Source organism: Nocardia nova NBRC 15556 (assembly GCF_001613005.1).
Lineage (GTDB): Bacteria > Actinomycetota > Actinomycetes > Mycobacteriales > Mycobacteriaceae > Nocardia > Nocardia nova.
On the sequence record NZ_BDBN01000022.1, the window covers coordinates 1 to 56,965 of the forward strand.

Sequence of the window (56,965 nt, forward strand, 5' to 3'; positions counted from 1 at the left end):
GATCCGGCGCCGCGGCGGTCCGACGGGTCCGACGACGTCATCGCGATCTCAGCTGGTCGGCGCGGGAAGGATGGTGGGGTTCGCGGGTGTCGCGCCGGGGGCCGGCGTCGCACCCGGACTCGGGGCGCCCGAGGCCGTTCCGCAGACCGGCGGGGCCGCGCCCTCCAGGGTGAGCAACGCGCAGAAGGTCGCGGCCGTCACCTTCCAGGTGCCCTCGACCTGCACCGCGCCGCCCTGCTGCCCGGACAGGGCCGGGGTGCCGTTGAACAGCACGTCGAAGGTGACGTCGGCGTGGTCGGTGCTGGTGCTCGCGACATTGGTGACCTTGGCCGAGGCGGATTTGGCCATCGGCGAATCGGCCTGTGCCTTGATCGCGGCGGCGAATGCGGGCCCGTTCTCGAGGAGGGCGATCTTCTGGTCGGCGGGGGTGGATCCGTCGAAGAAGCGCTCGAAGTTCCGGCTGACCGCCTGGGTCACCGTCGGGGTCCCGCTACTGGACGATTCGGCGGATTTGCTGCCGGAATCATCGCTGCCGCAGGCGGCCGCCACGGTCACCAGCGCGGTAAGTGCGCATGCCGCAAGCATTTTCGCCGCGATCCCATGATCGAACATAATGCGGCCTCCCTCGGTGACGGTAGGCTCGGTGATCAACTCGCTCGAAGACTACTCGCCGGACCGGGGCTACGGACGCTTATCGGCCACGAATGCGGTATCGGCGAGTTCGGCCAGTACGTCGGGCAACTCGGCGGCGACCGCCCGGGCATCGAGGATCGCCGGATCCACCGAAAGCCCGATCCCCAATTCGCCGTTCCAGCTCAGCACCCCGGCGACCAGCGGCACTCCAGGCGCCGACGGCAGAATCGGAAATACCTGGGTGATCGGCATATTCGCGAAAGTCATCGCCATATCGGGGCCGGCCATATTGGAGACGATCGCGTGGAAGAACCGCCCGCCGTACACCGACCGCGCGAAGGCCCCCACCGCCGGTTCGGGAAACAGCCGGAGCACCCGATCCATCACGAAATGCGAGGCGAGCGCCCGGGTTCCGGAATGCAGCCGGTCGCTGCGGGAGCGGATCTCGGCCAGTCGCTGCGCCGGGGTCGCCGCCGTCAGCGGGATATCGATCATCACGGCGGCGGTTGAATTGCCCTCCGCTCCCGACGTGGGGTCGCGCACCATCAACGGCACCGCCACCCGGATCTGCCCGCGCAATCGCTCGTCCAGGTCGGGGCGCAGCCGGTGCAGCGCGGTGACGGTGACGCTCAGCAGCACGTCGGTCACCCGAGCACGGTGCGAACGAGCCACGGCCCGAACGGTTTCCAGGTCCAGCGAGCAGACGGTGAACACCCGTCGCAGACAGTCGTCGGGCAGTATTCCCTTCGGCTGCGCGTCGGCGGCCAACTGCGCCAGACCGGCCGCGGTACCGGCGACGAGGGTGCCCCAGCTCGGCGGTTTGCGCTCGGCCACCGGCAGATCGATGGTCGGTCGCAGCAGGCGCAGCGCCTGCACCACGGTGCCGATGCCATCGGCGACCACATGGTGCAGCAGCAGGACCACGCCGATCGCGCCGGCCTCCGGGTCGCGCACCAGGACGAGGCGCCACAACGGCCGATCCTTGGGCAGCACCTCGGCGGCCAGATCCGTCACCACCCGGCCGATTCCGTCCACTCGCCGCGCCACCGCGCTCGGCGTCATGGTCGCTTCGGCCGTCGCCGCACCGAAAGCCGTCCCGGGGCCGGCCTCTCGACCACTCGGGTCGGCGACGGTAGCCGGATCGGTGCCCGGAACCGTGCGCTCGGTGACATGCCAGTCCCAGTCGACCGGACTGTCCACCCAGCGTGCCCTGCGCCACCGCCCCGGCTGGTCCAGACGCTGCTGGAACCGCGGCAGATGGGCCAGCTCGCCCTGGACCAGTTCCCGCACCACGTCGAGGCCGGGCCCGCCGTCGGCCCGCGGCCGGAACACGACCATGCCGCCCACCTGCTGCGGAATGCCGGACTTCTCGATGTGCAGGAAGAACGCGTCGGCAGGAGGCACCACGGGCGGCCGCGCGTACCAGCGATCGACCAGCTGGATACTCACCGCGACGAAGGCCACCGCGATCACCGCGTCGAGGACGAAGTGGTTCGCGGTCGCGACGATGACATAGGTGGTCAGCCCGACGTGGAAGGCGCTGAGCACCTGCACCACCCAGCCGCCGGAGACGCGGGCCAGCACCACGCTCACCCACAGTGCCCAGCCGACGTGCAGCGAGGGCACCGCCGCGAGTTGATTCGCCCCCGACACCAGCGACGAACCCCAGGACCCCCAGGTGTGGCCGTCGACGACGGTGTCGGTGAAGCCCAGCTCGGGCAGCAGCCGCGGCGGGGTGACCGGAAAGAGCGCGAAACACGCGATGGACAGGATGTTCAGCAGCAGGAAGGAGTCGCGGGCGCGGGCGTAGTCGGCGCGGCGGCGAAAATACATCCAGAACAGCAGCGCGAAGGCACTGACGATGTAGGTGAACGCGTACTCGTAGTTGGCCAGGGTCGCGAGCAGCACGCGCGACTCCAGCCAGTGGTTGAGTGGACGCTCGAAGTCGATGGCGAGCCACTGCTCGAGATCGAAGATGCGATGGGCATTGCGATCGGCCAGTTCGCGGCGGGCCGGGGTGTGCAGCGCGTCGACCGCCAGGTACAGCCCGAATACCGCGAGCCCGACCACACAGTCCCGCCACAGCACCGGACGCGACGGATTGCCCACACAACCGTCATAACACATGTGTCGCAAGCTTTTACGACATCAAGCTGGGCGATTCGTCGGTTATCTCCTTGTTACCGGCGTAGAAGGCGCGGGCCAGCGGCGAATGGGCGAGTCCGCCGATACCGGCGGCGATCAGCGCTCCGGCGACCGCGACCCCGGCCAGCGCCCCGGCGGTGTGCGGTAGCGCGACCTTGAAGGCCAGCACGCCGACCACGTAACTGACGATCGGATTCGTCACGCTCATGGCCGCGATCGCCCATGGCAGCGGCCCGGCGGCGAAGGCGGTCTGCTCCAATACCAGCCCGCTGAGGGTGGAAACGGCGAGCAGATAGCCGGGCCAGTCGCCGGCGGTGGCGGGAATGCCGCGATAGATCAGATCCTCGGTGGTCAGCTTCATGAAGACCGCGCTCATCGCGAAACAGACGCCGGCGGCCACCGCGACGAGATTCGCCGCCACCCAGATCGGGCAGCGGATGCTGATCAGGGCGAGCAACGCCACCAGCGCCGCGGCGGAGAAGGTGGCCAGCAGTACGCGGCCGCGATCCGGGTCGCCCTCGAGCGGCGCCACGCCGCCGACGCCGAACAGCACTCCCAGCCCGGCGCAGACCAGCAGCGCGAACCAGATGTCGCGCCCGCGCGGGCGACGACGGCGGCCGAACGCCTCGAGCGGAACCGCGAACAACAACTGCGTCGACATCAGCGGCTGCACGGCCGCCACCGAACCCAGATGCAGCGCTGCCGCCTGGGTGAGGAAACCCGCGAGATTCGTGATCCAGCCGCGCAGCCACGTGCCACTGCGCAGCAGACGGTGCATCAGTGTGGTCATACCGAAGACCCGGGCCGCCCGGGGTTGTTCGGCGACCACGGTGCGTGCCGCGCGCTGTTGCAGATAACCGGCCGCGGCGAACAGGAATGCGGCCAGCACTCCCAACGCAATGACCAGGACCATGCGGAACTCCGCTCAGGTGATCTATTCGCACTGTACGCCCGACTCCGTGTCGAACCTGATCATGAACGATGAGCGGGAACGGCGGACGAGCGGGGTGCTCAGAGGGCGTGTTCGTCGAGCCAGGTGCGGGCGAGGTCGGCCGCCGAGGCGTGTTCGTCACGCACGCGGCGGATCATGGTCGCGAATTCGGCCGTGGTGAGCTCGCCGGCGACGTAGTTGAGTTTCTTGATCTGCCGCTGGTCCAAGGCGCCCTGACGCAACAGCGGGACGACGTTCTGCGCGCGGAAGGCATATGCCGGATCCGTGACGACGGCCGGATCCGTGCGGGCGGCCGAATCGCCGGGGCCACCCGGCAGCAGTGCGACGGCCGAGGTGAACACGCCCGCGTCGACGGTTCCGTCGCGCAATGCCTTTCGTAGTTCGGCATCGCCGGGAAATTCGACGTGACGGGTGATATCGCAGCCGTAGACCGTGCGTAGCGGCGTCACGACGTCGCGCTGCGGGTCCGGCGGCGGCCGCAGCGGGTCGAGTTCGCGTCCGCCGGCGATGCCGACGGTCAGCTCACCGCAATGCGGTGCCAGATCGGCGGCATTCGCCGGATAGCGCGCGGCCGCGGCGGCGCCGAGCGCGAGTTGCGGGCGCAGGTCCGTGGCGTCGGCGAGATCCGACACCGCCAGTCCCTCCGGAACGGCCCGGCTCAAGTCGTCGGCGACCGAGCCGACATAGCGCGCCTCGAGCGTGACCGGCGACCCCGCCGTCATGTCGACCGCCGGGCCGGGGGCATGGTGTGCCGCGACGCTCTCGGCCGTCGCCCGGTCCGGCGCGGTCGCCGAGGACGAGGAGTCGAAGGTCGTCAGGAGATCGCCGCTGGTATCGCCGACCAGAGTGATCGTGCCCGCGTCCAGGGCCGCCAGATAGTCCGCACGCTGTCCGAGATGCTTCTTCACCGTCGCCGGCGTGCCGGCGCGCGCGAGCGCCTGCGCGTAGATTTCGGCGAGCACCTCCGACTGCGCCGAATCGCCGGCGCCGACGGTGATCGTCGCTCCACCGTCCTCGTTGGCACATGCCACCGCCAGCGTGGCGGCGGTGACGGCGACCAGAACCCGGGCCGTCACTCGCACCGATCCGGCCAATCCCATCCGGCGACACCCACTCCCGATAGTCAGCGACAACCACATCCGGCGGCCGGGGCGCCCCGGCACAGGAATCGTAGGTGGGCCGCGTCCGTGCCGACGCCCCGCACCCCTGCCGGCCCGCGAACCGGACTCTCGAGCAGTATTCAGCCGGGTCTCAGCCGGGGCGACGAATAATGTGCGGGTGCAGCCGGGACGCATTCTCCTGATCGAAGACGCCGACGCCATTCGCACGGCGGTCGCTGCGGCCGTGCACGCCGCCGGGCACGAGGTTCTGGCACGCGAACACGGCGACCGGCTCGAGCCCGACCTGGAGCGATTCCGTCCCGATGTCGTCGTGCTCGACGTGATGCTGCCGGGCCGCGACGGTTTCGGCCTGCTCGAGGTGGTGCGCGCCCGCAGCGGCGCCGGAGTGGTGATGCTGACCGCGCGCGACGGTGTGGAGGACCGGGTGCGCGGACTGCGATCCGGTTCCGACGACTACGTGGTGAAACCCTTCGACCTCGCCGAACTGGTGGCACGGATCGAGGCGCTGCTGCGGCGGATGGGGCGCATGCACAGTCGCATCGCCATCGACGATCTGGTGCTGGAAACCGATTCCGGCGTGGTGCTGCGTGGCCGCGAACCGATCAGCCTCACCGCCACCGAATTCAAACTCCTCGCCTACCTCGCCGCGCACCGCGACCGAGTCGTCACCAAAACCCAAATCCTCACCGCGGTCTGGGGTTACGAGGACTACGACCCGAACCTCGTGGAGGTCTACGTCAGCGCGGTGCGCCGCAAACTGGAGGAACACGGACCGCGACTGCTGCACACGGTGCGCGGTATGGGCTACGCGTTACGGGCGAATCCGCGATGAGCGGCACCCCCGGCCACCGCGCGCCCCCACCGCCCGATCTCCCGGACGACGCGGGCGAATCCGGACCGCACACGTTGCCGACGATATCGCTGCGCCGCCGGGTAACCCTCACGGCGGCAACGGTTTCCGGGCTCGCACTGGTCGTGGTGGCGCTGGCGGTGCACAGTCTGTTCGGCATCGTGGCGGCGCGCAGCGAGAACACCGTGCTCACCGATCGGGCGCAGCTGGCCCGGCAACTCGCGCAGCAGAACACTCCGCCCGCGGAATTGATCGCCCGCGTGGACAATCGCTCGGTCCGGGCGCGGCTGGTCCTGGCCGACGGCACCGCCTACGGCAGTCTCTCGCCCCGGCACGCCGGCGACAGCGGTATCCGGACCAGAACCATCACCCTGGGCGGTGGCGGCACCGTGGACCGCGCCCGGCTCACCCTGCAGGTCGACACCCCGCTGCTGACCAAGCTGCGGTCGCGCCTGGGCCTGGTCCTGATCGGGGTGACCGCGACCGCCCTCGTCGTGATCACCGCGGCGCTGTGGTGGGGACTGCGCCGAGCGCTGGCACCCTTGGATTCGATGACCCGGCTGGCCCGCGACATCGCCCGCGGCCGCCGTGGACGCCGCCTCTCCCCCGCCCGTACGGATACCGAATTGGGCCGCACGGCGAGCGCATTCGACGAAATGCTGGACGCCCTGGAGGGCGCGGAGGCCCGGGCCCGGGCCTCGGAACAGCAGATGCGCGCCTTCGTCGGGGATGCCGCGCACGAACTGCGCACCCCGATCGCGGGGATCAAGGCCATGGCCGAAGCGGTGCTGCATCAACCCGCCGATATCGACACCGAAGAGCGTGAGCGCATGTACCTGCTGCTGGTGCGCGAGGCGCAGCGGGCCGGCCGCCTCGTGGAGGATCTGCTGGACATGGCGCGCATCGACGCCGGGCTCACCCTGCAACCGCAGCCGGTCGACCTGCACGAACTGGCCCGCACCCAGCTGGACCGGATGCGAGTCCTGCATCCCGGGACAGCTTTCCGCCTCACCGGCCCCTCGGTGCCGGCGGTCGCCGACCCCGAACGCATCGGCCAGATCCTGATCAACCTCCTGGCCAACGCCTGCCAAGCCATGGGACAGGACGGAACGGTGAGTGTCACCGTCGTCGAGCCCGGTGCGCCCGGCGGCCGGCCGGACATCCTGCCCCCCATGGCCGAAATCCGTGTCGCCGATACGGGTCCGGGCGTGCCCGCCGCGGAACGCGAGCACATCTTCGACCGCCTGGTCCGCCTCGACGCCGCCCGCGACCGGCGCCGCGACGGCGCGGGTATGGGCCTGGCGATCGCGCGCGGGATCGCCCGGGCCCACGGGGGTGACCTCCGCTGCGTCGAGCCGCCGCCCGGAACCGCCGGCGCGGTATTCGTACTGACGCTTCCGCCGGCCCCGCCGACGGCCGATGGTCACACCGGCCGCGCGGTGAGCGCCGAAGGCCGCCCGCCTTTCTGAAGTTCGGCTGAAGATCCGTCCGGCCCACTCGGCGTTTTCAGGGTCCTTTCAGATTCGGCGCGCAGATTCGGACCCGACACGTTCCCGTATGAATGGAGTTACCGGTATGAAGCGCACTGTCGCCGCCCTGCTGGCCGGCACCGCCGGAATCGCCGCCCTCGCCATCGCCGTGCCCGGCGTCGCCTCGGCCGACGCCCCGCAGTGCAGCCCGCAGGCACGCGCCCAGGTCCAGGCCCAGACCGCCCCGCAGGTCGCCGCATTCCTGGCGGGCCACCCGGATCTGGCCGCCGAACTGGCCAAGGTGAAGGGTATGCCGAAGGATCAGCGCAAGGCCGAGATGCAGGCCTATCGCCAGGGCCACCAGCAGGAGCTGAAGGACTTCCGCGGGGTGCGGCAGCCGATGATCGACTACCGCAGGGCCTGCCACAAGAAGTAGCGGCCGCGCGTCGGCGTCCGAATACGGCGAGGGCGCCCCGGGAGTTCCCGGGGCGCCCTCGCTGTGATCGAACCTGGTGTTACGCAACGCCTTCCGCGCGCGCGGCCGCGGCCACGGCCTCGGCGACCGCCGGAGCGACCCGGGGATCGAGCGGGCTCGGGATGATCTTGTCGACCGAGAGTTCGTCGGCCACCACACCGAAGATGGCGTTGGCGGCGGCCACCTTCATGCCCTCGGTGATCCGGCGCGCACCGGCATCCAGCGCACCCTTGAACACGCCCGGGAAGGCGAGCACGTTGTTGATCTGGTTCGGGAAGTCGCTGCGGCCGGTCGCCACGATGGCGGCGTAGCGGCGCGCGACCTCCGGGTGGATCTCCGGATCCGGGTTCGACATGGCGAACACGATGGACTCCGGCGCCATCGAGGCGATCAGTTCCTCGGCGATGGTCCCGGCCGACAGGCCCAGGAACACATCCGCACCGGCCAGCGCCTCGGCCGCACCGCCGGTGACGCCACGCGGGTTGGTGCGGGCGGCCAGATCGGCCTTCACCTCGTTGAGGTCCGCGCGCTCCCGGCTGACGATGCCCTTCGAGTCGAGCACCACCACATCCGACACGCCGGCGGCCAGCAGGATGTTCGAGCAGGCCACACCCGCGGCACCGGCACCGGAGACGACCACCTTCAGGTCGGCGATATCGCGCCCCTGCACCTTGGCCGCGCCGTTGAGCGCCGCCAGCACCACGATGGCGGTGCCGTGCTGGTCGTCGTGCATGACCGGGCAGTCCAGCGCCTCGACGACGCGCTTCTCGATCTCGAAGCAGCGCGGGGCGGAGATGTCCTCCAGGTTCACCGCACCGAAGCTCGGACGCAGGCGCACCAGGGTTTCCACGATCTCGTCGACATCCTTGGTGTCGAGCACGATCGGAATCGAGTCCAGCCCGGCGAACTTCTTGAACAGCGCGGCCTTGCCCTCCATGACCGGCAGCGACGCCCGCGGACCGATGTCACCCAGGCCGAGGACCGCGGTGCCGTCGCTGACCACGACCACCAGACGGTCGGTCCACGTGTAGCGCTTGGCCAGCGCCTCGTCCTGGTGGATGGCGCGACTCACCTGCGCGACGCCCGGCGTGTACGCGATGGACAGATCACGCTGGGTCTCCAGCGGTGCGGACAATTCCACCGAAAGCTTGCCACCGAGATGGCCGGCGAAAATTTCCTCGTGCGTGATAGCGGACAGATCGGTCGTATCGGTTTCACGGCTCGCTGTAGTGGCATTCGGTGCGTCAGTCACAGATGACACGATTTCACTCCTGCTCGGTCCGGGCTGAACCGGCTCACGGTTACCGCCGGGTTTTCGTATAAAAGGTCTTCGAAATTCGAACGATGTGCGCCGACCGCGCGTTCACGTGGCCGCGCAAAACCGTTCGGTGATTACATCGCGGCATGCCGTGGGGGTACCGGCTGGTACGGCATACGCGCGTTCGCGCCTTTGCGGGCTTGCTTCTTTGCGATCTGGCCGCGCACGATCCGTCGAGCGAGAACCGGACGGGTGGTCCGGGCAAGGCTGCGGGGTGATCCGCGGATCGGAGCCGTGCGTCACGAACCGAAGGTCACCAACCGTCCCGGACCGGGCGGTGGCGTCGGCCGGGAATCCGCAACATTCTGCCAGTACCGACAGGGAGTTGCAAAATCGCTCCTCGACCGGGCCGCGATCCTCTCGATGCGGGGCCGGCCCTAGCGCGGGTGTCTACTGCCATCTTCCGAGGGTAGGGCCCCCGAATTACCTGCGCGTAAGGGGAAACTCGCCCCTGCTGGGAAGCAGCGGTGAACAGTCCCACCGCCACCCGGAACGCCGATGTGAGCTCAGGGTGACGCAGGCTGTCACCTCCGGGCCTGTCCGCTACGCCGGGCGCACCCAGATCTCGTTCACGCCGCCGGTCAGCAGGCGGCGCCGCCAGTTGCGGGCCGGGCCGGGATGATCGGTGCGCCGATGCAGGCCCCGGGTCTCGGTGCGCGCCAACGCGCTGTACTTCGTCCAGCGGGCCACCGCCAGCAAGGCCGCGGCCTGCCGGGCCCGCACCTGGTCGGCGCCGGCGCCGCCGAGCCCGTATTCGGTGACCGGCCACATCGCGTCGAGTTCGGCGATGCTGTCGCGCAGGCTGCCCGCACTGCGCCAATAGCTGCGCCGCAGCGGCAACGTATGTTCCTGCACCAGCCCGATCACCGCACGGGGATCGATATCCGCGCGCGGATCGTCGCCAGGATGGGAATTCAGCCCGGCCCCCGGAACCGGCCGCGCGTCGCCGACGCGGCCCCGGTGGCGAGCGAACCGCGCCGCGCCCGATCCGGCCCACATTCCGGACGAGATCGCCCACCCGCCGCCGTGCCCGTCGAACCCGCCGACCGCACCGGTGATCGGTTCCCGGGATGCCACGTCCCCCGCGGCATACAGTCCGGGAACCGTTGTGGCGCAATCGAATCCGGTCAGCTTGATGCCACCGGAACCACGCACGGTACCCTGCAGGACCGGACGCAGTCGCACCCGGCCGGCCGACGGCGACGCGTCGGCACCGGCGCTCGCGGGCACCGCCGTGGTTCCCGATGGCGCCGCCGACGCGGGGCCGTACCGTACGGCGGACTCCGGCGGAATCTCGGCGTAGACCGCCCTCCCCTCCGCCAGCGCGGTGAGGGCCGCGGACCGGACGGTGAAGTCGTCACCGTCGATGCGAGCCCCCGATTCGTCGTACAGCGAGGCGAACCGGGGCTCACGCAGATCGCTCATCGTCGCGAGACCGTAGGCGCCGGAGAACTCCATGCCCGACAATTCGGTGCCCGCCTCCGCCGCCATCAGCAGGCCCTCACCGGTATCGACATCGGTTCCCGCGCCACCGGCCAGAAACGCGCACCCACCCGTCGCGAGCACCACCGCACCCGCGCGGATGGTCCAGCCGCGGTATCGGTCGTCACCGGCGAGCCCACCGGCCCCGCACACCACGCCGTCGGCGTCGACCAGCAGATACAGCGCCGGGTGATGATCGACGACCTGGACACCCAATCGGAACAGCGTGCGCCGCAGCGCCGCCAGATACCGCCGGCCCTCGAGGTGGACGCGCGTCGACGGCCCGTCTCCGGCCTGCCGGTATCCCCAGCGCAGCAAGTGGGCGATGCGGTGATGGGTCTCGCCGAGCACCCGGTCCATCCACTCGGGGTCACCGAGGTCACCACCGCGCGAGAGACTGTGCGCCAGCGCCCGCTCCCGCTCCGGCCCGGGCGGGATATCCCACAGCGCGACAACGCCTTTCGACGTCGGACCGCATTCACCGCAACGACCCTTGTCGACCAGGATCACGCGCGCTCCGGCCGTCGCCGCCGTCAACGCCGCCCAGGCACCCGCCGGGCCGCCACCCACCACCAGCACATCGGCGGACGTCTCCGCCGCGAACTCGGATTCCGCGCGAATAGTGGACCGGCTACGCACGCTCACAAAGGAAAATATTCGGCCACAATTCATCCGGCCGCAACTGTTACGCGGAGATCAATTCCACCATTGCGTAACCAATAGGTAACCCGCCGCCACAAAGACGACCAGAGATCCGAAAAACGCCGGAATTCCCCGACGCCGGTCGGAAAAAATTTGCGCGCCGAGCGCCAGCGCCGCCATTCCGATATGCCAGCCGACACTGCTCGCACCCGGTCCGGGAAATCCGCGCCGCACCCCCAGGACCGCCGCGCCGACGACGACCGCCGCCAGCACCACCAATCCGGCGGCCACCGTTCCGCTGAGCGCCCGCACGACCCTCACGGGGCGACCACCGCGACGCCGCTCGCCTTCTCGGCCAGACGCTCGAATTGCTCTCCGTCCGTGAGGCATTCGCCCAGGCCCACGGGTTTGTCGGCGCCGTGGTAATCCGAGGATCCGGTACCGATGAGGTCCAATTCGCGCGCCAGCTCGCGCAGCACCGCCCGGTCGGCGGGATTGTGGTCGGGGTGATCGATCTCGAGTCCGCCCAGCCCGCGCTCGGCCAGATCGCGGATGTCGTCGAGCGCCAGCAGCCGCCCCCGGGTGCGGGCGCGCGCGTGCGCGACCACGGTCACCCCGCCGGCCGCGGCCACCATCTCCACCGCCTGCCGCAACGGCGTGTCGGCCTTCTCGACGTAATAGCGGCCGCGCGGCGCGAGCAGATCGTCGAAGGCCGCGCCGACCGTCGGGACCACACCGGCCTCGACCAGCGCTCGCGCCAGATGCGGGCGTCCCGCTGCCGGACCCGCCGCGGCGAGTACCGCGTCCGGGTCGATCGGCAGGCCATCGGCCACCATGAGATCGGCCATCGCGCGCACTCGCGAGACGCGTTCGGTGCGCAATCGCTCGCGTTCGGCGGCGAAGGCGGCATCGGCCGGATCGAACAGGTAGGCCAGCAGATGCACCGGCACCGGCCAGCCGTCCTCCCCCATACCGACGCAGGACATCTCCATCCCGCGCACCAACCGCAGTCCCGCCGGCAGCGCGGCAACCGCCTCGTCCCATCCGGAGGTGGTGTCGTGATCGGTGATCGCCACCACGTCCAGCCCCGCCGCCGCGGCCGCGCGCATCAGATCGCCGGGAGTGTCGGTGCCGTCGGATGCGGTCGAATGGGTGTGGAGGTCGATACGCACGCGTTCCATCTTGCCCAACTAGCATCCGGGGCGTGCCCTCGATACCGCCGTTTCCCCCGTTCCGTGGCTCCGGGAGGTCGCGGCGCGGGCCGCAGCTGCCCCGGATTCCGGTTCCCACCGCCCGCGCGATCGTCGACTGCGGCGTCTATGTCGACGGCCGCCGCCAGTCCGGACATGTGACCCCGGCGGCCGCGCTGGCACAGGTGCGCGAGCGTGGCGACGGCTTCGTCTGGGTGGGCATGCACGCTCCCGACGCCGACCAGATGGCCGAGGTGGGCGAGATCTTCGGCCTGCACGAACTCGCGGTCGAAGACGCCGTGCACGCCCATCAGCGCCCCAAACTGGAACGCTACGACGACACCCTGTTCCTGGTGTTGCGCACTGTGAAATACCTCGAACACGACCCCAACTCGGTCAGCGAGATCGTGCAGACCGGCGAGATCATGATCTTCATCGGCGCGGATTTCGTGGTCACCGTCCGCCACGGCGAGCACACCGCGCTGAAGGTGGTGCGCGAGGAGATGGAGAAGCATCCCGAACGCCTGGCGCTGGGACCGGGCGCGGTCCTGCACGCCGTGGCCGACCATGTGGTGGATACGTATCTCCTGGTGACGCAGTCGGTCGAAGACGATGTCGAGGGCATGGAGGAAGAGGTCTTCACCCCGCGCAGCCGGCTCACCATCGAGGCCATCTATCAGCTCAAGCGCGAGGTGGTCGAGTTGCGGCGGGCGGTCAACCCGCTGGCGCTGCCGCTGCAGGTGCTCAGCCGCAGTTCGGAACTGCCGATGCCGAAGGAGATCCGCCGCTATCTGCGTGACGTCGCCGACCACCACACCGCGGTCGCCGAGCGGATCAGCGATTTCGACGAGGCGCTCAGCGCGCTGATCAACGCGGCGCTGGCGAAGGTCAGCGTGCAGCAGAACACCGATATGCGCAAGATCTCGGCCTGGGCCGCGATGGCCGCGGTGCCGACCATGATCGCCGGCATCTACGGCATGAACTTCACCCATATGCCGGAGCTGTCGTGGACCTACGGATACGGGATGGTGTGGATCGTGATCCTGGTCATCTGCGGTGCGCTGTTCGTCGCGCTGCGGCGCAACAAGTGGTTGTGAGGCTGGACGTTTCGCTGCCGGGTGCCCGCACGGTCTTACAGATTCGCGGCGGCCCGGTGCGGATCCCGGATGTCGATCCCCGCTTCGGCCCACGCGTCCCGTAGCGCCGCGGCCCCGCGCACCCGCACCCACGCCGCCTCGGTGGCGGTGATCGGCGCGACCGACAGGAATCGCACCGGATCGGCGGGTTCCGGCAGTGCCACCTCGGCGATATCGGCCTCGCCCAGCAGGACCGCGGTGAAGGGAGCGTTGTGCCACAACGGTTCTCCGAGGTCGAGCAGCGCATCCGGTTGCAGCACAACGCCTTCCACCGCGGGCGCGGCGATCAGCACGCCGAGTCCGCGCGGCAGGCCCGCCTGGGCACCGGCTCCGCCGCGCAGCGTCAGCACCAGTTCGGCGCGCGGGCCGCGCACGGGGTCGGCCAGCGCCGCCGCGGAATCGGTCATCGGATGCCGGGAGCCGCCGAGGGTGACGTAGTGCACGAACTCGCCGTCGGGGATGCGCAGGATGTCGATCGGCTCCAGGCCGAGGAAGGTCACCGACGCGGAGTCGAAGCGGGTATCGTCGAATCCCGACCCCGTCCGGGGGATGCCGAAATGCGTCAGTACCGCGGACCGCACCTGATCGAGTTCCATAGCCCTAGAGCGTGCCAGAGCCCTACAGCGCCAGGCGCGCCAGCATATCCCGCGCCTGCTCGGCCACCTTCGGGTCGCACAGCACGTCGTAGCGGCCGGCGACCAGCTGCATGGTGGAGGCGAAGTCGCGGGTGCCGCGGGTGGCGGCGTACGGGATCACCGCCGAGATGAGCCCGAAGATGATGCCGCCGACCAGGCCGACCACCAGCGGCCCGATCACGCCGCCCGTGGTGAACAGGCTCAGCAGCAACCCCAGGAACAGGCCCAGCCAGGCGCCCGAAACCATGCCGCCGCCAATGACTTTGCCCCAAGTAAGCCGGCCCAGCACTCGTTCGACCTGCATCAGATCGACACCCACGATGGTCATGTTCTCCACCGGGAACTGGTTGTCGGCCAGATAGTCGACCGCCCGCTGCGCCTCGGCGTAGGTCGGATAGGAGGCGACCGGCCACCCCGACGGCGGCGTCGGCAAGCCGGGCCGATTGCGATTCGGACTACCCAACGGATTGGTCATAACTCCACGATCCTAGGTCGATATCGCCGCTGCGGCTGGATGCGACGACTCAGCGGCGCACCGCGTGTCCGATTTTACCGCCGAAAGGCAGCAGTTCGGACATTGCACCGCCGAGGATCACACCGGGTGGACCGCATGCATCGACCCGGACGAACCCCGGCTCACGCCAAGCGGACCTCGGCGGTGGCCAGACCGAATATCTTGCGGCCCGCCGACTTCGCGACGACCACCACGACGGCGGTGCGGGCCTGCGGATCGAGGGATTTGATCCGGCCGGTGAATTCGACGACGCCCGCGGACCGGGCGTCCACGATCGTGTAGTTCGACAGCCGCACCGCGTATCGGGTCAGCGCTCCGGGGTCGCCCAGCCATCCGGTGACGAAGCCCGCGCCGAGCCCCATCGTGAGCATGCCGTGCGCGATGACGTCGGGCAGGCCCGCGAGCGCGGCGACGCCGTCGTGCCAGTGGATGGGGTTGGCGTCACCCGAGACACCCGCGTAGTTCACCAGATCACCGCGTGTGACCCGCGCGGTGCGCGGCGGGAGCTCGTCGCCCACCGCGACCTCTTCGAAGCGAATGACATTGTGCAGTACGCGCTTTCGCGATACCTCGGAGAAGCGGTGGTCGCGGCGGGGCGCGACGGCGGCTTCCAGCACTTCCGCCTCGGAAAGCCCCTGCGCCGCCGACGGCGCCCCGACACCCTGCATGATCACGCGTTCGATCGCACCGCCGATACCCGCGTCGATATCGTCGCCGGCGACACCGACCGCGGTCGTGTGCATCACGTGGACGACCTCGTCGAACTGATCGGTGAAGGTGTTGGTGACGGTGATCAGATCCTTTCCGGCGATGGTGCGCACCGCGGCGACCTCGACGTCGCTCACCAGACGATCACCGGAGACCACCGGCCGATGGAACTCGAAAACCTGATCGGTCTGCACGTACACGTCGTAGCCGGTGATGACGCGTTCGAACAGCCGGCGATTGGCCAGCATCGCGGGAATCGACAGGAACGTGGGCGGCGCGACCACCGCGCCGTAGCCGTACTCCGCGGCGGCCGCCTCCCGCCAGTGCACCGGGCCGTGATCCTGCACCGCACGGGCGTACTCGCGAATCTTCTCCCGCCCGACCTCGTAGTAGTCCTCGGCACGGTAGGCATATCCCACCAGGGACCGCGTGTATGCCGCCACATCCACGGTTAGCTCGGACAAGCCACACTCCTCAACGCTCGGCTGCGCTGGAGCGTAAGCACGCCGCAGCCACCGGTCGCCGGATCCGCTTACCTTTCGGAAGGTTTCACGACACGCGGGCGGGCCGATTGTGAGTTGTCGCTATGCCTGCGGCGGGACGAAACTCGTGCTGCGGGCCATCCCCGCGGCCCGGCCCTTCTCCGCGACGACCTGCGCCATCTTCGCGCTGGCCTCGTCGATCATCTCGTCGCCGAGCATGACCGCGCCGCGGGCGCCGCCGGCGGTCGAGGTGTGATACGCGTAGGCGTCGAGGATCTCCTCGGCGCGGTCGTAATCGGCCTGGCGCGGGCTGAAGATCTCGTTGCACGCCTCGACCTGCGTGGGGTGCAGCACCCATTTGCCGTCGAAACCGAGGGCCGCGGTGCGGGATGCGGCGCGGCGGAAGCCGTCGAGATCGCGGATCTGCAGATAGGGACCGTCGATGGCCTGCAGGCCGTGGGCCCGGGCGGCGAGCAGGATGGTCATCAGAATGTGGTGGTAGGCGTCGCCGGGCGCGTAGCCCTCGGGCTGTTCACCGACCACCAGGGTGCGCATGTTGATACTGGCCATGAAGTCGGCGGGACCGAAGACCAGGGTCTGCACGCGCGGGCTGGCGGTGGCGATCTCGTCGATGTTGCGCAGTCCCTGCGCGTTCTCGATCTGCGGCTCGATGCCGATGCGTCCCACCTCGAGGCCGTTGGCCTTCTCCAGCTGGGTCAGCAGCAGATCGAGCGCGCGCACCTGGGCACCGTCGAGCACCTTGGGCAGCAGAATCGCGTCCAGATCGCGGCCGGCGCCCTCGACCACCGAAATGACGTCGGCGTAGGTCCATTCCGTCGTCCAGTCGTTGACCCGCACCACCTTGATCTGATTGCCCCAGCCGGGCGAGTTCAGCGCGGCGACGATATTGGCGCGGGCAGCGGCCTTGGCGGGCGGAGCGACGGCATCCTCGAGGTCGAGAAAGATCTCGTCGGCGGGCAAACCCTTGGCCTTGTCGATCATCCGAAGATTACTGCCGGGTACGGCTAGCACCGATCGACGCGTTGACATGGGCGGCTCCTGAATCGTCTCGCGGGGCGGCACCACATAGCCTTGCACTTATGGCAGCAACGAAAGTTTTCGCCGCCAGGCTGGCGGGCCTGGTGGTACTGGGTCCGGACGGCGAGTCTATCGGCCGTCTGCGGGACGTGGTGATCTCCATCCGCTACGACCGCCAGCAACCCCGGGTGCTGGGACTACTGGTCGAATTACCCACGCGCAAACGTATTTTCGTCCCGATGCTCCGGGTCAACGCGATCGAGCCGAACTCGGTCAACCTCAACACCGGCACCGTGAGCCTGCGCCGCTTCGAACAGCGGCCCGGCGAAATGCTGGCGTTGGCGCAGGTGCTCGACTCCAAGGTGCGCGTCGTCGATCCCGAACTCCCGGACCTGGAAGGGGTGGACGTCTTCGTCGTCGACCTCGGCATCGAACAGAGCCGCACCCGCGACTGGGTGCTCTCGCGGGTGGCGGTGCGCGGACATCGGCGCCTGGGCCGGCGACGCGAGGTGCACGTGGTCGAGTGGTCGGATGTGCGCGGGCTGACCCAGCACGAACTGAATCTGCCCGGGCAGGACGTCACCCAGCTGCTCGGCCAGTTCGAGGGCCTGCGCCCGGCCGACGTCGCGCATCTGCTGCGCGAACTGCCCGAGAAGCGCCGGATCGAATTGGCCCGGGCCCTCGACGACGAACGGCTCGCCGACGTCGTGCAGGAACTTCCGGAGAACGACCAGGTCGACGTGCTGCAGAATCTGGGCGTCGAACGCGCGGCCGACCTGCTCGAGGCGATGGACCCCGACGACGCCGCCGACTTGCTGGGCGAGCTGCCCACCGGCGAGGCCGAGGCGCTGCTGGCGCTGATGGATCCGGAGGAATCGGAGCCGGTGCGGCGCCTGCTCGAATATTCGCCCTACACCGCGGGCGGCATGATGACGCCGCGCCCGGTGGTGCTCACGCCCGCGGCGACCGTCGCCGAGGCATTGGCCCGCATCCGCGACCCCGACCTGACCCCGGCGCTGGCGTCGATGGTGTTCGTGGTCCGCCCGCCGACCGCGACGCCGACCGGCCGCTATCTGGGTTGTGTACACACCCAGGCGCTGCTGCGGGAACCGCCCGCGACCATGGTGGGCGGGCTGGTCGACAGCGACCTCACCCAGTTGCATCCCGATGCCGCGCTGACGGCGGTCACCCGCTACTTCGCGACCTACAACCTGGTCTGCGGGCCGGTGGTGGACGAGGAGAATCACCTGCTCGGCGCGGTGAGCGTCGACGACGTGCTGGACCATCTGCTGCCCGAGGACTGGCGCGAACAGGACGAGGACGCCACCGAACCGGCGAGCACGATCCATTCCATCGCGGCGGCGTCGCGCGCGGCGGCGACGGGTAACGCGGGGGCGGGTAAAGCGGCGGCCGGAAGGGCGAAAGCATGAGTGAGCGCAGCGAACGCGCGAGCCGCCCGGACAAGCCGATCGCCCGGGCGCGCTTGGAGACACCTGTCGAATCGCGGTTCCGATTCGAGATCGACCCCGAGGCCGTGGCGCGGGGCAGTGAGACCGTGGCCCGCTTCCTGGGGACCGGTCGTTATCTGCTGTTGCAGACGGTCGTGGTCGTGGTCTGGATCGGCCTCAACGTCTTCGCGGTCAGCCTGCAGTGGGATCCGTATCCGTTCATCCTGCTCAACCTGGCCTTCTCCACCCAGGCCGCATATGCCGCACCCCTGATCCTGCTGGCCCAGAACCGGCAGGACAACCGCGACAAGGTATCTCTCGAGGAAGATCGCCGCCGGGCGGCACAGACCAAGGCGGACACCGAATTCCTGGCCCGGGAGCTGGCGGCGCTGCGGATCGCGGTGGGCGAGGTGGCTACTCGCGACTATCTGCGCCGCGAACTCGAGGACATCAAAGACGCTCTGGCGCGGCTCCAACTCCATGCGCCTCTGGACGACGAAGATGCTGTCGAGACGGCGAAGTCCAAGAAAAGTACCGATCGAAAGAGGGGTCGAGTACCGATTTCGCCTCAAATAGATGGCGGCTGACCGCAATTATCGATAACAAGGTGCTGACCGACAGGTAACCTGGATCACGTTGTCCGTGGCGGCCCCGCGCGAATCAGGTCGCTCAACGACTACGAGGGGATTGGTTGTGCCGATGCGAATATCTGGACCGATTACCGTATCGGCGCTGGTGGTTGCGGGTTTGATGGCTACAGGTTCGGCGGCGCACACGACCGCGCGAACCAGTGCGCCCAGGACGGCCGAGGCGCGCTTGGCGGCAGCAAGCTCCCCCACCGACGCCGGCAACTCCGACCCCGAGGCGGTGGGGCTGGTACCGGCCGCTCCCGAACCTCCTCGCAAACTCAGAGCTATGACGGCGCCCGCGGATGGGGCGCCGTTGTTCGGCGGTACCGTGCCGCTGCAGGACATCGCGTTGCCGGGCGGTAGCGGAGCCTTCGGAATTCCGGAGATCGTGCTCGCCGCCTATCGCAATGCCGAACTGACACTGCAGTCCTCGGAGCCGAACTGCGGTCTCAGCTGGAGCCTGCTCGCCGGGATCGGGCGCATCGAGTCCAATCACGCCGGGCACGGCCGCACCGACGCCGCGGGCACGACCATCGGCACCATCTACGGACCGTCGCTGGACGGCACGCTGCCGGGTAACGAGGTCATCAAGGCCGCCGACGGCAATTTCGTGCGGGCGGTCGGCCCGATGCAGTTCCTGCCCGGCACCTGGTCGCTGTACGCGTCCGACGGTAACGGCGACGGCGTCGCGGATCCGAACAACGTCTTCGACGCGTCGCTGGCCGCGGGCAAGTACCTGTGCTCGGGCGGGCTGAATCTGCGTGACCCGCAGCAGGAACTGCGCGCGGTCCTGCGCTACAACAACTCGATGGCCTACGCCGCCAACGTGCTGAGCTGGGCCAATGCCTACAAGACCGGCGGCGCGCCGACCCAGGTGCAGATCTCGCCCGATCTGATTCCGCCGGGCACGATGCAGGCCCCGCCCGCGGGCCCGGACATCCTCGCCGCCAACGGCAGCATTCCGACCACCACCGCGCCGCCGTCGCAGGCCACCACCACCGCGCCGACGCCGCAGCAGCCGACCCAAGTGATGATCAATATTCCGGGGCTGCCGCCGATTCCGTGCGGCATCTTCTGCCCGCCGCCGAAGCCGAATCCGTGCGACCCGGCCGTGGTGCCGGCGCCGATGCCGCAACCCGGGCAACCCGCACAACCGGCCGCACCCGCGCAGACTCAGCGCTGGGCGGCGGGCGACCCGGTGCGCCCGATCGATCCGCAGGCCGCCGAGGGCAAGCCCATCGATCCGAACGCGCCCGCGAATCAGAATGCGGCCCCGGCCGATCCGAACGCACCGAAGCCGGCGGCCCCGGCGTGCACGCAGCCGCAGGGCCAACCGGCGCCCGGCAGCCAGCCCGGGGCACCGGCACAGCCGGACGGGGCACCGGCACCGGCCGCGCCCGAGCAGCAGTCGCAAACGCCTTCCAAGACACCGGAACCCGGCCCGGAGGCTGCCGCGCCGGCACCGGCGGCGCCGCCGAGCCCGACCCAGCAGCCGGGAATCACGCTGCCGTTCGGAATCGTCGTCCCGCTGCCCGTCCTGCCGGGTCCGCCGGCGCCGCCGCAGTAGTCGCTCGATACCCTCGCCCGATCCGAAACCCCCGCTGAGACGGGGGTTTCGGCGTAAACGGGAGAGGCGGTCACGAAGCAGTAACGAAAAGGTCTCGGATGCGGTAATCTGATCTCGTTGTGTCACGAAAAGCTCACAGCGAGCATTGGAGGGTCACCACATCGTGGGACGTCACCGTAAGCAGCCGGCCACCCCTGTCCGGCGCGGATCCGTTATCGCTCTGACCGGACTCGTCCCCGCGGGACTCGTCGCCGTCGGCGCCTCTGCCGCCGAGGTCAACACCGGCGAATTCACCGCTGTGGCTCTGCCGCAACACACTCCGGACGCCCAGCAGGCCGTCGACCAGCAGGCCGCGCCGGACGAAATGATGCGCGCCGCAAAGCATCCCGGCCCGCCGATCGTGAAAACCGTTGCGCAGCCGGAAGGCCGGGTCGCCGCCGATCTGCCGCCGGGACCGAACGGTATGCCCGGCATCGCCTACGCGGCCTACCAGAACGCGGAACGCATTCTGGCCCAGGAGGAACCGGACTGCCACATGCCGTGGTCGGTGCTGGCCGGTATCGGACAGGTCGAATCGCATCACGCCTACGGCAAGGCCGATTCCAAGGGCGTCGCGCTCGACCCGATCTACGGGCCCGTTCTCGACGGCAGCCTGGCGGGCAACAACGTCGTGCACGCGAACGGCGACGACCTCGACGGCGGTATGCAGGGCTTCACCCGGGCGGTCGGCCCGATGCAGTTCCTGCCCGAGACGTGGCGCAAATTCGCCGGAGACGGCGACGGCGACGGCATCGCCGATCCGCAGAATCTGTTCGACGCCGCCCTGACCGCGGGCAACTACCTCTGCTCGGGCGGACTGAACATGACGGATCTGTCGCAGCAGTCCAAGGCGATCATGCGCTACAACAACTCGATGGCCTACGTCGCCAATGTGATGGCATGGGAGGTCGCGTACCGCACGGGTGTGGCGCCCAAGCCCAGCCAGCTGCCGCGAATCTGAGCCGGACAGTGACGGGGCCAGGCTGCCGCCTCCGGCCCCGTCGCTCCGGTCGCTGTGTCTATGGCGACCTACGCGGCGGCCTCCGGGGTTACGCAGGCTGCCGCCTCCGGCCCCGTCGCTCCGGTCGCTAGACTCACGGCTATGCCAGTGGTTACGGAAACGGATGTGCGGGGCGCGCTCGCAAAGGTGGACGACCCGGAGATCCGCAAGCCGATCACCGAACTCGGCATGGTCAAGAGCGTCTCGGTCCGCGACGACAGCAGTGTGCACGTCGAGATCTATCTGACGACCGCGGCCTGCCCGCTGCGCACCAAGCTCACCGAGATGGTCACCAAGGCGGTAGCCGACGTCGCGGGCGTCGGTGCCGTAACCGTCGACCTCGATGTGATGAGCGACGAGCAGCGCACCGAACTGCGCAAGCAGCTGCGCGGCGATTCCGCCGACCCGGTGATCCCGTTCGCCCAGCCCGGATCGCTGACCCGCGTGTACGCGGTCGCCTCCGGTAAGGGCGGTGTCGGAAAGTCGAGCGTCACGGTCAATCTCGCGGCCGCGCTCGCCGCGCGCGGTCTGTCGGTCGGCGTCCTGGACGCCGATATCTACGGCCACTCCGTACCGCGCATGCTCGGCACGGACCAGCGGCCCACGCAGGTCGAGCGGATGATCATGCCGCCGGTCGCCCACGACGTGAAGGTCATCTCGATCGCCATGTTCACCCAGGGCAATACCCCGGTGGTGTGGCGCGGCCCGATGCTGCACCGGGCGCTGCAGCAGTTCCTGGCCGACGTGTTCTGGGGCGATCTGGACGTGCTGCTGCTGGACCTGCCGCCCGGCACCGGTGACGTCGCGATCTCCATCGCTCAGCTCATTCCCAACGCCGAGATCCTGGTGGTGACCACGCCGCAGCCCGCCGCCGCCGAGGTCGCCGAACGGGCCGGGGCCATCGCCCTGCAGACCCGCCAGCGCATCGCCGGTGTGGTGGAGAACATGTCGTGGCTGGATCTGCCCGACGGATCCCGCATGGAGCTCTACGGGTCGGGCGGCGGCCAGGCCGTCGCCGACCGGCTCACCCGCGCGGTCGGCGCCGAGGTGCCACTGCTCGGCCAGATCCCGATCACCCAGGAATTGCGCGAGGCCGGTGACGAGGGCACCCCGATCGTGCTGAGCGACCCGGAAAACCCCGCGGCACAGGCCCTTCAAGGGATCGCCGATAAATTGGCGGTGCGCCGCCGCGGGCTGGCGGGCATGTCGCTGGGCATCGACACCACCCGTCACCTGTAGGGCGGTACCGGCCCGCCACAGCTGCCGAGATCGCTGTCGGTGTCGCCACCTAAGCTCGACCTATGCTCACGCTGCTGTTGTACGTGCTCATCGTCGGCTTGGTGGCCGCGTTGCTGTTCCTGGTGGCCAGTGCGGTGTTCGGGCGCGGGGAGGAATTGGGGCCGCTGCCGGAGGGGACAACGGTGACGGTTCTGCCCGCCGCGGGTATTCGCGGCTCGGATGTGCGCGCGTTGCGGTTCCAGCAGGTGTTCCGGGGATACAAGGCGGGCGAGGTCGACTGGGCGCTGAGCCGATTGGCCGCCCGGATCGACGAGCTGGAAATGCAACTCGAGCGCAGCCGCAGCACCTACCCATCCGCCGCCGGAGAACCCGAAATCACACCGGCGCAACCGAATACGGGAACCACGCTCCCTCCCACGGACACGCCCCCGGCCGCCGGCAACGCCACGACCACCAACTTCAGCACCGGAACCTTCTTCGGCGGCGCCACCTTCGCCGGTCCCGGCAGCGCGAATCCCAACGGCCTGGGCGGACCGGCTCCGGCCGGTCCGGGTACCCCGGCTGTCGGCGGTGCGACCGGTCAGATTCCTGCCGATAGCTCCGGCAGCGGCTTCACCCTCGGCGCGAGCTCCACCTCCAGCACCGGCTCTGCCCCCGGCGCAGGCTTCACACCCGGCGCGGGCTCTACCCCCGCCGCCGGCTTCACCCCCGCCGCCGGCTTCACCCCCGGGGCGGGACCTATCCCTGGCGCGGGCTTGACCCCGGGCGCGGGCTTCACCTCTGGCGCGGGCTTCGCCCCCGGCGTCGGTTTCGGCAGCCTGCCCGCCGGGGCGGGAATGCCCACCGGCACCGCCCTCCCCGGAACCGGCTACCCGGTGAACGGATATGCACCGGCCATCGGTACCGCCTTGACCGTCGCGGGCCCTCACGCCGCCACACCCACCGGGTCCACTGTCGGTGAGCCAGGCAGCATCGGGCAGGCCCCCGGCACGGTCGGTGTCGCTTCACCGACCGACGCCGCCGCGCAAGCAGCGGGCTCCGTCGAGCAGGGCACCACCCCGCAGGCTTCCGCCGGGCACGACGGGGTGGCGCCGACCGACCGGTCGACGACCGTCCGCCCCGAGTCGGAGACCACGAGCGAAGCGGGAGTGGCCGGAACCACCGGTTACATCGCTCCCCCCGGACCGGACTCGACGACCGGATTCGCCCCGGCGAGGGAGACACCCGCGACCGGCTGGGCGCCGCCGCCGTTACCGGGAGACCCCCCTTCGGCCGCCGGAGGGCCTCGATGAGCGTCGAGGCGGTGGTGGACGACGGGAAGGTGCGCTGCGGCTGGTCGCAGTCCTCGCAGCTCTACCGGGACTATCACGACACCGAGTGGGGCCGGCCGCTGCACGGCGACGACGCGCTGTTCGAGCGGATGTGTCTCGAGGCGTTCCAGTCCGGGCTGTCCTGGATCACGATCCTGCGCAAGCGGCCGGCGTTCCGGGCGGCCTTCGCCGGATTCGCCATCGACCGGGTGGCCGAATTCGGGGACGACGATGTGGAGCGGCTCCTGGCCGATCCAGGCATCGTGCGCAATCGCGCCAAAATCCTTGCGTGTGTCGCCAATGCCCGGGTTGCACGGGAGTTGAGCCCCGGGCTGGACGAGCTGCTCTGGTCGTTCGCGCCGCCCGCTCGCCCGCGCCCGCGCGAACTGTCCGACGTGCCCGCCGTCACACCCGAATCCGTCGCTCTCGCAAGAGAACTCAAGAAGCGCGGGTTCCGGTTCGTAGGTCCGACCACGGCGTACGCATTGATGCAGGCGACCGGAATGGTCGATGACCATCTGGCCGATTGCTGGGTCGATCTGCGGCGTTGATCACGCGCCACGCCGGTCGGTTTTCGAACTCAGGTACCCGGCCGGTTCGCTGATAAGGAAGAATAGGCGTGGTGCAGCCCAACCGGACATGCCTGTCGCGTCCGGCGGCTGCCTGTTGGTGACAACACATTAGTTCCGAGAAGTGCGCAGCAGACCGCGCGGATCTGGAGGGAGCAGAGGATGGCGGCCATGAAGCCCCGCACCGGGGACGGTCCCCTCGAGGCAACCAAGGAAGGGCGTGGAATCGTCATGCGGGTTCCACTCGAGGGTGGCGGGCGTTTGGTCGTCGAGCTCACGCCGGAGGAAGCGGCAGCTCTCGGTAAAGAGCTCACCGCGGTCACCAGCTAGCCGCTCGACCCAACGAAATACACCGGTGATGAAATTGCCGGCGCGAACCCGCGCGCGCAGATCCGGCCGGGTCACCGGCTGGATCTGCGCCCGTCGCGTCGGCCTCCTCGGCCGGGCGGCCGAGAATGCCCGGCGGATCGTATGACCGGACCGAACCGCGGAACACGGCAGGCGGCACCCGGCACGACGCCGGAGCCGCCCACAGACCACGCCTCGTCCTTGGCCGCGATCGCATCCGCGGTGGCCTGCCCGGAATGTCGTGCGGGCGTCGAGCTCCGGGATCGTCGCCTGATGTGCGAGGCGGGCCACAGCTTCGACATCGCCAAACAGGGTTACGTCAGCCTGCTGACCGGCGCCGCCACCAAGATGACCGGCGATACCGCCGACATGCTGGACGCCCGGGCGCGATTCCAGAGCGCGGGCCATTTCGACCAGATCGCGCGCGCGACGGCCGACGTCGTCGCGGATGGCGCACCGACCGGCACGATCCTCGAAATCGGCGCCGGCACCGGTTACTACCTGGCCGCCGGGCTGGAGGCGGCGCCCGACGCGCACGGCATCGCACTCGACGTCTCGAAACCGGCGGCGCGCCGGGCCGCTCGCGCCCATTCGCGTGCGGCGTCGATCCTCGCCGACGTCTGGCGGGGGCTGCCGATCCGCGACCGTGCGCTCGACCAAGTGCTGTGCGTCTTCGCCCCGCGCAATCCGGCCGAGGTCGCGCGGGTGCTGCGCCCCGGCGGCGCCTTCGTCGTCGTCACACCCACGCCGCGCCACTTGGCCGAACTCATCGCCCCGTTGGACATGGTGGGCGTGCAGACGGACAAGGACGCGCGCCTGACCGACGCGCTGTCCGCGGATTTCCGGCCCGCCGGACGCGTCACGGTCGAATACGAGATGACCCTCGATCACGCCGCGATCGCGAATGTGGTCGGCATGGGTCCGTCGGCTCATCACGCCGCCGCATCCCGCGACCACCTGATCGCCGGCCTCCCCGAAGCGATGCCGGTGACGGCCTCGGTCACCGTCGCGTCCTACCACCGCTGACCGGCGGCCACCCTGCTCACCGGAAGAAGGCCGCAACCCGCTCCCGGTCGGCATAGACGTAGATCTCCGCGATGCGTCCGTTCGTCACCGTGAAAGCGAGCAGCACCCCGGGCTGCCCGTCGAACATGATCACCGCACCGGCGGCGCCGTTCACCAGCACCGGCCGCACATCCGAGGACGGCCGGGCGAACAGCAGGGCGCGGGTGGCGGTGTCGCGCGGGCCGTGAATTTCCCAACCGACTCCCGCACCGGCGTCGGCGCGCAGCACGATCTCCGGGGCCAGCTGCGCCACCAGAGCCTCGAAGTCGCCACGGCGGGCGGCGGCGAAGAACGCCTCCACCACCGCCCGCTGGTCGGCGAGTTCCCCGTCGGGTGTCGGCGCGGCCCGCAGTCGGCGACGAGCGCGACTGGCCAATTGGCGGGTGGCGGCCGGGGTCCGGTCCAACAGCGCGGCGATGTGATCGAACGGCACCGCGAAGCTGTCGTGCAGGACGAAGGCGATACGTTCGGCCGGCTCCAGCTGTGACAGCACCATCTGCATCGCCAGGCCCACCGAATCCGCCAGCAGCGCTTGCTCTTCCGGCGCCGCGGGACCGTCGGCGGCGACGAGCAGCGGATCCGGCAGCTGGGTGCCGCTCGGCTGTTCGGGCCGAGACCGTCGGGTGCGCAACAGATCCAGGCAGGTGTGCGCCACAGCCGTGGTGAGCCAGGCATCGAGGTTGCCGACCGTGCGGGGCGGGCTGCGATGCACGCGCAGCCAGGTCTCCTGGACGGCATCCTCGGCATCGGTCGCCGAGCCGAGCATGTGGTGCGCGAGCGCCCGTAATCGCGGCCGCTGGTCGTGCAGCCGTTGCAGGGCCTGCTCGCGCTCGCTCACGCCGGTCACATCCTCGCCACGCGCTACGCCGTATCAAGTGTGGCCGTATCAGTGCGACCACTCACCATCATCAGCCAGGAGGCAGCCATGCGCAGTCTTTCCCGCTCCGCGCCGGACGGTACGACCACGTCGGCCGGCACCATCGGACGCCTTGCCCGCCCACCCGTGCTCGCGATCGCCGACGGCCGCTACCGCACCGTCGGTTATCGGGTCGCCACCGCGGCCATTGTCGCCGAGTCCGGGGTGGGCGGCGTCTGGGATCTCGCCCGCATCCCTTTCGTGACCGATGTGGTCACCCAGCTCGGGTACCCACGCTATTTCCTGGTGTTGCTCGGCGTGTGGAAGATCCCGGCCGCGATCGTGCTGGCCGCTCCCCGGCTCCCACTGTGCAAGGAATGGGCTTATGCCGGAACGTTTTTCGTCTACACCGGCGCGATCGCCTCACATCTGGTCACCGGTTACGCCCGCGCGGAGGTCGGGATTCTGAGCGTCATGACCGCGCTGACCGTCACGTCCTGGGCGCTACGGCCCGCCGACCGTTGCCTGCCCGGCCGTCAACCCTTGCGGATGCGGTCGTAGAGGTCGGTCGTGCGGGCGGCGACCTGCGCCCAGCTGAATTCGGCCGTCGCGCGTGCCCGGCCGGCCGCCCCGAACCGCGCCGCGGTCTCCGCGTCCCCGGCGAGGTCGTTCACCAGGTCGGCGAGGTCTCGTTCGAAGTCGCGCGGCGCCTGCGGGTCGTAATGCGCCAGTCGTCCGGTCTGCCCGTCGAGAACCACCTCCGGAATCCCGCCGACATCCGAGGCGACCACCGCGGTACCGCAGGCCATCGCCTCCAGATTCACGATCCCGAGCGGCTCGTACACCGAGGGGCAGATGAAAACGCTTGCGGCGGAAAGGATCTGGCGCACCTGCTCGGTCGGCAACATATCGCGGACCCAGAACACGCCGCCGCGTGTCGCCGCGAGTTCGCGCACCGCCGCGGCCGCCTCGGCCTCCAACTGCGGCGTATCCGGTGCGCCGGCGCACAGCACCAGCTGAATCCCCGGGTCGATATCGCGCGCCGCGGCGAGCAGGTGGGCGACCCCCTTCTGCCGGGTGATGCGGCCGACGAACGCCGCGATCGGCGCATCGTCGCGTACCCCCAATTCTGCGAGGACATCGCGGGCCTCGGGCACCGGCCCGCCCGGGAACCAGGCCCGCGTGTCGATCCCGTTGTGCACGACGTGTACTCGCCCGGGGTCGACGGTCGGGTAGGCATCGAGCACATCGTGGCGCATGCCCTCGCTGACCGCGATCACCGCATCGGCATTCTCCATGGCGGTGCGCTCCGACCACGACGACAACCGGTAACCGCCGCCCAGTTGTTCGGCCTTCCACGGCCGGCGCGGTTCCAGCGAATGCGCGGTGAGGACGTGCGGGATGCCGTACAGACTCGCGGCCAGATGTCCGCCGAGCCCGGTGTACCAGGTGTGGGAGTGAACCACGTCGACCGCGCCGACGGCATCGGCCATACGCAACTGCGCCGACATCATCTGCAGGGCGGAATTGGCGGCGTAGAGCATCGGATCGGGCTGATGGACCACCGCATCACCGCGTTCGGCGCCCATGCAGTGCACCGTCACGTCGCACAGCCGGCGCAACTGCGGGACCAGTTCGGTCACGTGTACTCCGGCCCCGCCGTACACCTCGGGGGGATATTCGCGGGTCAACATCGCGACCCGGAGCCGGTCGGGGTCGGCAGGCGATATCGGCTCGCGGCCGCCATCCGCGAAACTCACCGGTCCAACCTAATCGGTACGCCCCCGCCCCACCACACCTGCCCGGCCACGCCGGAGTGAACCGGCATCGGACACGCCGTGGCCTGGGACGGTAGGTTGAATTCCGTGAGGAGCCAGCCGCACGTACTCGGAGTAGTGCTAGCCGGTGGTGAGGGCAAACGACTCTTTCCCCTCACCAAGGACCGCGCCAAGCCGGCGGTCCCGTTCGGGGGCGCGTACCGCCTGATCGACTTCGTCCTCTCCAACCTCGTCAACGCCGGTTATCTGCGCATCTGTGTGCTGACCCAGTACAAATCGCATTCCCTGGACCGGCACATCTCGCAGACCTGGCGGCTGTCCGGCTTCGGCGGCGAATACATCACTCCGGTCCCGGCCCAGCAGCGGCTGGGACCGCGCTGGTATACCGGCAGCGCCGACGCGATCATGCAGTCGCTGAATCTGATCTACGACGAGGACCCCGACTACATCGTGGTGTTCGGCGCCGACCACGTCTATCGCATGGATCCCGAACAGATGGTCGCCCATCACATCGATTCCGGTGCGGGGGTGACCGTGGCGGGGATCCGGGTGCCGCGCAGCGAGGCCAGCGCCTTCGGCTGTATCGATTCCGACGAATCGGGCCGCATCACGCAATTTCTGGAGAAACCGGTCCATCCGCCCGGCACACCCGACGATCCGAATATGACCTTCGCCTCGATGGGCAATTACGTCTTCACCACGAAGGTGCTCGTCGACGCGATCCGCGCCGATGCCGACGATGTCGATTCCGATCACGACATGGGTGGCGACATCATCCCGGCGCTGGTCTCCCAGGGGCAGGCCGGTGTCTACGATTTCGCGCGCAACGACGTTCCCGGTTCCACCGACCGCGACCGCGGCTACTGGCGCGACGTCGGGACGATCGACGCCTTCTACGCGGCCCATATGGATCTGGTATCGGTGCACCCGATCTTCAATCTCTACAACAAGCACTGGCCCATTCGAGGCACGGCCGAGAATCTGGCACCGGCGAAATTCGCGCAGGGCGGGCTCGCCCAGGAGTGCATCGTGGGCGCGGGCAGCATCCTGTCCGCGGCGACGGTCCGCAATTCGGTGCTGAGCTCGAATGTGTTCATCGAGGACGGGGCGACCGTGGAGGGCAGTGTGCTCATGCCCGGAGTGCGGATCGGCCGCGGCGCGGTGGTGCGGCACGCGATCCTGGACAAGAACGTGATGGTCGGCGAGGGCGAGATCATCGGCGTCGATCTGGACCGCGACCGCGAGCGGTTCGCGGTGAGCAACGGCGGCGTGGTCACCGTCGGCAAGGGCGTCTGGGTCTGAGCCCCCGATGTCGGGGTGAGCAACCGGCTCAGCGGCCCGGCATCGGATACTGCGGCGGCGGGGCCGGTTCGGTGACGCCCGGACTTTCCGGCGTGTAGCAGAACGGCGCACAGGTACCGTGCGGCACTCTCGGATATCTCGACGGATCGTCGAACTTGTCGTCACTGACCAGCAGCATCACCAGCAGTGCCACGAAGACCGCCGCGCCGAGGCTGACGAGAGCCAGGACCAGCCACCCGCGAGGCGCGACCTCGATCAGGATTCCGCGCTCGTACACTCCCCGCCTCCCGGTACCGCCGAATTACCCACTGTGCCAATGGTATCGGCAGTCCGGTGGTACCGGCCACGGAAAGTGCCGCCCGGCGCTCCGGGAGAGGAGCGACCGGGCGGCGAAATACCTTGCGGATCAGCGCAGATCGCGTCGGCGCCAGCCCGCGAGTCCGACCGCGGTGATCACCGCCGCGAGCACCAGCAGCACGATCACCGGCATCGCGCGGAAGTCCTCCGCCGGCAGTTTCGGCAAATGACCGTAGGGGTTGAGGTCCAGAACCCATTGCGGCATACCGGAGATCGAGCCGAGCAGATAGATCGCCACCCCCGCGGTGAACACACCCCACGCCACCGGGGTCCAGCGCGGCAGCAGTCCGAACAGCAGCACGGTGATCGCGGTGAACACCCACACCGCGGGAATCTGGATCATCGCCGCTTCCAGCGCCTGCGGGAACTTGCCGCCCATATCCGACGCGGCGATCCCGTAGGACAGGCCGCCGATCACGCCGGAGGCGAACAGCGCCACCACCGGACCACCGAAGGCGAAGATCAGATGGCTTGCGGCCCAGCGAATTCGGCCGACGGCGCCGGTGAGCACGGTTTCGGCGCGATCGTCGCTCTCCTCCGCGTACATCCGCAGCGCGGCAGAGATCGAGAAGGCCGCCGCGCCCAGGCCGACCATCGAGAAGGCGGTGTTCAGGAAGGCCTGTTCCACCCCCTGCGAACCGCCGAGCCGGGCGATGATGTCGCGGACGGTCTGGCTGGAGCCGATCTCGTCGCCGATGCCGTGAACCACGCTGCCGATGATCAGGCCGTAGAGCGCGAGCCCGACCGTCCACGCCGCCAGAGTGCCGCGCTGCAACCGCCAGGCCAGCCCGAACGGCCCGCTCAGCAGGGCCGATCCGGCGGTGGGACCGGGCCGGTCGGCGATCAGTCCGGCCCCCATGTCGCGCCGCCGCAGCAGCGTGTAGGCGACCGCGACCAGCACGACAGTGGTCACCGCATGCAGCAGCAGCACCCACCAGCGATCGCCCGCGAAGGGGCGGACCTGCAGCGACCAGCCCTGCGGCGACAGCCAGGTCAGGATGTCGGTCGGACCGTCTCCGGCCCGCGCGTCACCGATGGCGCGCAGGGTGAAGGTCACCGCGAGCACCGCCAGCGCGATGCCGCGGGCCAGCCGGGCACTCGCACTCAGCTGCGCGGCGACCGCGGCGACGGCCGCGAAGACGATGCCCGAGGCCCCCAGCGCCGCGCCGAAGGCCAGCGAGCCGTCGAACGGCACTCCCGCCGAGGCGATGCTCAGCGTCGCGACGATTCCGACCGCCACGCAGGCGGCACAGGTCAGCAGCAGGGTCGCGGTCAGGGCGGCGAAGCGGCCCACCCGAGTCGAGGCGAGCAGCTCCTCGCGTCCCGTCTCCTCCTCGGCGCGGGTGTGCCGGATGACGGTGAGGATGGTAGCGATGCCGATCAGGGTGTAGAACGCCCCTGCCTTCCACACGCCGGCCGCACCGATGCTGGTGTTGTAGATCGGGCCGTACAACGCCAGCTGCGCCGGACTGGACAGGATGGTGTGCGCGAAATTCTGCAGATCGGCCGGCGACGAGTACAGATTCTTCACGCTGGAGACGTAGACGCTGCCCAGCGGCGCCGAGAGCAGCAGCACCCACAGCGGCAATACGATGCGGTCCCGCCGCAGATACAGGCGCAGCAGCTGCCCGGTGCCGGTGAAATCCGAGGACCGAGTGGAGCGTTCGGCGAATCCGCCGTGCGGGCGGTCGAGGGTCGCGGTGGTCATTTCGTCGCCTCGCTCAATGCCTGCTCGTCTCGCGACGCGGAGGTGTGCGCGGGTCGCCGGGCATCGGCCGGCGCGTCGCCGTCGAGCGAATAGTGGCGCAGGAACAGCTCTTCCAGCGTCGGCGGCTGACTCACGAGGCTGCGCACTCCGGCGGCGCCGAGCACCCGGATCAGTTCGCCGAGATGTTCGCTGTCGACCTGGCAGTGCAGGGTGTGGTCCTCGATCGTGACGTCCTCGACGCCCGCGATGGCGCCGATATCGCCCGGGTCGCCGATGAGTTCGGCCTTGATGGACGTGCGGCTGAGATGACGCATCTCGGCCAGAGTGCCGCTCTCGACGGTTTTACCGGCGCGGATGATCGTGACCCGATCGCACAGCGCCTCCACCTCGGAGAGGATGTGGCTCGACAGCAGCACGGTAGCGCCGCGCTCGGCCGCCTCTCGCGCGCATTCGCGAAAGACCTGTTCCATCAACGGATCCAGGCCCGAGGTCGGTTCGTCGAGCAACAGCAGTCGCGCGTTCGAGGAGAACGCGGAGACGAGTGCGACCTTCTGCCGGTTGCCTTTGGAGTATGCGCGCGCCTTCTTGCGCGGATCGAGTTCGAAACGCTCGATCATCTCGGCGCGGCGCGCGGTATCGATGCCGCCGCGCATCCGCGCCAGCAGATCGATCGTCTCCCCGCCAGACAGCGACGGCCACAGCGTGACATCGCCCGGAACGTAGGCGATATCGCGATGCAACTCGACCGCATCGGTCCACGGATCGCGCTCGAGCACCCGGGCCTGCCCCGAGGTGCGCGCCAGGATGCCGAGCAGAATGCGGATGGTGGTCGACTTGCCGGCCCCGTTGGGCCCGAGGAAGCCGTGCACCTCTCCCTCGGCGACCTCGAGGTCGAGGCCGTCCAGGGCGCGTACCGATCCGAAATGCTTGTGCAGCTTCCGGACCTCGATTGCCGATGACATCGAATCTCCTTGTGAGATAAGGGTTCACATTTCGGCGAGCAACGAGTCGAGCACCGAGGAATCGGCGAACAGGCCGTGGGTGTTGGCCTCGACGGCCGGCAGCATCATCTGGTCGGCATACTCGCGCAACGCTTTTCGAAAGTCGAGCTTTCCTTCGTGGCGGGCGGCGTAGAGCTGCAGGAAGAAGAAGAATCCGCCGCCGTTCTGCACCGCCAGATAGTTCGCCGTCGCCGATACATCCCTGGGCCGGCGCAGGGTGCCGGCCTCGATACCGACCTCGAGATAGGACTCCACGTCCGCGCGCATCTGGTCGAACAGCGAGGTCATCAGCGTTCCGCCGGCCTGGAAGCTGCGCATCAGATACGCGGTGTAGGGCGCGAACTCCTCGATTTCGGCGAGGGCCTTCAGGGTCGAATTCGGCGAGGGCTGCTGGACGTATTCCGTCTTCGCGGCCCGGATGACGGCACGTACGTGCTCGTCACACGCCTCGCGCAGGCCGTCCTTGGAACCGAAGTGGTGATTGACGAGGCCGGGCGAAACCCCCGCCGCCTTGGCGATGGCCCGCACCCCGACCCCGAATCCCTCTTCGCCGAAGACGCCGATCGCCGCGTCCCGGATCCGGGCGGGCGTGCTCAGATCCGAGGCGGATCCTTCCGATACGGCTGCTCCCTTAAACACATGTTCAATATACTAAACACTCGTTCAATCCGCACGCAAGACTCGGCCCGTGACAAATTTCGGAAGCCGAACGCGCAGGTAGATAGCTTTCAGCGAGCTATTTCCGGAACCGGCTCGATCGAACCGCCGGACCACGGGGAGCGGCGACTAGCCGCGCGAGGCGCAGAGCAGTCCGTCTCCGACCGGGATCAGCACGCTGGTCAGGGCGGGGTCCTCGGCCACGGCCCGGGTCGCCGCCCGCACCGCCTGGGTCGCGGCGTCGCGCTGCGCCGGATCGGGCACCCGCCCGCCCAGCAGCGCGTTGTACATCAGCACCGCCCCGCCCTCGCGCAGCAAACGTACGGCCTGCTCGACGTATTGCGGATGCTCGAGCGGGGCTGCGTCGATGAACACCAGGTCGTAGGCGCCGTCGGCAAGCCGGGGCAGCACGTCCAGAGCGCGGCCGTTGATCAGCCGGGTGCGCGCGGGCGCGACATCGGCCGCGCGGAAGGCGTCCTTGGCCGCACGCTGATGCTCCGGCTCGGAGTCGATCGTGGTCAGCGTCCCGTCCTCGCGCATGCCGTCGAGCAGCCACAGGCCGCTGATTCCGGCGCCGGTGCCGACCTCGACCACCGCTCGGGCGCCGAGCAGCTGGGCGTACATGCTGAGCAGCGCTCCCACCGACGGCGGCACCGGCGCGGCGCCCAGTTCGGTGGCCCGCTCCCGCGCGGCGATGAGGATCTCGTCCTCGACCACGGATTCCTCCACGTAGGCGAGGTTGCGCTGCAGGGCCGATGCCGCTGGGATGTGGCTCACGAATATGAGGCTAACGGCGTGGCTGTCCGGTTGCGCTACGACGGCCGGTGTTTTTCTCAGGTGTCCCTCAGCCTCCCCATACCACCGGCACATCGGGAACCGCCAGAGTATTGACCAAGCAAGGGCCGGCCGACCGCCGGACGGCGCCCGGGAACACCGGACTCGGGTCCGGGGTTGTACCCGGTACGCGACGACCACCAGTCGTCGTGCGCCTTCCACGGTCCCGAGTAGGAGGTCACCCCATCCACAAGGTCGATGCGGCGCGCGAGTACGCCACCCTGCCCGAGTCGAGTCTGCCGATCGGCGTCTCGGCCGATTACGAGCTGCCCGCTGCCGCTCGTAGCGATGTCCGTACCGAAGTCGAAGTTCGTCCGGAAGCCGAAGTCGGTCCCGAAGCCCGGGCCGTCGTCGCGAACGGCGCCGACTTCGACGATACCGAATCCGTCGCGGGCGAGGCCGCGGACGACGACGCGCTCAGCGGTACCGCCGCCTTCGACGCCACCGGCGACCGCACCATGATGCCGACCTGGGACGAACTGGTCCGCGAGCACGCCGACCGGGTGTACCGCCTGGCCTACCGCCTGACCGGTGACCCGCAGGATGCCGAGGATCTGACCCAGGAGACGTTCATCCGGGTCTTCCGCTCGCTGCAGAACTACCAGCCCGGCACGTTCGAGGGCTGGCTGCACCGGATCACCACGAATCTGTTCCTCGACATGGTCCGCCGGCGCAACCGCATCCGGATGGAGGCGCTGCCCGAGGACTACGACCGGGTGCCGTCCGAAGGTCCCGGGCCCGAGCAGGTCTATCACGATGCCCGGCTGGATCCGGACCTGCAGCGGGCGCTCGACGCGCTGGCGCCGGAATTCCGCGCGGCCGTCGTGCTGTGCGATATCGAAGGTCTGTCCTACGAGGAGATCGGCGCTACCCTCGGTGTGAAGTTGGGTACCGTGCGCAGCCGGATCCACCGCGGCCGTCAGGCACTGCGGGAATACCTTGCGCATAATGGTTCTCAGCAGCGGTTCGCCGCTGAGGAGAAAGTCGGGTAAACAGCGGTGCAGCGCCGCGGCCGTGCCCGGCGAAGCTGTAGTCCGTCGGAAGGGTGTGCATCCGTATGACCGGCGAGGGTCGTTTCGCCCCCACCGAACACCTGGCCAATGAGGCCGTCGTCGCATATGTCGACGGCGAGCTGAGAATGAACGCCTATCTGCGCGCGGCCGAACATCTGTCCCGCTGCCCCGAATGCGCCGCCGAGGTCGAGGCGCAGCAGCAGGCCCGGGTGGCATTGCGCCGGGCGGCACAAATGCAGATTTCCGCGCCGACCGACCTGCAGGACACGCTGAGCAGAATTCCGCTGGCCGACCTGACCGGACGTAGCACCGAAGATATGTCGCGCGGCGCGAGTTTCCTCGGGCTGCGGGCGGATTCGTTCCGTTTCGCTTCCTCCTCGAATCGAGAAATGGGATTCGAGAGCAGGCGGTGGACGGGATGGTGGCGCAAGTAGAGTTTGCGAACGTGACCACCGAATCGACGCCGTCCGCTTCATCGGATTCGGCGGCCAGGGGGAACCTGAGGCCGTCGGACGCGCCCGTGCTGGGGCCGCGCCCGGTGTACCGCCCGGATATCGATAAGCACACCGCCCGCGCTTTCCGCCGCCCCGAGGGGCAGGCCGGATCCTTCGCATCGCACACCCAGGCCGCGTCCGCGCCGCGCCACGACAGTCCCGAATTGGTCAATCGCCCGCCGGACGCGGTGCTGGCCGAGGCCTTCGGCCGGCCCGCGGGTTCGGACGAGCGCCTGCAGCGCGATCCGGACGCCGCAACCGACACGCCCGATAGCGGCGCACCGGTCGATCCCTGGCGCGATCCCGCCGCCGCGGCCCGTCTCGGTGATCCCGCCATCCACACCCCCGCCCCGCAGCCGCTGCCGCCGGGTACCAAACTCGGCGCTCGCGAGGTGCTGTTCGGCGGCAGGGTAGCGCCCAAGGCATTGGCCGTCCTGGGTGTGGTCGCCCTGATCATCGGCGTGCTCGGCGGCCTGGTGGGCCGGTTCACGGCCGAGAACACCGGGGCGCTGACCTCGCGCAAGATCGCGCTGCAGCAGGAGAGCAACACCGACAAACCGCACAGTCAGGTCGCCAAGGTGGCCGACGCGGTACTGCCCTCGGTCGTCTCGATCCGCGAGACCGTCGGCGACAACGGCGCCCTCGGTTCGGGCGTGGTCATCGACGGCGACGGCTATATCGTCACCAACAATCACGTCATCTCGATGGCGGCACAGGACAAAAGCGGGCGGGCCAAGATCCAGGCCACCTTCTCCGACGGCACCAGGGCACCGGCCCGGCTGGTCGGCCGCGACCCGAAGACCGACCTCGCGGTCCTGAAGGTCGACGTCAAGAACCTCACCGTGGCCCGGCTCGGGAAGTCGAGCGATGTGCAGGTCGGTGACGACGTGCTGGCCATCGGCTCACCGCTGGGCCTGAGCAAGACCGTCACCTCCGGCATCGTCAGCGCGTTGCATCGCGCGATCCAGGAGAGCCCGGAGGCCGGCGACGACACCGCCGGCGCCTTCGACGCCGTGCAGACCGATGCCGCGATCAACCACGGCAACTCCGGCGGCGCCCTGGTCGACGGCGAGGGCCGGCTGATCGGGATCAACACCGCCATCCGCAGCGAGAGCGGCGGATCGGTCGGCCTCGGCTTCGCGATTCCGGTGGATCTGGTGCAGCGGGTGTCGCAGACGCTGATCCGCGACGGTGTGATGTACCACCCGTGGCTCGGCGTGAGCGCGAAGACCAAGCAGGTCGAGAACGACGTCATGAGCGGCGCCGCGGTGGCCGATGTGGTCGGCAACAGCCCGGCCGCCAAGGCGGGTATCGCCGAGGGCGACGTGATCGTCAAGGTGGGTGATCGGCAGGTCACCGAACCGGCCGAACTCACCGTCGCCGTCCAGTCCCACCAGATCGGCGAGACGGTGAATTTCCAACTGATCCGCGACGGCCGTCAGGTCGATGTGCCGGTGACGCTGGAATCCGATAAGAACGCCCCGCAAGCACCCCAGTAGCCTGGTCTTATGTTCAATATCGGCTGGCCCGAGATGGTGATCCTGGTGGTCGCCGCGCTGGTGATTCTCGGCCCGGAACGGCTGCCGGGGGCGATTCGCTGGACCGCGCAGAGTCTGCGTCAGGTCCGCGACTACGCCTCCGGCGCCACCAGCCAGCTGCGCAACGATCTGGGACCCGAGCTCGACGAACTGCGCAAACCACTCGAAGAGCTCAACGAGCTGCGCAAACCACTCGAAGGTCTGCGCGGTATGACGCCGCGGTCGATGGTCACCAAGCACCTCTTCGACGGTGACGATTCGCTGTTCACCGGCACCTTCGGGGCAGCCAATCCGGGCAACGGCTCGTCCGGCGATTCCGGCACCTCACAGACCGGCTCGCCGAATTCTGTGACCGCACCCAGCTATTCGGTGCCCGAGCCGCCGAAACCGCTCGACCGCAACGAAAAACCGCCGATCGATTTCGACGCCACCTGACCGAAAAGCACTGATAGCACCCATTACGGACCGTCCGATCCGGCCCAAATGCCCGGTGCGCTCGATGGATTCGGCCCCCGCGGCGGATTCGTCAACCGGACTAGACACATCCGGCTGTCGAGCTATCTAGACTTCGCACATGTCAGCCGACGAGGTGGCACGGGTGTTCGCGATCGAAGACAAGGTCGAACGCCTCAAGGCTGCCACCGAAGGGGTCGCGGCGGCCCAGCAGACCATCAACGAGCTCACCCGCATCCGCCGAGCGGTGATCAGGGAGTTGCACGCCGAGGGCTGGACCTTCGCCAGGATCGGTGCGGCAGCAGGACTTTCACGCGCCCGGATTCACCAGGTCAGCACCCAGGGCCCGGTGCCGGAGGGCCTGTTCTTCGGGCACGGACCACTCACCGTGCTCACCCCGGACCTGCGCGCGGTCACACGCGCCACGCCGCTGATCGGCGCGCCGGATGCCGCCGCCCCGCACCGGCTGGCAGAACTGTTGCGACAGCTGGGATTCACCGTCACGGTCGAACGATTCCTCCCCGGACGTCCCCTGAATCTCGACCGCGAGGGCCTGATCGTGCTCGGCGGGCCCGAATTGTCGCCCAGTCTGCGCTATCTGGTGTCGGCCGATCCGCGGCTGCGCCGGACCCTGGCTCGGGCCGGGCGGGTCCGCCGCGCGATCGAGGACCGGGCCGCCCGCCGGATCTACCGGCCGGGCGGCACCGAACCCTACGACATCGCCTATCTGGCGCGCCTGCCCCGCCCCGACGGCCACGGAACCATTCTCGTCATCGACGGACTACATCCGCCCGGATCGCTGGGCGCGATACGGCTTCTCGGAACACGGCTGGCGACTCTGCACGAACGCGCCGACACCCGCGCCTTCTCGACGGTGGTCGGCGTCCGCTACGACCGCCACACCGGCGAACCGATCGAAGTGGATCTGTTGACCCCGATCTACCGTCACGAACGCTGAGTTCTCGGCCTCCGCTTCGCTCCGGCGGGGTTTCGGCCCGTAGCGGATTCAGGCGGCAACCTCTTCGGGGCGCAGGGTGTTCATCGGCGGCCGATCCGCGAGATGCACATCGGTGGTCAATGCCGTGAATTCCTCACCGATCAGCGGGAATTGCGTCAATGCCGCACCCGAATCTCGAATTCCGCTGCGTCCCAGCACGGTTCCGAGAATCTGCCGGCTCATGACACCCAGATCCGACAGCGGACGATTGCGATGCGTGCGCACGCCCAGATTCACCTGGCCGATCGCCGAGAGGCCCAGCATGTCGAAAGTGTCCAGCAGCAGACCGATCTCCACACCGTATCCCGGGGCGAACGGCACCGCGGTCAACAGCTCGCGCGTTCCCGCGTACTCACCGCCCAAGGGCTGCAACACCTTCGACAGATCCGGACGCAACGCCGCCAGCAGCGGCCGCGCCACCAGTTCGGTCACCCGGCCACCACCGTGCTGCTCCACCGCCGCGCCCTGGCGCAGCGGCCGCCGGTAGTAGGCCTTCACCAGATGCATACCGTCCACGGTCAGCAGCGGACCCAGCAGTTTCGGCACGAACATCGGATCGGGATCGATCAGATCCGAATCGACGAACGCCACCAGGTCGCCGGAGGTCGCGGCCAGCGAGCGCCACAGCACCTCGCCCTTGCCGGGCACCGGCTCCAGTTCGGGCACGGCCTGCTCGCGGGTCACCACCTGCGCCCCGGCCGCCCGGGCCCGCTCGGCCGTCGCGTCCACGGACCCGGAATCCAGCACCACCAATTCGTCGACCAGCGTGCCGAGCAGCGGCCGGATACTGGCCACCACATCGGCGACCGTGCGTTCCTCGTTCAATGCGGGCAGCACCACCGACACGGTGCGCCCATCCTTCGCGTCGACCAATTCGTCGATCGCCCACTGTGGTCGGTCCCACGTATTCGTGGCAGTCCAATCGAACGTCATACCAGACCTCGCAAGGTTCGTGCGGGGGGCCGGATGCCCTGAATCGCCGCGATCATGTCCACTACTCGCCGGGTTGCGGCGACCTCGTGAACTCGGAAGACCCGGGCGCCGGCCGCGGCCGCCCACGCGGTTGCCGCCAATGTCCCCTCCAATCGCTCGGAAAGTCCGACACCAAGAGTCTCTCCGATGAAATCCTTATTACTCAGCGCCATCAAGACCGGCCATCCGGTATTTACAAGAATGTCCACGGCCCGCAACAGTTCGAGCCCGTGATACGTGTTTTTCCCGAAATCGTGGGTCGGATCGATGAGAATCGCATCCGCCGCGACCCCTGCCGCGCGCGCCGCCTCGGCGGCCCGCACCAATGTGTCGGTGACCTCGGACACCACGTCGGCGTACCGGACCCGATGCGGGCGGGTGCGCGGCCGAGCGCCGCCGGTGTGGCTGCACACGATCCCCACGCCCAGTTCGGCGGCCACGCCCGCGAGCTGCGGATCCGCCCCGGCCCAGGTGTCGTTGATCAGATCCGCACCCTCGGCCACCGCCGCCCGCGCCACCTCACTGCGCCAGGTGTCCACACTGATCAACAGGTCCGGATAGCGGGCACGGATGGCCGCCACGAACGGCACCACGCGCCGCGCCTCCGCCACGGCGTCGACCTCGTCGCCCGGCCCGGCCTTCACCCCGCCGATGTCGACCAGATCCGCCCCCTCGGACACGGCGCGCGCCACCGCGGCCATCGCGGCGTCGTCGGAGAAGGTGGCGCCCCGGTCGTAGAAGGAATCGGGGGTTCGGTTGACGATCGCCATCACCAGCGCCCGATCCGTCGCCACCGGCTTACCGCACAGGGTGGACAGCGGTGACGCAGAACTCATGGAGGTGAGTCTAATTGCCGGGCCGTCGGCGCCCTCGGACACGACCTAGCCTCGGGGTGCGGTACCGGCCGCCACCTCGTCGGGATAGCTCGGGTAGAACGGCACATATCCCTGGTCGCGGCCCTTCAGCGCATAGACCTCGGTCGAATCGTCCGGGGTGAATCCCTGCTTGCGCAGGTCCACCTTGCGGCTCTTGAAGGTCGACGTGGTCTCCAGTTCGGGCACCACGCGGACGAACAGCGGCACCGCATATCCGGGCAGGCGGTCGTAGAGCTGAGCGGCCAGGCCGGAGCCGTCGAAGGCGGCGCCGGCGGCGAGGGTCACCGCGGCCATCCCCGCCTTGCCGTCGGCTCCGGGCACGTCCACGCCGTACACCACCGCCTCGGTGATACCGGGCGCGCCGTCGAAGGCGCCCTCGACTTCGGTGGTCGCGACGTTCTCGCCCTTCCAGCGGAAGGTGTCGCCGAGGCGGTCGACGAAGGCGATGTGGCGCCAATGCTGGTCGCGCACAAGATCTCCGGTGTCGAACCAGCAGTCGCCCTCGTCGAATGCGTTGCGCACCAACTTCGATTCGGTCGCCGACTTGTCTGTGTAGCCGTCGAACGGGGAACGGTCGGTGACCTTCGCCAGCAGCAGGCCCACACCGCCGGAGGCAACCTTGCGCAGTCGCCCGTCGGGGTATCGCCGCGCCTTGCCGGTCTCCTCGTCGAATTCCACCACGGCGTAGGGCAGCGGCCCGAATCCGGCGGTGCGGTCCACGCCGAAGGCGTTGATGAAGGCGATATTTCCCTCACTCGCGCCGTAGAACTCCACCACCCGGCCGATGCGGAAGCGCCGCCGGAATTCGTCCCACAACTCCGCGCGCAGGCCGTTGCCGACGGCCAGCCGCACCGAATGTTCGTGTTCGCGAGACGATTCCGGCTGGTTGAGCAGATAGCGGCAGAGCTCGCCGATGTAGATGAAGGCCGTCGACCTGGTCGCGATGACCTCGCTCCAGAAGTTCGACACCGAGAATTTGCGTCCCAGCGCCAACGTCGCGCGCGAGCCGAGCACCGCGCCGAGCGCGACGGTCAGCGCGTTGTTGTGATACAGCGGCAGGCAGCAGTACATGGTGTCGCCACCACGCAGGCGGATGCCCAGACCGCCCAGCCCGGCCATACTCTTCGTCCAGCGCAGATGGGTCATCACGCTGGCCTTCGGCAAGCCCGTCGTGCCGGAGGTGAAGATCAGGAACGCACGCTCCCGGGCACGAATATCGGCGCACACCTCCGGGTCCGCCGGATCGGCGTCGCGGGCCAGTTCCCGCAGTTCCTCGGAATACAGCAGATTCGGCGGCGGCTCGGGCAGCGAGCGCACCGCGTCCTCGCATTCCTCGCCGATCACGTTGACCGCGCTGTCGAGCAGACCGAAGCTGTGGGCGAGCACCTGTTCGCGCTGATTGTGATTGAGCAGTCCGACGGTCGCGCCCAGCTTCGCCGTCGCCAGTACCACGAACAGCGTGTCGGGGCGGTTGGTCATCAGCACGCCCACCACATCGCCGCGGCGCACACCGCGCTGCGCCAGCACCTGCGCGAAGCAGTTCACCTCGGTATTGGCCTCGCCGTAGGTGTATTCGCGACCCTCGAAGCGCAGGAACGGCCGATTGGGATACCGCCGTGCCGCCTTCTGGAAGTACAGCCCGACCGAGGATTTGTCGTCGGCGCGCACGAGCATGCCGGTGGCGCCGCGCAGCATGCCCGGCGTTTCCACCGCCATCGCGGGCAGCCTGCGCACCAGATCCCAGAGACTGATCGTGTTGCGGGCCTCGGTGCTCACATTCTCCTCCAACGGGTTCCGGTCGAGCGGTGTCGAATCGCTCAGGCAGTGCCGATGCGCGGCGCGGTCAGGGCTCGGAATGCGGATGCCACATCCGCGGTCACGGTAATCCGATCCAGTGCGGGCCGTCCGATGAATCCGGCCGCGCTCAGTTCGTCCAGCCACGCGAACAGCCCGCGGTAGTGGCCGTTCGGATCCAGCACCACCAGCGGCTTGCCGTGCAGTCCCAGATATCCGCCGGTCCACGCCTCGAAGAATTCCTCCAGCGTGCCGATTCCACCCGGCAGGGTCAGGAAGGCGTCGGCGCGATCCTCCATGATCTGTTTGCGTTCGCGCATGGTGTCGGTGACGATCAGCTCGTCGCTGTCCACATCGGCGACTTCCTGATGCACCAGACGTTTCGGGATCACGCCCGTGGTGCGAGCGCCCCCGGCGCGCGCGGCCACCGCCACCGCACCCATCATCGACACATGCCCGCCGCCGGAGACCAATTGCCAACCGCGCCGGGCGATTTCACTGCCCACCTCGGCGGCCAGCCGCAGCGCGTCCGGATCCGTGGCGCTGGCCGAACAGTAGACACACACCGCGAACGGCTGCCCGTTCACCACTTGTCCTCCGTCCCCGTGGACTCCTCGCCGCGGCGCGCGGCGGCCTGCAGCACGATGTCGATCAGCTCCTCCACACTGTCGGTCACGTGCAGCAGTCCCAGATCACCGGGCGAGATCTTGCCCGAGCCGGCCGGCGAATCCCGCAGCCAGTCGACCAGCCCCGCCCAGTACCGACTGCCGAAGAGGATGACCGGGAAGCGGGTGATCTTGTTGGTCTGCACCAGTGTGAGCGCCTCGAACAGCTCGTCCAGGGTGCCGAAGCCGCCGGGCAGGCAGATGAACGCCTGGGAATACTTGACGAACATCGTCTTGCGGGCGAAGAAGTAGCGGAAGTTGATACCGAGGTCGACCCATTCGTTGAGGCCCTGTTCCATCGGCAGTTCGATGCCGAGGCCCACGGAGTATCCGCCCGCCTCGCAGGCGCCGCGATTGGCCGCCTCCATCACGCCGGGGCCGCCGCCGGTGATCACCGCGAAACCGGCCTCGGCGAGCGCGGCGCCGATGGCCCGCGCCGCCTCGTATTCGGGGGTATCCACCTGCGTCCGCGCCGAACCGAAAACCGATACGGCCCTGGGTATTTCGGCGAGGGCGCCGAAGCCCTCCACGAATTCGCTCTGGATCCGGAGCACCCGCCATGGGTCGGTGTGCACCCAGTCGGTGGGTCCGCGGCCGTCGAGCAGATGCTGATCGGTGGTTCCGGTGCCCTGTTTGCGGGCCCGGCGCAACATGATCGGGCCCCTGAACTTCGGAGTGGACTTCGGTGATCTGGTCGGTGCGGGCTCGGACGCGGTGGACATGGGACCGAACCTACCGGTTCAGCCCTTGTGACCGGTCAGGTAGTTGCGCAGGATCTCGGTGACGACGGTGATCTGGCGGGTGGGTACGCGCTCGTCCACCTTGTGCGCCAGGTTGGGGTCGCCGGGCCCGAAATTGACCGCCGGAATGCCGCGAGCGGCGAATCGCGACACATCGGTCCAGCCGTATTTCGCGCGCACCCCGCCACCGCCGTGGGAATGGACGCGTTCCACCAGGTTCTTCGCGGCCGGCGCCGACAGACCCGGCAACGCGCCGGGCGCACCGTCGGTCCGCTCGAAGCTCACATCCAGTCCGTCGAACACCTCGCGCACATGCTCGGTCGCCTCGTCGAGGGTGCGATCGGGCGCGAACCGGAAGTTCACCAGCACCTCGGCCTCGTCGGGCACCACATTGCCGGCCACACCGCCCTCCACCTTCACCGCGGACAACCCCTCGCGGTACACGCAACCGTCGATGTCCACCTCGCGCGGCACGTAGTCGCGTAGCCGCTGCAGGACGGGCGCCAGCTTGTGAATGGCGTTGTCGCCCAGCCACGCTCGCGCGGTATGGGCGCGGGTGCCGCCGAGGCCGAGGCGGACGCGCAGGGTGCCCTGGCAGCCGGCCTCGATCCACGCGCCCGACGGTTCGCCGAGGATGGCCAGATCGCCGTCCAGCCATTCCGGCAGCTCGCGTTCGATGCGGCCGAGACCGTTGTATTCGGCGGCGATCTCCTCGCAGTCGTAGAAGATCAGGGTCAGATCGCAGACCGGGTCGGCGACGGTCGCGGCCAGGTGCAGGAAGACCGCGTCACCGGATTTCATGTCGACGCTGCCGCAGCCGAACAGCACTTCCTCACCGTCGATCGTCTCGAACCGGCCCGGCACGTTGTCGGCGATCGGCACGGTATCCAGGTGACCGGCCATGATCACCCGGTGCGGCAGCCCGCGATTCGTGCGAGCCAGCACGGTGTTGCCGTGCCGCAGCACCTCGAAGCCCTCGGTCTGCTCACGCAGGGCCCAGGCGACGGTGTCGGTGATCGCCGCCTCGTCGCGGGAGACGCTCGGGATGTCGACGAGGGTCGCGGTGATCGAGATCGGGTCGGCGCGCAGATCGATGGTCACCGGACCAGCCTAATTGTTCGCACGTCTCACGACCGGGCCGAGCGGCTCCGGCCCTGGCGGCACAGGGAGCCCGCCACCTCGCGATCCGCACCCAGTAGGCTGAGGGGCCGTGAGCACACAGGGAGCATCCGCAGTCGGCCTAGCGACGGTGACCGTGAACGGGACGGTCCTCGACACCTGGTACCCGTATCCGGAACTGGGCACGTTCGAGACGTCCGAGACCACGCGGCTGAGCCCGAGCGACCCGGAGTACGCGCGCTTCGCCGATCTGGTCGGCCCCGACGAGGCCCGCCGGGTCGAGGTCGTCGCGGTGCGCACCACGATCGCGGACCTGTCCGCGCCGCCGATCGACACCCACGACGAATATCTGCGCCTGCATCTGCTCTCGCACCGGCTGGTCCGCCCGCACGGGCTCAGCCTGGAGGGGCAGTTCGGCCTGCTGGCCAATGTGGTGTGGACCAATTACGGCCCGTGCGCGGTCGAGGACTTCGAGCTGGTGCGCGGAAAGTTGCGCGCCCGCGGTCCGGTCACCGTCTACGGCGTCGATAAATTCCCCCGCATGGTCGACTACGTGCTGCCCGCCGGCGTCCGCATCGCCGACGCGGACCGGGTGCGGCTGGGCGCGCATCTGGCCGAGGGCACCACGGTCATGCACGAGGGTTTCGTGAACTTCAACGCCGGCACCCTCGGCGCGTCCATGGTCGAGGGCCGCATCTCCGCCGGTGTGGTGGTCGGCGACGGTTCCGATGTGGGCGGCGGTGCCTCCATCATGGGCACCCTGTCCGGTGGTGGTAAGCAGGTCATCTCGATCGGCGAGCGCTGCCTGCTCGGCGCGAACGCGGGCCTGGGTATTTCGCTCGGCGACGATTGCGTCGTCGAGGCCGGCCTCTACGTCACCGCGGGCACCAAGGTCGCGCTGCCGGACGGCCGCACGATCAAGGCGGCCGAACTGTCCGGCCAGTCGAATCTGCTGTTCCGCCGCAACTCGCTGACCGGCAGCGTCGAGGTGGTCGCGCGCAAGGGCACCGGCATCGAACTCAACGCCGCCCTGCACGCCAACTGATCTCACGCGAAACGCCCCTTCCCGCTCGGCGGAAGGGGCGTTTCGTGTCTCGTGCCGGGCCTAGTCGGTGCCGGCCTAGTCGATGCCGAAGCCGAGCACGCGCTGCGGGGTGATGCGGATCAGTTCCCGCGAGCCGCCGTCGAGGTAGGTGTCGACATCTCGCAAAGCCTGTGCCACGCCACGGATTTCGAGGCAGCGCACCTGCCACGGATTCACCGAGGCGATATCGTCGACGACGAACGCGACCCGCTCCTCCTTGGCGAGATTGCGGAACTTCTGCGAGGCGCCCATGTTGTGGCCCGCGATATCGATGGTGCCGAGGGCTTCGTTGTAGCGGAAACCCACCGGGTTGTTCTGCGGCGATCCGTCCGGGCGGATGGTGGCCAGCCGACCCAGGCGTTGGCCCGCCAGATACTCGATCTGGGCTGCAGACAGCGTTGCGATCATGCGCCGACCTTAGAACCTCGAGTGCGGTACAGGTCAACCCGCCACGTTCCCGGCACCGGATGGTCGGATCAGCGCAACTGCTTCTTCTGCACCTTGCCCATGGCATTGCGCGGCAACTCGGTCACCATCAGCACCTCGCGCGGCCGTTTGTGCGCCGACAGCTGCTGGGCGACGAAGTCGATCAGTTCCCGCTCCGACATCGGGGTGTCCGCGCGCGGCACGACGTAGGCCCGGATGCGCTGCCCCAGATCCGCGTCCTCGATCCCGACCACCGCGACCTCGGCCACATTCGGGTGACCGAGCAGGCAGGTTTCGACCTCCCCGGCCCCGACGCGATAGCCACCGGATTTGATCAGATCCACCGATTCGCGCCCGACGATGCGATGGAATCCCTCGGCGTCGATCGCGGCGACATCGCCGGTGACGAACCAGCCGTCCTCGGTCCAGCTGTCGGCGGTGGCCTCCGGCCGGTTGAGATAGCCGTCGAACAGCATGGGCCCGCGCACCTGCAGTCCGCCGATACTTTCGCCGTCGTGCGGAACCGGCGCGCCCGTCTCGTCGCGCAACCGGGTCTGCACACCCGCCACCGGCAGGCCGACCCAGCCCGGCCGGCGCTCGCCGTCGGCCCGAGTGGAGAGCGTGATCATGGTTTCGCTCATGCCGTAACGCTCCACCGGCGCCTGACCGGTGAGCTCACGCAGCCGTTCGAAGACCGGAATCGGCAGCGGCGCGCTGCCGGAGATCAACAACCGGGCATTCGCCAATTCCTTTGCGGCATCCGGGTCTTCGGCGATACGCGACCACACCGTCGGCACGCCGAAGTACAGGGTGCCGGCCGCGGCCGCATAGGCGGCAGGCGTGGGTTTTCCGGTGTGCACGAGGGGGCTGCCGACTCGCAGCGGCCCGAGCACGCCGAGGATCAGACCGTGCACGTGGAACAGCGGAAGGCCGTGCACGAGTGTGTCTTTCGAGGTCCACGCCCACGCCTCGAACAGGGCGTCGAGACCGGCGGCGATCGCGCCGCGACTGAGCACGACACCCTTGGGCGCACCCGTGGTCCCGGAGGTGTAGAGGATGAAAGCCGTTGTGTTCGCGGGCGGTTCGGGATGGCTGTGCCAGGAGCGGGCGTGTTTGCGCACCGGAATCACCGGCAGCGTGGGGTTGTCCGGCGCCGCGCCGAGCCAGGCCCGCGCCCCGGAATCGGCGAGGATATGGTCCAGTTCGGCCGATCCGGCATCCGGCGGCACCGGCACGGCGGCGCCCCCCGCGATCAGGCAGCCGAGGATGCCCAGCACGGTGGTGGCGGTCGGGCGGGCGAGAATCGCGACGCGGCCGGCGGCGGCGATGCGTTCGGCCACCGAGGTCGCGGCGCCGACCAGGTCGCTGCGCGAGAGCGTCTCACCGTCGATGGTGACCGCATCGGGAATGTCGTATCCGGCGGCCACGGCGGCCGGATTCAGCGAGGGCAACAGCGGCAGCGAACCGTAGGACATCGCGCCAACCTATCAATCCGGCTCGACGATCCGGCACTGCCGGCACTCTCCCCGGCCGAGCGGCCGATTGCGAATTCGTCTCGTCGCCCCGCGGCCGTTGACAGCGCATTGAGGTGGTGAGACTGTCGAAGTGCAGCCTTCTCACGCGGAGATGGGGGTCGACGATGACCACGTCCATTCGCACGTCGCCCGGGCAACCGGTCGCCGACTACGATGTCGCGGCACACCTGGACGGTTCGGCCGCCTTCTTCGGTGCCGCGGCCAACGTCATCATGCAGCTGTCGCTTCCGCCCGTCGGCTACGGCGTGGTGGAGAGCACCGTCGACAGCGGCAAGGTGATGGTGCATCCGGTCAAACGCACCCGCACCACGCTGACCTACCTCGCCGTGGCCATGCTGGGCAGCGACGACGAACGCGCCGCCTACCGCGCCGCCGTGAACTGGCAGCATCGTCAGGTCCGCTCCACCGCACAGAGCCCGGTCAAGTACAACGCCTTCGATCCGACGTTGCAGCTGTGGGTGGCGGCCTGCCTGTACTGGGGTTCGCGCGACCTCTACGAGCGCATGCACGGCCCGATGCCCGAGCAGGAGGCCGAGGCCTTCTACCGTCACGCTGCCCGGTTCGGGACCACCCTGCAGATGCCGCAGGCACTGTGGCCGGCCGACCGCGCCGCTTTCGACGCCTACTGGAACCGGCAGATCGCCGAGGTCCGGATCGATCCGACGATCCGCGCGTACTTCGACGATCTGGTGGACCTGAAGATGTTCCCGCCGCCGATCCGCCTGGCGTTCGGGCGATTTCACCGCTGGGTGGTCGCCGGACTGCTGCCGCCGAATCTCCGCACGCAGATGGAGATGCCGTGGACCGAATCCGACGACCGCCGTTTGGCCCGGTTACTGCACGCGGTCGGCGCGGTGGAGGAGCGAGTCCCCAAGCAGCTCAAGATGTTTCCGGTCAACGCGTATATGTTCGACATGCGCCTACGGCGGCGTTTGGGACTGCGGCTGGTGTGAGGCACGACGAAGTAGGCACCGAGTCCCCCCCCCAGGACGGCACGAGTCACCTCGTCGTCGACCGAACCTTCGATCTCGTCGAAGGTTGGAAATTCCATATCGTTTGCCCACCCCCGAGTGCTCATCGCCGCAGAATGATTGCCGCGCCGAATAGCTGTAGTAGCACCGTAGGCACCTTTCTGATCCGCCCACCAACAGAAACTCTGATCGCGGACACCGCGCTGAGGGCGCGGCGCCTCGAGAATCGTGGCCGGCCGGCCAACCTGTGGCCAAGCATTTCGAGATGTGGCCACGACTCTCGAGACCTTGCAATCAGTGACCTGTGATCACTACGCCTGGTCGAACTCGCCGTCCTTCGCGCCGCCGATGAACGCCCGCCACTCGCCGGGAGTGAAGACCAGCGCCGGGCGAGTGCGATCTTTGCTGTCCCGCACGCCGACGAGACCGCCGTCCAGGAACGCGACCTCAACGCACTCTTTCCCGCCATCGGTGCGGGTGCTGGTGAACCACTGGGCAGTTGACAGATCTACGTCGTACTTGCTCGTCACGATCCCGACTCCCTTGCTACCCGGCGAAGCAGGTCCCTGCTCGCCTGCTCATCCAGGGCGGCCCGCAGGATGCCCTGATATGCCTCAGTGTAGTGGCGCACATCGTTCGGTTTCTCGAGATACATGTCGCCCGTTGAATTTTCGAGGTAGACGACAGGCGGCTCGATGGGGTTGCCTTTGGCGTCGTCAGGGAACGTCAGGATGATGAAGCGGCTGTATGCACGACCGAGTGGAATGCCCGCCGCGAACGGCAATATTCGCAATGAAACATTCGGCATAGTGCTGATGTCGGCCAACCGCTTCAGCTGAGCCGCCATCACGCGGCGTCCGCCAACTTCGCGACGAATAGCCGCCTCCCCCAGCACAATCCGAAGTTCCGCTGCGCCGCGACGCCGCGTTATGAGCGACTGCCGACGCATACGCATGTGCACCCGCTGCGCGATCTCTTCCGGTGTGGCGTCGGGAAAGACTCCGCGCGTCAGCACCGCTGCGTAATCCGGAGTCTGGAGCAGACCCATCACCGCGCCGGGCGAATAGACCACCAACTGCTCCGCCGCCGCCTCCAACCCCATGTACACATCGAAATCCTGCGGGATCACGTCGTCGTACTCGTGCCACCAGTTCTGCACATTCGCTTGCTGCGCAAGCCCTTCCAGCGCTGCGGTCAGGGTGTCGTCCGCGCCTAGCACCGCGCAGATTTCGCGGATGTCGGCGGTGCGGAGTTTGGTCGGAAAGCGGCCGTTCTCGTAGCGCTGGACCGTGCTCGCGCTGATCTCGGCCTTCTGCGCAACCTCGTGCAGCGTCATCCCGGTCTGTGATCGCAGGTCGCGAAGGTATCGGCCGAGTTGCCGCCTGGGTACCGTACTGCCGGGTTCTGACATGTCGACCATCTCCTTCTCGGGTTCGAGGAGCTTTGATCCGGACCGGACTCGTCCCGGATTCTTGGGGACCGTGCTGGCGATACGCCGAAGTGCCCCCGGGAAATTCATCTCCGCCGGTCCCCACAGCTCGATCGTGATGTTCTGTGCGCGCTCACCCGGCAGCCCCCGAGGCGCGGGCCCGGCTCTATGAACCGGTACGCGGCGTGGCACCGCCGCGAAGATCTGGAGAGGTCACGAAGACAGCGATGGAACAGCAGACCAATGCGTCGAGCGAATGCTATAGCACCGAGATACTCGGTACCCGATACCCCAGTCTAACACTGGCACAACAGATTTCACCACGGCCCGACGAGCCGGACCTTATGGGCTGATCCCGTGACTAGGGAATTCGGAAGCCGGGGACCACGTGGTCGCGGGCGAACTGCCGACAGGCGGCCTCGTCGTCGACCGGGATCAGCGTCTGCGGAGTCAGCGCGAGCGAGAGCGCGTTGCGCGCGACGAGTTCGGCCAGCGGCAGCGGATCATACTGTGGCAGTTTGCCTTCCGTCTGCAGGCGGGTGATGAACTCGGCGACGTAGTCGCGCCCCAGCTCGATCACCGGCGCGCCCTGCACGGTGAGGTAGGGCAGCACGACCTCCGGTTCGGTGGTCAACAACCGGTCCAACAGTTTGTTGCCGCGCAACCCGTCCAGGAAGGCGACGAACAGTTCGACGATCTGATCCTCGGCGCTGGCGTCGCGATCGATCTGACGCTGCACCGCGGCGTCGACCTGTTCCACGAATTGGCGTGCCTGCCACAGCCCGACGGCCTGAATCAGATCGGATTTGCCGGCGAAGCGCCGATACAGCGTCGCCAGCGACAGCCGGCCGCGCCGCGCGACCTCGACCATGCTGGTGCGTTTGATGCCGAAATCGAGGAAAGCCAGCAGTGCCGCGTCGAGTACCGTGGTCTGATTGCGGTCCTCCGGACCCGCGCCGCGAACCAGCGGCAGGAGCCGAGTCGACAGTCTGGTCGAGCCGGTCATGGTGGTTCCTCTCGTTCGCCCGGGTCGCGGACACGGTGACGCTCTCATCATCCCATATGGTCAGCGGCCTCGATTGACACGATGCCACACCGATGAGAAGGTTTATACGAAAGCTTCTCATATTCTCTCGCCGATCCGGCGGGGAGGAACAGGAGACGAGTCGACGATGACCGCCCCCCTGCGCGCGACCGAGCCGCTGCCCGAGATTCCGGGCAACGAACTGACCCCGGAGACGGTGCGCGAACACATCGACGGCGTGGCCGCCTTCCTGGGCGGTGCCGCGAACGTGATCATGCAGCTCAGCCATCCGCCGGTCGGCTACGGCGTACTGGAGAGCACGGTCGACAGCGGCAAGGTGACGTTGCACCCGCTCAAGCGGCTGCGCACCACGCTGACCTATCTGGCCGTGGCCTGGCTGGGCAACGACGAGGACGTGCAGAGCTATCGGGAGGCGGTCAACGCCTCGCACCGCCCGGTGCATTCGGGACCGAACAGCCCGGTCAAGTACAACGCCTTCGATCCGAAATTGCAGTTGTGGGTGGCGGCCTGCCTGTACTGGGGCGTCGACGATCTGTACCGGCGCATGCGCGGACCGATGGATCCCGAACTCGCCGAGCGTTTCTACCGCTACAGCGTCCGGCTCGGCACCGGGCTGCAGATGCGTCCGGAGATGTGGCCGGCCGACCGGGACGCGTTCTACGCGTTCTGGGAGGAGAACCTCGCGACGAAGACCATCGACGAGCCGGTACGCCGCTACTTCAACGATCTGATCGACCTGAAGATGCAGCCGCGCCTGATTCAGCTGCTGGCCGGGCGGTTCCATCGCTTCACCGTCACCGCCCTGCTGCCGCAGCATCTGCGCGACGAGATGGGGATGCGCTGGACCGCGCGCGACGAACGCCGGTTCCGATTCGTCCTGCGCACGATCTCGGCGGTGTGGACGCGGATGCCCACGGTGATCCGGGTCTTCCCGTTCAACTTCTATCTCGCGGACATGCGGCTGCGCCGGCGCTTCGGCCGACCGCTGGTCTGATTCAGCGCTCGGCGAGGGCGCGGAGGAAGAAGCCGAGGTTGGCCGGACGTTCGGCCAACCTTCGCATCAGGTAGCCGTACCACTGGTTGCCGTAGGGGATGTAGACCCGCACCGCGTGCCCGTCCTCGGCGAGGCGCCGCTGTTCGAGCGAGCGGATGCCGTAGAGCATCTGGAATTCGAAATCGCCCGGGGCGCGCCCGTTCCGGTCGGCCAGGTCGTGGGCGGCGGTGATCATGACCGGATCGTGGGTGGCGACCATCGGATACCCCGGACCGGCCATGAGCAGTTCCAGGCACCGCAGATACGACTCGTCCACATCGGCGGCGCGTTGGTAGGCGACGAACTCCGGCTCGCGATACGCGCCCTTGCACAACCGGATTCGCGCGCCCTCGGCCGCGGCGATGCGACAGCGATCCTCCGCGCGGCGCAGATAGGTCTGGGTGGCGACCGCCAACCAGGGATAGTCGGCACGCATCATGTGCACGGTCGACTCGGTGGTTTCCGTGGTGGTGTGGTCCTCCGCGTCCACGGTGATCCACACCCCCGCCTGCTGCGCCCGCTCGCACAGGGTCCGCAGATTCGCGGTGGCGATCTCCGGGCCCGCCAGCCCCAGCGACTGTCCCAGCGCCGAGAGCTTCACCGAAACCTCTACCGGCGCAACGGTTTGCGCCGATTGCCAGCGGTTCCATCGGGCCAGATCATCGATCAACGCGAGGTATTCGGCGACGGCGTCATCGGCCATCGAGCGTTCGGTCGTGTACTCACCGAGAAAGTCGACGCTCACCATCCGGCCGCTGCCCAGCAGCTCGCCGACGACCGGGGCCAAGTCGGCGCGGTTCTCACCGGCCACGAACCGGTGCACGACCTCGGCGGTGACCGGAAACCCGGTGATCGCCCGCTTCATCCGCACCGATCCGGCGGCGGCGAGGATCGCGGGGCGCAGCGGGTTCATCGTCGCCTGCCGGGTGGGGCCACCGATAAGCCGTTCATTCCGACTCCATATGCGGATAGCGGTAATCGGTCGGCGGCACGAAGGTTTCCTTCAGTGTCCGGGGCGCGACCCAGCGCAGCAGGTTCAGATACGACCCGGCCTTGTCGTCGGTGCCGGACGCGCGGGCACCGCCGAAGGGCTGCTGGCCGACCACCGCGCCGGTCGGCTTGTCGTTGACGTAGAAATTGCCCGCGGTGAAGCGCAGTGTGGTGGCGGCCCGGTCGATCGCGGCCCGATCGCGGGCGAAGACGGCGCCGGTGAGCGCATAGGGCGCCGCCGAATCCACTTCCGCCAGTATCGAATCGAAGGCTTCGGGGTGATCGTCGTCGTACACGTACACCGCCAGGATCGGCCCGAAGTATTCGGTGGTGAACGCCTCGTCGCGCGGGGTATCGGCCAGGAGCACGGTGGGCTCGACGAAGTAGCCCTCGCTGTCGTCGTAGGTGCCGCCCGCCGGTATGCCCAAACCGGCCGCGCGGGCCCGCTCGATCGCGGCGACGTTCTTGTCGTAGGCGCGCCGATCGATCACGGCCCCACCGAAATTGGATAGATCGGCCACGTCGCCGTAGCTCAGTTCGTCGACCTCGGTGAGGAAATCGTCGCCCATCTCCCGCCACAGCGAGCGCGGAATGTAGGCGCGGGAGGCGGCCGAACATTTCTGTCCCTGATATTCGTAGGCGCCGCGAATCAGCGCGGTGCGCAAGGCGTCCGGATCGGCCGAGCGGTGCGCCAGGACGAAATCCTTCCCGCCGGTCTCTCCCACCAGCCGCGGATATCCCTGGTAGTGGCCGATATTCGCGCTCACCCGCTGCCACAGGTGCTGGAAGGTGCGGGTGGAGCCGGTGAAGTGGATGCCGGCCAGGCGCGGATCGGTCAGCGCGGCCTCGGACAGTTCGATGCCGTCACCGGTGACCAGATTGATCACCCCCGGCGGCAGCCCGGCCTCCTCGAGCACCCGCATCGTGTAGTACGCCGCCAGCGTCTGGGTGGGTGAGGGCTTCCACACCACGGTATTGCCCATCAGCGCGGGCGCGGTCGGCAGATTCCCGGCGATCGCACTGAAGTTGAACGGGGTGATCGCGTAGACGAATCCCTCGAGCGGGCGATAATCCATCCGATTCCACACGCCCGCAGACGATTCCGGCTGCTGCGCCAGAATGTGGCTCGCGAAGGCGACGTTGAACCGCCAGAAGTCCACCAGCTCGCAGGGTGCGTCGATTTCGGCCTGGTGCGCCGATTTCGACTGCCCCAGCATGGTCGCGGCGGCCACCGTCTCCCGCCACGGCCCGGCCAGCAGGTCGGCGGCCCGCAGCAGCACCGCGGCGCGCTCGGTGAACGGCAGCGCGCGCCACTGCGGCGCGGCGGCCGTCGCCGCCTCGATCGCGGCCCGGCCTTCCTCCTGAGTCACATCGGCGTAGGTGCCCAGCACGTGCTCGTGCCGATGCGGCATCACGATCTCGGAGCGGGGCCCGGTCCCCGGCCGATGCTTGCCGCCGATCACGAGCGGCACATCGACCGTTCGCCCGGAGATTTCGGCAAGTTTGCCGATCAATAGTTCTCGTTCCCGGCTCCCCGGCGCATACGAGTGAACCGGCTCGTTCGCCGGAGTCGGGACAACCGTGACAGCGTCCATAACGCCAGGCTAGTCCCGCATCGGGGCGATGCTGCGATAAACCGACGAGTACGACGTGCGTCGCGTCGCCGGTTGATTGCTGAGAAAACCGAGCCGCGGCCCGGCCGCCGTCTCAGGCGGACAGCCGGACCGCCGCGGCCGCGATACGCTCGTCGGTCGCGGTCAGGGCGATGCGCACGTGCTCGGTGCCGGTGGGGCCGTAGAAGTCACCGGGTGCGGCGAGGATGCCGCGCTCGGCGAGCCAGTCCAGCGTGGTGCGGCAGTTCTCGCCGCGCGTGGACCACAGATACAGGCCGGCCTCGGAGTGGTCGATGCGGAAACCCGCCTCCTCCAACGCCTTTCGCAGCACCTCGCGGCGGGCGCGGTAGCGTTCGCGCTGCTGCGCCTCGTGCCGGTCGTCGGCCAGTGCGGCGGTCATCGCGGCCTGGATCGGGTACGGGACCATCATGCCGGAATGTTTGCGCACCTCCAGCAGCTCCCGGATCAACTCGACGTCGCCGGTCACGAAACCGGCCCGGTAGCTGGCCAGATTCGACGTCTTCGACAGCGAGTGGATGGCCAGCAGACCGGTGTGGTCGCCGTCGCTGACGCGCGGGTCGAGGATGGATACCGCCTCGGCGTCCCAGGTCAGGCCCAGGTAGCACTCGTCGGAGGCGACGATCGCGCCGCGTTCGCGGGCGAAGGACACCACCTTGCGCAGATGGTCGATGCCGAGCACCCGGCCGGTGGGATTGGACGGTGAGTTCAGGTAGATCAGCGCCGGCGATTCGGGGCCGAGCCGAGTCATGCCGTCCGCCCGCAGAATTCGCGAACCCGACAACAGCGCACCCACCTCGTAGGTCGGATACGCCACCTCGGGAATCACCACCAGATCCGCGGGGCCGAGGCCCAGCAGTCGCGGCAATCCGGCGATCAGTTCCTTGGTGCCGATCACCGGCAGCACCGCATCGGAGCCGATGCCGGACATGCCGAAGCGGCGCGCGACCGCCGCCACCGCGGCCTCCCGCAGTTCGGGAGTGCCGTAGGTGGCGGGATACCCGGGGACGGCGGCGGCCGAGTCGAGCGCGGCGCGGATCAGCGGGTCGACCGGGTCGACCGGTGTGCCTACCGACAGGTCGACGATGCCGTCGGGATGCGCCGCGGCGCGAGCCTTGGCCCCGGCGATGGTGTCCCAGGGAAAATCGGGCAGCAGACTGCTGACCCGCACACGATCGCGGATCACCGAGGCGCTACCTACTCGTTCGCCATCGGCGGCAGCGCGGCGATGAACGGCACGTCGTAGTCCGTCTTGCCGACCTTGGTTGCGCCGCCGGGCGAGCCGAGGTCGTCGAAGAAGTCGACGTTCGCGTTGATGTACCCGCTCCACTGGTCCGGGGTGTCGTCCTCGTAGAAGATCGCTTCCACCGGGCACACCGGCTCACATGCACCACAGTCCACGCACTCGTCGGGTTGGATGTACAGCATGCGATTGCCCTCGTAGATGCAGTCCACGGGGCATTCCTCGATGCACGCCTTGTCCTTCACGTCAACGCACGGTTCAGCGATGATGTACGGCACTGCCGTTCTCCTAGTCTGTCCTTGCCTGCGGGACACTTCCGCCCGCGCAACAGTATCCCGGGGACTCACATTACAACTGGTCAGCCTTGCCTAACTTGTCGATCCCGACGGGATGCGACACACCGTCTCCGGCGCTGTTCGCC

At 68.6% G+C, this 56,965-nt stretch carries 56 protein-coding genes and 1 pseudogene; 23 read left to right on the top strand and 34 right to left on the bottom strand.

All coding sequences use genetic code 11. From position 1 onward, the window contains the following. Positions 1-48: 48 nt before the first annotated feature. The 4 genes from NN2_RS09490 to NN2_RS09505 all read right to left on the bottom strand — a co-directional run bounded on the left by NN2_RS09490 (position 49) and on the right by NN2_RS09505 (position 4,830). Positions 49-612, bottom strand: coding sequence for an MTB12 C-terminal domain-containing protein (locus tag NN2_RS09490; protein ID WP_063012320.1), 564 nt, complete (start codon positions 610-612; stop codon positions 49-51). 69 nt (positions 613-681) lie between these two features. After that, the gene (locus NN2_RS09495; protein ID WP_063012322.1) at positions 682-2,742 is read right to left on the bottom strand and encodes a bifunctional phosphatase PAP2/O-acyltransferase family protein; all 2,061 of its coding nucleotides are present in this window, start codon (positions 2,740-2,742) and stop codon (positions 682-684) included. 31 nt (positions 2,743-2,773) lie between these two features. Further along, positions 2,774-3,691, bottom strand: a complete 918-nt coding sequence (locus tag NN2_RS09500) for a DMT family transporter (RefSeq protein WP_063012324.1) — start codon at positions 3,689-3,691, stop codon at positions 2,774-2,776. Positions 3,692-3,789: 98 nt separating this feature from the next. Beyond that, positions 3,790-4,830: a glycine betaine ABC transporter substrate-binding protein gene (locus NN2_RS09505; protein ID WP_063012326.1), complete on the bottom strand. Its 1,041-nt coding sequence runs from the start codon at positions 4,828-4,830 to the stop codon at positions 3,790-3,792. A gap of 178 nt (positions 4,831-5,008) precedes the next feature. Between NN2_RS09505 and NN2_RS09510 the strand changes: the two genes are divergently transcribed. The 3 genes from NN2_RS09510 to NN2_RS09520 all read left to right on the top strand — a co-directional run bounded on the left by NN2_RS09510 (position 5,009) and on the right by NN2_RS09520 (position 7,606). After that, entirely contained in the window at positions 5,009-5,683 is a 675-nt protein-coding gene (locus NN2_RS09510) for a response regulator transcription factor (protein WP_063012328.1), read from the top strand. After that, the gene (locus tag NN2_RS09515) at positions 5,680-7,170 is read left to right on the top strand and encodes a HAMP domain-containing sensor histidine kinase (protein ID WP_082856859.1); all 1,491 of its coding nucleotides are present in this window, start codon (positions 5,680-5,682) and stop codon (positions 7,168-7,170) included. The genes NN2_RS09510 and NN2_RS09515 overlap by 4 nt, the downstream gene beginning before the upstream one ends. Before the next feature lie 106 nt (positions 7,171-7,276). Further along, positions 7,277-7,606 (top strand): heme-binding protein, encoded by a 330-nt coding sequence (locus tag NN2_RS09520; RefSeq protein WP_063012330.1) that lies wholly within the window; start codon positions 7,277-7,279, stop codon positions 7,604-7,606. A 79-nt stretch (positions 7,607-7,685) separates the two neighbouring features. Here NN2_RS09520 and NN2_RS09525 read toward each other — a convergent pair whose 3' ends face one another. The 4 genes from NN2_RS09525 to NN2_RS09540 form a co-directional block, all read right to left on the bottom strand. Then, positions 7,686-8,906 (bottom strand): NAD(P)-dependent malic enzyme, encoded by a 1,221-nt coding sequence (locus tag NN2_RS09525; RefSeq protein ID WP_369817480.1) that lies wholly within the window; start codon positions 8,904-8,906, stop codon positions 7,686-7,688. A gap of 600 nt (positions 8,907-9,506) precedes the next feature. Next, on the bottom strand, positions 9,507-11,090 hold the full coding sequence (locus NN2_RS09530) for an FAD-binding protein (protein WP_439955848.1): 1,584 nt from the start codon (positions 11,088-11,090) through the stop codon (positions 9,507-9,509). Positions 11,091-11,141: 51 nt separating this feature from the next. Beyond that, positions 11,142-11,378 (bottom strand): hypothetical protein, encoded by a 237-nt coding sequence (locus NN2_RS09535; RefSeq protein WP_231953303.1) that lies wholly within the window; start codon positions 11,376-11,378, stop codon positions 11,142-11,144. A gap of 26 nt (positions 11,379-11,404) precedes the next feature. Further along, on the bottom strand, positions 11,405-12,259 hold the full coding sequence (locus NN2_RS09540; RefSeq protein WP_063012492.1) for a PHP domain-containing protein: 855 nt from the start codon (positions 12,257-12,259) through the stop codon (positions 11,405-11,407). A gap of 32 nt (positions 12,260-12,291) precedes the next feature. On the opposite strand from NN2_RS09540, the gene NN2_RS09545 reads away from it, so the two are divergent. Next, positions 12,292-13,374 carry a magnesium and cobalt transport protein CorA gene (locus NN2_RS09545; protein ID WP_063012334.1) on the top strand — a complete coding sequence of 361 codons (1,083 nt, stop codon included), beginning with the start codon at positions 12,292-12,294 and terminating at the stop codon, positions 13,372-13,374. Between the two features lie 35 nt (positions 13,375-13,409). Here the strand turns inward: NN2_RS09545 and NN2_RS09550 are convergent, their stop codons facing one another. The 4 genes from NN2_RS09550 to NN2_RS09565 all read right to left on the bottom strand — a co-directional run bounded on the left by NN2_RS09550 (position 13,410) and on the right by NN2_RS09565 (position 16,802). After that, entirely contained in the window at positions 13,410-14,009 is a 600-nt protein-coding gene (locus NN2_RS09550; RefSeq protein ID WP_082856862.1) for a suppressor of fused domain protein, read from the bottom strand. 22 nt (positions 14,010-14,031) lie between these two features. After that, on the bottom strand, positions 14,032-14,523 hold the full coding sequence (locus NN2_RS09555) for a YflT domain-containing protein (protein WP_030514914.1): 492 nt from the start codon (positions 14,521-14,523) through the stop codon (positions 14,032-14,034). A 161-nt stretch (positions 14,524-14,684) separates the two neighbouring features. Next, complete coding sequence (locus tag NN2_RS09560) at positions 14,685-15,719, bottom strand: fused (3R)-hydroxyacyl-ACP dehydratase subunits HadA/HadB (protein WP_063012336.1); 1,035 nt, start codon at positions 15,717-15,719, stop codon at positions 14,685-14,687. A gap of 135 nt (positions 15,720-15,854) precedes the next feature. Next, positions 15,855-16,802 carry an HpcH/HpaI aldolase/citrate lyase family protein gene (locus NN2_RS09565; RefSeq protein ID WP_063012496.1) on the bottom strand — a complete coding sequence of 316 codons (948 nt, stop codon included), beginning with the start codon at positions 16,800-16,802 and terminating at the stop codon, positions 15,855-15,857. A gap of 50 nt (positions 16,803-16,852) precedes the next feature. Between NN2_RS09565 and NN2_RS09570 the strand changes: the two genes are divergently transcribed. The 9 genes and pseudogenes from NN2_RS09570 (at position 16,853) to NN2_RS09605 (ending at position 25,965) form a co-directional block, all read left to right on the top strand. Then, complete coding sequence (locus NN2_RS09570) at positions 16,853-18,220, top strand: magnesium transporter MgtE N-terminal domain-containing protein (protein WP_082856864.1); 1,368 nt, start codon at positions 16,853-16,855, stop codon at positions 18,218-18,220. Beyond that, on the top strand, positions 18,217-18,825 hold the full coding sequence (locus tag NN2_RS09575) for a DUF1003 domain-containing protein (protein WP_063012338.1): 609 nt from the start codon (positions 18,217-18,219) through the stop codon (positions 18,823-18,825). The genes NN2_RS09570 and NN2_RS09575 overlap by 4 nt, the downstream gene beginning before the upstream one ends. A gap of 328 nt (positions 18,826-19,153) precedes the next feature. Further along, the gene (locus tag NN2_RS09580) at positions 19,154-20,434 is read left to right on the top strand and encodes a lytic transglycosylase domain-containing protein (protein WP_245658634.1); all 1,281 of its coding nucleotides are present in this window, start codon (positions 19,154-19,156) and stop codon (positions 20,432-20,434) included. 163 nt (positions 20,435-20,597) lie between these two features. After that, complete coding sequence (locus tag NN2_RS09585; RefSeq protein ID WP_030514908.1) at positions 20,598-21,434, top strand: lytic transglycosylase domain-containing protein; 837 nt, start codon at positions 20,598-20,600, stop codon at positions 21,432-21,434. A 141-nt stretch (positions 21,435-21,575) separates the two neighbouring features. Further along, positions 21,576-22,712, top strand: a complete 1,137-nt coding sequence (locus NN2_RS09590) for an Mrp/NBP35 family ATP-binding protein (protein ID WP_030514907.1) — start codon at positions 21,576-21,578, stop codon at positions 22,710-22,712. 62 nt (positions 22,713-22,774) lie between these two features. After that, a pseudogene (locus tag NN2_RS09595) lies at positions 22,775-23,048 on the top strand (DivIVA domain-containing protein); the annotation flags it as partial. Positions 23,049-24,000: 952 nt separating this feature from the next. Further along, entirely contained in the window at positions 24,001-24,573 is a 573-nt protein-coding gene (locus NN2_RS09600) for a DNA-3-methyladenine glycosylase I (RefSeq protein ID WP_030514905.1), read from the top strand. 180 nt (positions 24,574-24,753) lie between these two features. After that, positions 24,754-24,921, top strand: coding sequence for a DUF3117 domain-containing protein (locus NN2_RS36185; RefSeq protein ID WP_064902036.1), 168 nt, complete (start codon positions 24,754-24,756; stop codon positions 24,919-24,921). A 141-nt stretch (positions 24,922-25,062) separates the two neighbouring features. Further along, positions 25,063-25,965, top strand: a complete 903-nt coding sequence (locus NN2_RS09605) for a putative RNA methyltransferase (RefSeq protein WP_082856865.1) — start codon at positions 25,063-25,065, stop codon at positions 25,963-25,965. A gap of 16 nt (positions 25,966-25,981) precedes the next feature. Here NN2_RS09605 and NN2_RS09610 read toward each other — a convergent pair whose 3' ends face one another. Beyond that, positions 25,982-26,842 (bottom strand): sigma-70 family RNA polymerase sigma factor, encoded by an 861-nt coding sequence (locus NN2_RS09610; RefSeq protein WP_063012500.1) that lies wholly within the window; start codon positions 26,840-26,842, stop codon positions 25,982-25,984. Between the two features lie 87 nt (positions 26,843-26,929). On the opposite strand from NN2_RS09610, the gene NN2_RS09615 reads away from it, so the two are divergent. Continuing rightward, the gene (locus NN2_RS09615; RefSeq protein WP_082856878.1) at positions 26,930-27,421 is read left to right on the top strand and encodes a DoxX family protein; all 492 of its coding nucleotides are present in this window, start codon (positions 26,930-26,932) and stop codon (positions 27,419-27,421) included. Here the strand turns inward: NN2_RS09615 and glgA are convergent. After that, positions 27,397-28,554: a glycogen synthase gene (gene glgA / locus NN2_RS09620; RefSeq protein ID WP_063012502.1), complete on the bottom strand. Its 1,158-nt coding sequence runs from the start codon at positions 28,552-28,554 to the stop codon at positions 27,397-27,399. The two genes, NN2_RS09615 and glgA, sit on opposite strands and share 25 nt — an antisense overlap. A 171-nt stretch (positions 28,555-28,725) precedes the next feature. On the opposite strand from glgA, the gene glgC reads away from it, so the two are divergent. Then, the gene (gene glgC / locus NN2_RS09625) at positions 28,726-29,940 is read left to right on the top strand and encodes a glucose-1-phosphate adenylyltransferase (protein WP_063012344.1); all 1,215 of its coding nucleotides are present in this window, start codon (positions 28,726-28,728) and stop codon (positions 29,938-29,940) included. A gap of 28 nt (positions 29,941-29,968) precedes the next feature. Here glgC and NN2_RS09630 read toward each other — a convergent pair whose 3' ends face one another. The 5 genes from NN2_RS09630 to NN2_RS09650 all read right to left on the bottom strand — a co-directional run bounded on the left by NN2_RS09630 (position 29,969) and on the right by NN2_RS09650 (position 34,431). Beyond that, positions 29,969-30,217: a hypothetical protein gene (locus NN2_RS09630; protein ID WP_030514899.1), complete on the bottom strand. Its 249-nt coding sequence runs from the start codon at positions 30,215-30,217 to the stop codon at positions 29,969-29,971. Between the two features lie 129 nt (positions 30,218-30,346). After that, the gene (locus NN2_RS09635) at positions 30,347-32,005 is read right to left on the bottom strand and encodes an ABC transporter permease (protein ID WP_082856866.1); all 1,659 of its coding nucleotides are present in this window, start codon (positions 32,003-32,005) and stop codon (positions 30,347-30,349) included. Next, the gene (locus NN2_RS09640; RefSeq protein ID WP_063012346.1) at positions 32,002-32,967 is read right to left on the bottom strand and encodes an ABC transporter ATP-binding protein; all 966 of its coding nucleotides are present in this window, start codon (positions 32,965-32,967) and stop codon (positions 32,002-32,004) included. Before NN2_RS09640 ends, NN2_RS09635 begins: the two co-directional genes overlap by 4 nt. Before the next feature lie 24 nt (positions 32,968-32,991). Beyond that, positions 32,992-33,645, bottom strand: a complete 654-nt coding sequence (locus tag NN2_RS09645) for a TetR/AcrR family transcriptional regulator (RefSeq protein ID WP_063012348.1) — start codon at positions 33,643-33,645, stop codon at positions 32,992-32,994. 147 nt (positions 33,646-33,792) lie between these two features. Continuing rightward, positions 33,793-34,431, bottom strand: a complete 639-nt coding sequence (locus tag NN2_RS09650) for an O-methyltransferase (protein WP_104364296.1) — start codon at positions 34,429-34,431, stop codon at positions 33,793-33,795. A 215-nt stretch (positions 34,432-34,646) separates the two neighbouring features. Here NN2_RS09650 and sigE point away from each other — a divergent pair, with 215 nt between their 5' ends. From sigE to NN2_RS09675, 5 genes are all read left to right on the top strand, one after another. Further along, positions 34,647-35,489 carry an RNA polymerase sigma factor SigE gene (gene sigE, locus NN2_RS09655; protein WP_063012350.1) on the top strand — a complete coding sequence of 281 codons (843 nt, stop codon included), beginning with the start codon at positions 34,647-34,649 and terminating at the stop codon, positions 35,487-35,489. A gap of 65 nt (positions 35,490-35,554) precedes the next feature. Next, positions 35,555-35,944, top strand: a complete 390-nt coding sequence (locus tag NN2_RS09660; RefSeq protein ID WP_030514893.1) for an anti-sigma factor — start codon at positions 35,555-35,557, stop codon at positions 35,942-35,944. After that, the gene (locus tag NN2_RS09665; protein WP_063012352.1) at positions 35,929-37,503 is read left to right on the top strand and encodes a S1C family serine protease; all 1,575 of its coding nucleotides are present in this window, start codon (positions 35,929-35,931) and stop codon (positions 37,501-37,503) included. Before NN2_RS09660 ends, NN2_RS09665 begins: the two co-directional genes overlap by 16 nt. A 9-nt stretch (positions 37,504-37,512) precedes the next feature. Then, entirely contained in the window at positions 37,513-37,977 is a 465-nt protein-coding gene (tatB, locus tag NN2_RS09670) for a Sec-independent protein translocase protein TatB (RefSeq protein ID WP_063012354.1), read from the top strand. Between the two features lie 139 nt (positions 37,978-38,116). Beyond that, a complete protein-coding gene (locus NN2_RS09675; protein WP_030514890.1) occupies positions 38,117-38,953 on the top strand; it encodes a hypothetical protein in 837 nt (278 codons plus the stop codon). A gap of 48 nt (positions 38,954-39,001) precedes the next feature. On the opposite strand, the gene NN2_RS09680 is transcribed toward NN2_RS09675, so the two are convergent. Genes NN2_RS09680 through dapE form a run of 6 tightly spaced genes read right to left on the bottom strand, consistent with a single transcriptional unit; the run spans position 39,002 to position 45,139 of the window. Next, positions 39,002-39,925 carry a glucosyl-3-phosphoglycerate synthase gene (locus NN2_RS09680; RefSeq protein WP_030514889.1) on the bottom strand — a complete coding sequence of 308 codons (924 nt, stop codon included), beginning with the start codon at positions 39,923-39,925 and terminating at the stop codon, positions 39,002-39,004. Further along, positions 39,922-40,800 (bottom strand): dihydropteroate synthase, encoded by an 879-nt coding sequence (gene folP, locus NN2_RS38050; protein ID WP_082856867.1) that lies wholly within the window; start codon positions 40,798-40,800, stop codon positions 39,922-39,924. The genes NN2_RS09680 and folP overlap by 4 nt, the downstream gene beginning before the upstream one ends. A gap of 45 nt (positions 40,801-40,845) precedes the next feature. Continuing rightward, positions 40,846-42,615, bottom strand: coding sequence for a long-chain-acyl-CoA synthetase (locus NN2_RS09685; RefSeq protein ID WP_082856868.1), 1,770 nt, complete (start codon positions 42,613-42,615; stop codon positions 40,846-40,848). Between the two features lie 41 nt (positions 42,616-42,656). Continuing rightward, positions 42,657-43,223, bottom strand: a complete 567-nt coding sequence (locus NN2_RS09690; protein ID WP_063012358.1) for an LOG family protein — start codon at positions 43,221-43,223, stop codon at positions 42,657-42,659. Further along, the gene (locus NN2_RS09695; protein WP_063012360.1) at positions 43,217-44,020 is read right to left on the bottom strand and encodes an LOG family protein; all 804 of its coding nucleotides are present in this window, start codon (positions 44,018-44,020) and stop codon (positions 43,217-43,219) included. The genes NN2_RS09690 and NN2_RS09695 overlap by 7 nt, the downstream gene beginning before the upstream one ends. A gap of 18 nt (positions 44,021-44,038) precedes the next feature. Further along, complete coding sequence (gene dapE / locus NN2_RS09700) at positions 44,039-45,139, bottom strand: succinyl-diaminopimelate desuccinylase (protein WP_063012362.1); 1,101 nt, start codon at positions 45,137-45,139, stop codon at positions 44,039-44,041. Positions 45,140-45,248: 109 nt separating this feature from the next. On the opposite strand from dapE, the gene dapD reads away from it, so the two are divergent. After that, positions 45,249-46,202, top strand: a complete 954-nt coding sequence (gene dapD, locus NN2_RS09705; RefSeq protein WP_030514883.1) for a 2,3,4,5-tetrahydropyridine-2,6-dicarboxylate N-succinyltransferase — start codon at positions 45,249-45,251, stop codon at positions 46,200-46,202. A gap of 75 nt (positions 46,203-46,277) precedes the next feature. Here the strand turns inward: dapD and NN2_RS09710 are convergent, their stop codons facing one another. Then, entirely contained in the window at positions 46,278-46,649 is a 372-nt protein-coding gene (locus NN2_RS09710) for a PPOX class F420-dependent oxidoreductase (RefSeq protein WP_030514882.1), read from the bottom strand. Between the two features lie 68 nt (positions 46,650-46,717). Beyond that, positions 46,718-48,142 (bottom strand): acyl-CoA synthetase, encoded by a 1,425-nt coding sequence (locus tag NN2_RS09715; protein WP_063012364.1) that lies wholly within the window; start codon positions 48,140-48,142, stop codon positions 46,718-46,720. Between the two features lie 164 nt (positions 48,143-48,306). Here NN2_RS09715 and NN2_RS09720 point away from each other — a divergent pair, with 164 nt between their 5' ends. Further along, positions 48,307-49,155, top strand: a complete 849-nt coding sequence (locus tag NN2_RS09720; RefSeq protein WP_063012366.1) for an oxygenase MpaB family protein — start codon at positions 48,307-48,309, stop codon at positions 49,153-49,155. A gap of 329 nt (positions 49,156-49,484) precedes the next feature. Here NN2_RS09720 and NN2_RS09725 read toward each other — a convergent pair whose 3' ends face one another. The 3 genes from NN2_RS09725 to NN2_RS09735 all read right to left on the bottom strand — a co-directional run bounded on the left by NN2_RS09725 (position 49,485) and on the right by NN2_RS09735 (position 51,608). Next, positions 49,485-49,703 carry a DUF397 domain-containing protein gene (locus tag NN2_RS09725; protein WP_063012368.1) on the bottom strand — a complete coding sequence of 73 codons (219 nt, stop codon included), beginning with the start codon at positions 49,701-49,703 and terminating at the stop codon, positions 49,485-49,487. Then, positions 49,700-50,593: a helix-turn-helix domain-containing protein gene (locus tag NN2_RS09730; RefSeq protein WP_342749270.1), complete on the bottom strand. Its 894-nt coding sequence runs from the start codon at positions 50,591-50,593 to the stop codon at positions 49,700-49,702. Before NN2_RS09730 ends, NN2_RS09725 begins: the two co-directional genes overlap by 4 nt. Positions 50,594-50,963: 370 nt before the next feature. Continuing rightward, positions 50,964-51,608: a TetR/AcrR family transcriptional regulator gene (locus NN2_RS09735; RefSeq protein WP_063012370.1), complete on the bottom strand. Its 645-nt coding sequence runs from the start codon at positions 51,606-51,608 to the stop codon at positions 50,964-50,966. A gap of 166 nt (positions 51,609-51,774) precedes the next feature. On the opposite strand from NN2_RS09735, the gene NN2_RS09740 reads away from it, so the two are divergent. Then, positions 51,775-52,641: an oxygenase MpaB family protein gene (locus tag NN2_RS09740; RefSeq protein ID WP_063012372.1), complete on the top strand. Its 867-nt coding sequence runs from the start codon at positions 51,775-51,777 to the stop codon at positions 52,639-52,641. A 1-nt stretch (position 52,642) separates the two neighbouring features. On the opposite strand, the gene NN2_RS09745 is transcribed toward NN2_RS09740, so the two are convergent. The 4 genes from NN2_RS09745 to fdxA form a co-directional block, all read right to left on the bottom strand. After that, positions 52,643-53,593 (bottom strand): proline dehydrogenase family protein, encoded by a 951-nt coding sequence (locus NN2_RS09745; RefSeq protein WP_063012374.1) that lies wholly within the window; start codon positions 53,591-53,593, stop codon positions 52,643-52,645. A gap of 34 nt (positions 53,594-53,627) precedes the next feature. Continuing rightward, the gene (pruA, locus tag NN2_RS09750) at positions 53,628-55,265 is read right to left on the bottom strand and encodes an L-glutamate gamma-semialdehyde dehydrogenase (RefSeq protein ID WP_063012379.1); all 1,638 of its coding nucleotides are present in this window, start codon (positions 55,263-55,265) and stop codon (positions 53,628-53,630) included. 112 nt (positions 55,266-55,377) lie between these two features. After that, positions 55,378-56,484, bottom strand: a complete 1,107-nt coding sequence (gene dapC, locus NN2_RS09755) for a succinyldiaminopimelate transaminase (protein ID WP_063012512.1) — start codon at positions 56,482-56,484, stop codon at positions 55,378-55,380. 14 nt (positions 56,485-56,498) lie between these two features. Then, positions 56,499-56,822: a ferredoxin gene (fdxA, locus tag NN2_RS38150; protein WP_030514872.1), complete on the bottom strand. Its 324-nt coding sequence runs from the start codon at positions 56,820-56,822 to the stop codon at positions 56,499-56,501. Between the last annotated feature and the right edge of the window lie 143 nt (positions 56,823-56,965).

Coding starts and splice junctions, on each gene's coding strand:
- NN2_RS09570 (WP_082856864.1), top strand. CDS start 16,853: ATGGCAGCAACGAAAGTTTTCGCCGCCAGGCTGGCGGGCCTGGTGGTA.
- NN2_RS09740 (WP_063012372.1), top strand. CDS start 51,775: ATGACCGCCCCCCTGCGCGCGACCGAGCCGCTGCCCGAGATTCCGGGC.
- NN2_RS09745 (WP_063012374.1), bottom strand. CDS start 53,593: ATGAACCCGCTGCGCCCCGCGATCCTCGCCGCCGCCGGATCGGTGCGG.
- NN2_RS09605 (WP_082856865.1), top strand. CDS start 25,063: ATGACCGGACCGAACCGCGGAACACGGCAGGCGGCACCCGGCACGACG.
- NN2_RS09600 (WP_030514905.1), top strand. CDS start 24,001: ATGAGCGTCGAGGCGGTGGTGGACGACGGGAAGGTGCGCTGCGGCTGG.
- glgA (WP_063012502.1), bottom strand. CDS start 28,554: ATGTTGACCCGCGAATATCCCCCCGAGGTGTACGGCGGGGCCGGAGTA.
- NN2_RS09720 (WP_063012366.1), top strand. CDS start 48,307: ATGACCACGTCCATTCGCACGTCGCCCGGGCAACCGGTCGCCGACTAC.
- NN2_RS09680 (WP_030514889.1), bottom strand. CDS start 39,925: ATGACGTTCGATTGGACTGCCACGAATACGTGGGACCGACCACAGTGG.
- NN2_RS09675 (WP_030514890.1), top strand. CDS start 38,117: ATGTCAGCCGACGAGGTGGCACGGGTGTTCGCGATCGAAGACAAGGTC.
- NN2_RS09615 (WP_082856878.1), top strand. CDS start 26,930: ATGCGCAGTCTTTCCCGCTCCGCGCCGGACGGTACGACCACGTCGGCC.
- NN2_RS09520 (WP_063012330.1), top strand. CDS start 7,277: ATGAAGCGCACTGTCGCCGCCCTGCTGGCCGGCACCGCCGGAATCGCC.
- folP (WP_082856867.1), bottom strand. CDS start 40,800: ATGAGTTCTGCGTCACCGCTGTCCACCCTGTGCGGTAAGCCGGTGGCG.
- NN2_RS09580 (WP_245658634.1), top strand. CDS start 19,154: ATGACGGCGCCCGCGGATGGGGCGCCGTTGTTCGGCGGTACCGTGCCG.
- NN2_RS09565 (WP_063012496.1), bottom strand. CDS start 16,802: ATGTCAACGCGTCGATCGGTGCTAGCCGTACCCGGCAGTAATCTTCGG.
- pruA (WP_063012379.1), bottom strand. CDS start 55,265: ATGGACGCTGTCACGGTTGTCCCGACTCCGGCGAACGAGCCGGTTCAC.
- NN2_RS09735 (WP_063012370.1), bottom strand. CDS start 51,608: ATGACCGGCTCGACCAGACTGTCGACTCGGCTCCTGCCGCTGGTTCGC.
- NN2_RS09660 (WP_030514893.1), top strand. CDS start 35,555: ATGACCGGCGAGGGTCGTTTCGCCCCCACCGAACACCTGGCCAATGAG.
- NN2_RS09575 (WP_063012338.1), top strand. CDS start 18,217: ATGAGTGAGCGCAGCGAACGCGCGAGCCGCCCGGACAAGCCGATCGCC.
- NN2_RS09550 (WP_082856862.1), bottom strand. CDS start 14,009: ATGGAACTCGATCAGGTGCGGTCCGCGGTACTGACGCATTTCGGCATC.
- NN2_RS09640 (WP_063012346.1), bottom strand. CDS start 32,967: ATGTCATCGGCAATCGAGGTCCGGAAGCTGCACAAGCATTTCGGATCG.
- NN2_RS09730 (WP_342749270.1), bottom strand. CDS start 50,593: ATGGTCGACATGTCAGAACCCGGCAGTACGGTACCCAGGCGGCAACTC.
- tatB (WP_063012354.1), top strand. CDS start 37,513: ATGTTCAATATCGGCTGGCCCGAGATGGTGATCCTGGTGGTCGCCGCG.
- NN2_RS09710 (WP_030514882.1), bottom strand. CDS start 46,649: ATGATCGCAACGCTGTCTGCAGCCCAGATCGAGTATCTGGCGGGCCAA.
- NN2_RS09590 (WP_030514907.1), top strand. CDS start 21,576: ATGCCAGTGGTTACGGAAACGGATGTGCGGGGCGCGCTCGCAAAGGTG.
- NN2_RS09715 (WP_063012364.1), bottom strand. CDS start 48,142: ATGTCCTACGGTTCGCTGCCGCTGTTGCCCTCGCTGAATCCGGCCGCC.
- NN2_RS09665 (WP_063012352.1), top strand. CDS start 35,929: ATGGTGGCGCAAGTAGAGTTTGCGAACGTGACCACCGAATCGACGCCG.
- NN2_RS09515 (WP_082856859.1), top strand. CDS start 5,680: ATGAGCGGCACCCCCGGCCACCGCGCGCCCCCACCGCCCGATCTCCCG.
- NN2_RS09490 (WP_063012320.1), bottom strand. CDS start 612: ATGTTCGATCATGGGATCGCGGCGAAAATGCTTGCGGCATGCGCACTT.
- NN2_RS09500 (WP_063012324.1), bottom strand. CDS start 3,691: ATGGTCCTGGTCATTGCGTTGGGAGTGCTGGCCGCATTCCTGTTCGCC.
- NN2_RS36185 (WP_064902036.1), top strand. CDS start 24,754: ATGGCGGCCATGAAGCCCCGCACCGGGGACGGTCCCCTCGAGGCAACC.
- NN2_RS09695 (WP_063012360.1), bottom strand. CDS start 44,020: ATGTCCACCGCGTCCGAGCCCGCACCGACCAGATCACCGAAGTCCACT.
- NN2_RS09505 (WP_063012326.1), bottom strand. CDS start 4,830: ATGGGATTGGCCGGATCGGTGCGAGTGACGGCCCGGGTTCTGGTCGCC.
- NN2_RS09635 (WP_082856866.1), bottom strand. CDS start 32,005: ATGACCACCGCGACCCTCGACCGCCCGCACGGCGGATTCGCCGAACGC.
- NN2_RS09555 (WP_030514914.1), bottom strand. CDS start 14,523: ATGACCAATCCGTTGGGTAGTCCGAATCGCAATCGGCCCGGCTTGCCG.